50 protein-coding genes and 2 pseudogenes (1 of these 52 only partly in view) are annotated in these 57,671 nt (G+C 58.8%); 28 read left to right on the top strand and 24 right to left on the bottom strand.

Annotated elements, in window-relative coordinates; translation table 11 throughout:
* Window positions 1-609: 609 nt before the first annotated feature.
* The 3 genes from X739_RS143190 to X739_RS1000000168385 are packed head-to-tail and all read left to right on the top strand — an operon-like array spanning window position 610 to window position 3,204.
* Entirely contained in the window at window positions 610-2,049 is a 1,440-nt protein-coding gene (locus tag X739_RS143190; RefSeq protein ID WP_023795502.1) for a cytochrome ubiquinol oxidase subunit I, read from the top strand.
* 1 nt (window position 2,050) lies between these two features.
* The gene (gene cydB / locus X739_RS143195; RefSeq protein WP_023795501.1) at window positions 2,051-3,061 is read left to right on the top strand and encodes a cytochrome d ubiquinol oxidase subunit II; all 1,011 of its coding nucleotides are present in this window, start codon (window positions 2,051-2,053) and stop codon (window positions 3,059-3,061) included.
* Entirely contained in the window at window positions 3,004-3,204 is a 201-nt protein-coding gene (locus X739_RS1000000168385) for a DUF2474 domain-containing protein (RefSeq protein ID WP_348625770.1), read from the top strand. The genes cydB and X739_RS1000000168385 overlap by 58 nt, the downstream gene beginning before the upstream one ends.
* A gap of 120 nt (window positions 3,205-3,324) precedes the next feature.
* Here X739_RS1000000168385 and X739_RS143200 read toward each other — a convergent pair whose 3' ends face one another.
* The 3 genes from X739_RS143200 to X739_RS0135105 form a co-directional block, all read right to left on the bottom strand.
* A complete protein-coding gene (locus tag X739_RS143200; RefSeq protein WP_031252262.1) occupies window positions 3,325-3,552 on the bottom strand; it encodes a sulfurtransferase TusA family protein in 228 nt (75 codons plus the stop codon).
* 1 nt (window position 3,553) lies between these two features.
* Window positions 3,554-4,813 carry a gephyrin-like molybdotransferase Glp gene (glp, locus tag X739_RS143205; RefSeq protein WP_023795498.1) on the bottom strand — a complete coding sequence of 420 codons (1,260 nt, stop codon included), beginning with the start codon at window positions 4,811-4,813 and terminating at the stop codon, window positions 3,554-3,556.
* Between the two features lie 84 nt (window positions 4,814-4,897).
* Complete coding sequence (locus X739_RS0135105) at window positions 4,898-5,605, bottom strand: DUF6505 family protein (RefSeq protein ID WP_023795497.1); 708 nt, start codon at window positions 5,603-5,605, stop codon at window positions 4,898-4,900.
* A 276-nt stretch (window positions 5,606-5,881) separates the two neighbouring features.
* Here X739_RS0135105 and X739_RS143210 point away from each other — a divergent pair, with 276 nt between their 5' ends.
* The 3 genes from X739_RS143210 to X739_RS143220 all read left to right on the top strand — a co-directional run bounded on the left by X739_RS143210 (window position 5,882) and on the right by X739_RS143220 (window position 7,716).
* Complete coding sequence (locus X739_RS143210) at window positions 5,882-6,772, top strand: formate dehydrogenase accessory sulfurtransferase FdhD (protein WP_031252259.1); 891 nt, start codon at window positions 5,882-5,884, stop codon at window positions 6,770-6,772.
* The gene (gene mobA, locus X739_RS143215; RefSeq protein WP_023795495.1) at window positions 6,759-7,388 is read left to right on the top strand and encodes a molybdenum cofactor guanylyltransferase MobA; all 630 of its coding nucleotides are present in this window, start codon (window positions 6,759-6,761) and stop codon (window positions 7,386-7,388) included. Before X739_RS143210 ends, mobA begins: the two co-directional genes overlap by 14 nt.
* A gap of 118 nt (window positions 7,389-7,506) precedes the next feature.
* Window positions 7,507-7,716 carry a molybdopterin-binding protein gene (locus tag X739_RS143220; RefSeq protein WP_023795494.1) on the top strand — a complete coding sequence of 70 codons (210 nt, stop codon included), beginning with the start codon at window positions 7,507-7,509 and terminating at the stop codon, window positions 7,714-7,716.
* Between the two features lie 61 nt (window positions 7,717-7,777).
* On the opposite strand, the gene X739_RS143225 is transcribed toward X739_RS143220, so the two are convergent.
* The 12 genes and pseudogenes from X739_RS143225 to X739_RS1000000169490 form a co-directional block, all read right to left on the bottom strand.
* Window positions 7,778-9,727 carry a molybdopterin biosynthesis protein gene (locus X739_RS143225; protein WP_023795493.1) on the bottom strand — a complete coding sequence of 650 codons (1,950 nt, stop codon included), beginning with the start codon at window positions 9,725-9,727 and terminating at the stop codon, window positions 7,778-7,780.
* Window positions 9,728-9,746: 19 nt separating this feature from the next.
* Entirely contained in the window at window positions 9,747-10,889 is a 1,143-nt protein-coding gene (locus X739_RS143230) for a molybdopterin-binding protein (RefSeq protein ID WP_023795492.1), read from the bottom strand.
* A gap of 148 nt (window positions 10,890-11,037) precedes the next feature.
* Window positions 11,038-11,868 (bottom strand): substrate-binding domain-containing protein, encoded by an 831-nt coding sequence (locus X739_RS143235; RefSeq protein ID WP_023795491.1) that lies wholly within the window; start codon window positions 11,866-11,868, stop codon window positions 11,038-11,040.
* 22 nt (window positions 11,869-11,890) lie between these two features.
* Window positions 11,891-12,613 carry an ATP-binding cassette domain-containing protein gene (locus X739_RS143240; RefSeq protein ID WP_031252257.1) on the bottom strand — a complete coding sequence of 241 codons (723 nt, stop codon included), beginning with the start codon at window positions 12,611-12,613 and terminating at the stop codon, window positions 11,891-11,893.
* Window positions 12,613-13,308: an ABC transporter permease gene (locus X739_RS143245; protein WP_023795489.1), complete on the bottom strand. Its 696-nt coding sequence runs from the start codon at window positions 13,306-13,308 to the stop codon at window positions 12,613-12,615. The genes X739_RS143240 and X739_RS143245 overlap by 1 nt, the downstream gene beginning before the upstream one ends.
* A 106-nt stretch (window positions 13,309-13,414) precedes the next feature.
* On the bottom strand, window positions 13,415-14,431 hold the full coding sequence (locus X739_RS143250) for a formate dehydrogenase subunit gamma (protein ID WP_245273926.1): 1,017 nt from the start codon (window positions 14,429-14,431) through the stop codon (window positions 13,415-13,417).
* A gap of 50 nt (window positions 14,432-14,481) precedes the next feature.
* Window positions 14,482-15,084 carry a formate dehydrogenase FDH3 subunit beta gene (gene fdh3B, locus X739_RS143255; RefSeq protein ID WP_031252256.1) on the bottom strand — a complete coding sequence of 201 codons (603 nt, stop codon included), beginning with the start codon at window positions 15,082-15,084 and terminating at the stop codon, window positions 14,482-14,484.
* A gap of 9 nt (window positions 15,085-15,093) precedes the next feature.
* Window positions 15,094-18,048 (bottom strand): formate dehydrogenase subunit alpha, encoded by a 2,955-nt coding sequence (locus tag X739_RS143260; RefSeq protein WP_031252254.1) that lies wholly within the window; start codon window positions 18,046-18,048, stop codon window positions 15,094-15,096.
* Between the two features lie 11 nt (window positions 18,049-18,059).
* Window positions 18,060-18,266 carry a hypothetical protein gene (locus X739_RS143265; RefSeq protein ID WP_023795485.1) on the bottom strand — a complete coding sequence of 69 codons (207 nt, stop codon included), beginning with the start codon at window positions 18,264-18,266 and terminating at the stop codon, window positions 18,060-18,062.
* Window positions 18,267-18,883: 617 nt separating this feature from the next.
* On the bottom strand, window positions 18,884-24,508 hold the full coding sequence (locus X739_RS143275; RefSeq protein ID WP_023795483.1) for an AAA family ATPase: 5,625 nt from the start codon (window positions 24,506-24,508) through the stop codon (window positions 18,884-18,886).
* Between the two features lie 293 nt (window positions 24,509-24,801).
* Window positions 24,802-25,300: pseudogene (locus X739_RS1000000170680) on the bottom strand (IS3 family transposase); the annotation flags it as partial.
* 36 nt (window positions 25,301-25,336) lie between these two features.
* Window positions 25,337-25,678 (bottom strand): annotated as a pseudogene (locus X739_RS1000000169490) (winged helix-turn-helix domain-containing protein); the annotation flags it as partial.
* Window positions 25,679-26,268: 590 nt separating this feature from the next.
* Here X739_RS1000000169490 and X739_RS143280 point away from each other — a divergent pair.
* The 13 genes from X739_RS143280 (at window position 26,269) to X739_RS0135080 (ending at window position 40,328) form a co-directional block, all read left to right on the top strand.
* Complete coding sequence (locus X739_RS143280; RefSeq protein WP_031252249.1) at window positions 26,269-28,254, top strand: 4Fe-4S binding protein; 1,986 nt, start codon at window positions 26,269-26,271, stop codon at window positions 28,252-28,254.
* Window positions 28,241-29,281 carry a DUF6352 family protein gene (locus tag X739_RS143285; RefSeq protein ID WP_023795478.1) on the top strand — a complete coding sequence of 347 codons (1,041 nt, stop codon included), beginning with the start codon at window positions 28,241-28,243 and terminating at the stop codon, window positions 29,279-29,281. Before X739_RS143280 ends, X739_RS143285 begins: the two co-directional genes overlap by 14 nt.
* On the top strand, window positions 29,278-29,790 hold the full coding sequence (locus tag X739_RS0135090; RefSeq protein WP_031252246.1) for a DUF3305 domain-containing protein: 513 nt from the start codon (window positions 29,278-29,280) through the stop codon (window positions 29,788-29,790). Before X739_RS143285 ends, X739_RS0135090 begins: the two co-directional genes overlap by 4 nt.
* Window positions 29,783-30,448 carry a DUF3306 domain-containing protein gene (locus X739_RS1000000168380; protein ID WP_084056433.1) on the top strand — a complete coding sequence of 222 codons (666 nt, stop codon included), beginning with the start codon at window positions 29,783-29,785 and terminating at the stop codon, window positions 30,446-30,448. The genes X739_RS0135090 and X739_RS1000000168380 overlap by 8 nt, the downstream gene beginning before the upstream one ends.
* A gap of 61 nt (window positions 30,449-30,509) precedes the next feature.
* Window positions 30,510-31,124 carry a molecular chaperone TorD family protein gene (locus tag X739_RS143290; protein ID WP_023795475.1) on the top strand — a complete coding sequence of 205 codons (615 nt, stop codon included), beginning with the start codon at window positions 30,510-30,512 and terminating at the stop codon, window positions 31,122-31,124.
* A gap of 67 nt (window positions 31,125-31,191) precedes the next feature.
* Entirely contained in the window at window positions 31,192-31,329 is a 138-nt protein-coding gene (locus X739_RS1000000169485) for a hypothetical protein (RefSeq protein WP_023795474.1), read from the top strand.
* A 63-nt stretch (window positions 31,330-31,392) separates the two neighbouring features.
* Entirely contained in the window at window positions 31,393-31,605 is a 213-nt protein-coding gene (locus tag X739_RS1000000169480; protein ID WP_156939923.1) for a hypothetical protein, read from the top strand.
* A 617-nt stretch (window positions 31,606-32,222) separates the two neighbouring features.
* Window positions 32,223-33,338, top strand: a complete 1,116-nt coding sequence (locus X739_RS143295) for an HlyD family secretion protein (RefSeq protein ID WP_156939937.1) — start codon at window positions 32,223-32,225, stop codon at window positions 33,336-33,338.
* Window positions 33,339-33,374: 36 nt separating this feature from the next.
* The gene (locus X739_RS143300) at window positions 33,375-34,982 is read left to right on the top strand and encodes an MDR family MFS transporter (protein ID WP_023795472.1); all 1,608 of its coding nucleotides are present in this window, start codon (window positions 33,375-33,377) and stop codon (window positions 34,980-34,982) included.
* A 561-nt stretch (window positions 34,983-35,543) separates the two neighbouring features.
* Complete coding sequence (locus X739_RS143305) at window positions 35,544-36,986, top strand: cytochrome c (protein ID WP_245273925.1); 1,443 nt, start codon at window positions 35,544-35,546, stop codon at window positions 36,984-36,986.
* Window positions 36,987-36,990: 4 nt separating this feature from the next.
* Window positions 36,991-37,482, top strand: a complete 492-nt coding sequence (locus tag X739_RS143310; RefSeq protein ID WP_023795470.1) for a (2Fe-2S)-binding protein — start codon at window positions 36,991-36,993, stop codon at window positions 37,480-37,482.
* Window positions 37,483-37,486: 4 nt separating this feature from the next.
* On the top strand, window positions 37,487-39,727 hold the full coding sequence (locus X739_RS143315) for a molybdopterin cofactor-binding domain-containing protein (RefSeq protein WP_023795469.1): 2,241 nt from the start codon (window positions 37,487-37,489) through the stop codon (window positions 39,725-39,727).
* Window positions 39,728-39,908: 181 nt separating this feature from the next.
* Complete coding sequence (locus tag X739_RS0135080; RefSeq protein ID WP_031252242.1) at window positions 39,909-40,328, top strand: organic hydroperoxide resistance protein; 420 nt, start codon at window positions 39,909-39,911, stop codon at window positions 40,326-40,328.
* A gap of 337 nt (window positions 40,329-40,665) precedes the next feature.
* Here the strand turns inward: X739_RS0135080 and X739_RS0135070 are convergent, their stop codons facing one another.
* The 6 genes from X739_RS0135070 to X739_RS143340 all read right to left on the bottom strand — a co-directional run bounded on the left by X739_RS0135070 (window position 40,666) and on the right by X739_RS143340 (window position 47,395).
* The gene (locus X739_RS0135070) at window positions 40,666-40,941 is read right to left on the bottom strand and encodes a hypothetical protein (protein ID WP_031252241.1); all 276 of its coding nucleotides are present in this window, start codon (window positions 40,939-40,941) and stop codon (window positions 40,666-40,668) included.
* A gap of 832 nt (window positions 40,942-41,773) precedes the next feature.
* Window positions 41,774-42,289: a DNA starvation/stationary phase protection protein gene (locus X739_RS143320; protein ID WP_023795466.1), complete on the bottom strand. Its 516-nt coding sequence runs from the start codon at window positions 42,287-42,289 to the stop codon at window positions 41,774-41,776.
* A 70-nt stretch (window positions 42,290-42,359) separates the two neighbouring features.
* Window positions 42,360-43,184, bottom strand: a complete 825-nt coding sequence (locus tag X739_RS143325; RefSeq protein WP_031252240.1) for an alpha/beta hydrolase — start codon at window positions 43,182-43,184, stop codon at window positions 42,360-42,362.
* Between the two features lie 350 nt (window positions 43,185-43,534).
* On the bottom strand, window positions 43,535-45,733 hold the full coding sequence (locus tag X739_RS143330) for a xanthine dehydrogenase family protein molybdopterin-binding subunit (protein WP_023795464.1): 2,199 nt from the start codon (window positions 45,731-45,733) through the stop codon (window positions 43,535-43,537).
* Window positions 45,734-45,736: 3 nt separating this feature from the next.
* Window positions 45,737-46,732, bottom strand: coding sequence for a xanthine dehydrogenase family protein subunit M (locus tag X739_RS143335; RefSeq protein WP_023795463.1), 996 nt, complete (start codon window positions 46,730-46,732; stop codon window positions 45,737-45,739).
* A gap of 3 nt (window positions 46,733-46,735) precedes the next feature.
* Window positions 46,736-47,395 carry a (2Fe-2S)-binding protein gene (locus tag X739_RS143340; protein ID WP_023795462.1) on the bottom strand — a complete coding sequence of 220 codons (660 nt, stop codon included), beginning with the start codon at window positions 47,393-47,395 and terminating at the stop codon, window positions 46,736-46,738.
* Window positions 47,396-47,682: 287 nt separating this feature from the next.
* On the opposite strand from X739_RS143340, the gene X739_RS143345 reads away from it, so the two are divergent.
* Window positions 47,683-48,327 (top strand): DsbA family protein, encoded by a 645-nt coding sequence (locus X739_RS143345; protein ID WP_198026157.1) that lies wholly within the window; start codon window positions 47,683-47,685, stop codon window positions 48,325-48,327.
* An 8-nt stretch (window positions 48,328-48,335) separates the two neighbouring features.
* On the opposite strand, the gene X739_RS143350 is transcribed toward X739_RS143345, so the two are convergent.
* The gene (locus X739_RS143350) at window positions 48,336-49,256 is read right to left on the bottom strand and encodes an alpha/beta hydrolase (protein ID WP_198026156.1); all 921 of its coding nucleotides are present in this window, start codon (window positions 49,254-49,256) and stop codon (window positions 48,336-48,338) included.
* Window positions 49,257-49,477: 221 nt separating this feature from the next.
* On the opposite strand from X739_RS143350, the gene X739_RS1000000169475 reads away from it, so the two are divergent.
* The 7 genes from X739_RS1000000169475 to X739_RS143365 all read left to right on the top strand — a co-directional run bounded on the left by X739_RS1000000169475 (window position 49,478) and on the right by X739_RS143365 (window position 54,477).
* Window positions 49,478-49,666 carry a hypothetical protein gene (locus tag X739_RS1000000169475; protein ID WP_156939921.1) on the top strand — a complete coding sequence of 63 codons (189 nt, stop codon included), beginning with the start codon at window positions 49,478-49,480 and terminating at the stop codon, window positions 49,664-49,666.
* A 55-nt stretch (window positions 49,667-49,721) separates the two neighbouring features.
* Window positions 49,722-50,144, top strand: coding sequence for a cupin domain-containing protein (locus tag X739_RS143355; RefSeq protein WP_031252237.1), 423 nt, complete (start codon window positions 49,722-49,724; stop codon window positions 50,142-50,144).
* 97 nt (window positions 50,145-50,241) lie between these two features.
* Complete coding sequence (locus X739_RS0135060) at window positions 50,242-51,192, top strand: NADP-dependent oxidoreductase (RefSeq protein WP_031252236.1); 951 nt, start codon at window positions 50,242-50,244, stop codon at window positions 51,190-51,192.
* On the top strand, window positions 51,182-51,823 hold the full coding sequence (locus tag X739_RS143360; protein ID WP_023795457.1) for an HD domain-containing protein: 642 nt from the start codon (window positions 51,182-51,184) through the stop codon (window positions 51,821-51,823). The genes X739_RS0135060 and X739_RS143360 overlap by 11 nt, the downstream gene beginning before the upstream one ends.
* 10 nt (window positions 51,824-51,833) lie before the next feature.
* Window positions 51,834-52,331, top strand: coding sequence for an SRPBCC family protein (locus X739_RS1000000167185; RefSeq protein WP_023795456.1), 498 nt, complete (start codon window positions 51,834-51,836; stop codon window positions 52,329-52,331).
* Window positions 52,332-52,706: 375 nt separating this feature from the next.
* Window positions 52,707-53,657 carry an AraC family transcriptional regulator gene (locus X739_RS1000000167180; RefSeq protein WP_023795455.1) on the top strand — a complete coding sequence of 317 codons (951 nt, stop codon included), beginning with the start codon at window positions 52,707-52,709 and terminating at the stop codon, window positions 53,655-53,657.
* Window positions 53,658-53,703: 46 nt separating this feature from the next.
* On the top strand, window positions 53,704-54,477 hold the full coding sequence (locus X739_RS143365; RefSeq protein WP_023795454.1) for an HD domain-containing protein: 774 nt from the start codon (window positions 53,704-53,706) through the stop codon (window positions 54,475-54,477).
* Between the two features lie 164 nt (window positions 54,478-54,641).
* Here X739_RS143365 and X739_RS1000000169470 read toward each other — a convergent pair whose 3' ends face one another.
* Entirely contained in the window at window positions 54,642-55,205 is a 564-nt protein-coding gene (locus tag X739_RS1000000169470) for a hypothetical protein (RefSeq protein ID WP_156939919.1), read from the bottom strand.
* A gap of 1,620 nt (window positions 55,206-56,825) precedes the next feature.
* Here X739_RS1000000169470 and X739_RS143375 point away from each other — a divergent pair.
* Complete coding sequence (locus tag X739_RS143375) at window positions 56,826-57,398, top strand: NADPH-dependent FMN reductase (protein WP_031252232.1); 573 nt, start codon at window positions 56,826-56,828, stop codon at window positions 57,396-57,398.
* Window positions 57,399-57,467: 69 nt separating this feature from the next.
* On the opposite strand, the gene paoC is transcribed toward X739_RS143375, so the two are convergent.
* Window positions 57,468-57,671, bottom strand: partial view of an aldehyde oxidoreductase molybdenum-binding subunit PaoC gene (gene paoC / locus X739_RS143380; protein ID WP_023795450.1) — the final stretch only. 2,004 nt of this gene lie beyond the right edge of the window; the window shows 204 of its 2,208 coding nt (coding positions 2,005-2,208); its start codon lies beyond the right edge, outside the window; the stop codon is at window positions 57,468-57,470.

Raw genomic sequence — 57,671 nt, 5'->3', positions numbered from 1 at the left:
CCTCGGCCGACCCGTCTTCGCCTCAGCACGTTGCTGACCTGGCGGCCAGCATGTTCCAAGGCTGCCAGCTAGCGTGCGATGTTGGCTTCAAATCTGCTCGATACATTGGCATCCTTGTTACCGTGAATTTCGTGGTCGCGATTGTCGACAGCCTTGACTTGCTCCACGACGCCCGGTGTTGAACTGGGAGTCGTTTGGATACCGCGGCCCGAGGAGCGCGCTCCAAGGAGCAATGCCAGTGCCTCCGGCCTCGGAAGCGACAGTTCGTAAAAGCGGTAGCCGTGGATGAGGTGGCCGGTAGGGCTGGCAAAGGCTGGCCCTCGTGTATTGTCCGTTTCGATCGCCAGCTACCCGTAATTCGGCATGATCCTTAAATCAGGCCTGACAGCGCCTTAGGATGCGCGTCGATTTGCGACGTAGCAAGGCTACCGCCGCTACTGATTGGGCAATCTCGAACCAAACCTCGCAACATCTCGAAGGAATATGCGTGAGGATAGGGCTACTTCAGCTTTCTTTGCCCGGACGCGTCATGGCCTTGTGTTGCTCGAACAGACGGTTCAATGAGCCCATCGGAGGGGGTACGTTCGAGCACGGTGAAGGAGACCTCCAATGCTGGGTCTGAGCGCGCTCGACTTGGCCCGTATCCAATTCGGGTTCACAATCTGCTTCCACATCATCTTCCCGGCGATCACCATCGGGCTCTCCAGCTATCTTGTCGTGCTGGAGGCGCTGTGGCTTTGGAAACAGGAAACCGTCTACCGCAACCTCCATTACTTCTGGGCGAGGATCTTTGCCGTCAATTTCGCCATGGGTGTCGTGTCTGGGCTGGTAATGGCCTACCAGTTCGGCACCAACTGGAGTTACTACTCAGCTTTTGCGGGCAGCATCACCGGCCCGCTCCTCACATATGAGGTGATGACCGCCTTCTTCCTCGAAGCCGGCTTTCTCGGGGTCATGCTGTTCGGATGGAACAAGGTTGGACCCGGCCTCCACTTCTTTGCGACTATAATGGTAGCGCTTGGCACGCTCATTTCCGCCACTTGGATTCTGGCATCGAACAGCTGGATGCAGACCCCCCAGGGCTTCGAGATCATCGACGGCCGGGTGGTACCGGTCGATTGGTTAAAGGTCATTTTCAACCCGTCCTTCCCCTATCGCCTCGCCCACATGGTTGTCGCGGCCTATCTCGCCGTGGCACTATTCGTCGGAGCATCCGGGGCGTGGCATCTGCTCAAGCGGCGCGACACGCCGGGGGTGCGCACTATGTTGTCGATGGCCATGTGGATGCTGCTCATGGTTACGCCGGTCCAGATCGCCATTGGTGACCGACATGGGCTCATCGATCTCAAATATCAGCCTGCAAAAATCGCCGCGGTCGAGGGGCATTGGGAAAACGAGCCCGGTGGGAGCATGCCGCTTATCCTCTTCGGTTTGCCTGATATGAACGCCGAGATGACGCGCTATGCGGTGCAGATACCTTATTTGGGCAGCTTGCTTCTCACCCATACCTGGAATGGCCAAATCCGTGGTCTGAAGGATTTCCCGTCTGCCGACCGCCCGAATTCCACGGTTGTGTTCTGGACATTTCGGCTCATGGTCGGTCTCGGCTTTCTGATGCTGCTGCTCGGCCTTTTGGGCCTGTGGCTCCGCACCCGGCATCGCCTGTTCGAGTCAAGGCCCTTTCTGCGTTTCGCCCTGGCGATGGGGCCTGCCGGCCTCGTCGCGATCCTTGCTGGATGGCTGACCACCGAGATTGGCCGCCAGCCGTGGGTGATCTACGGCGTCATGCGTACTGCCGATGCCGTTTCTAACCATTCGGTTTTTGCGCTCACAACCTCATTGATCGTTTTCGTCGTCATGTATTTCGTCGTATTTGGCACCGGCATCGCATACATGCTGAAGCTCGTCGGCAAGGGGCCTGACGATGAAGGCATTGCGCCGCATGGCGGTGAACTGATCAAACCGCAGACGGCACATGCGCTGTCGGCTGTCCCTGTTATCCGGGAGAGCGGCAGCCTCGTTGCTGCCGGCAGCAGAGAGGCTGAGTGAGATGGGCATCGACCTCCCGATCATCTGGGCCGTCATCATCGCCTTCGGTCTCATGATGTACGTGGTCATGGATGGCTTCGATCTCGGCATCGGCCTTCTCTTCCCCTTTGTTCCAGCAAGAAACGATCGGGATAGCATGGTGAACACGGTGGCGCCGGTGTGGGACGGCAACGAGACCTGGCTCGCGTTCGGGGGCGCTGCACTGCTTGCCGCTTTCCCGCTCGCTTATTCGGTGCTGCTGAGCGCACTTTATATACCGATCATCCTGATGCTTGCTGGTCTGATCTGGCGCGGCGTCGCCTTTGAGTTCCGCTTCAACGCCGATGAAGCGCACAAACCGTTCTGGGACAAAGCCTTTGCCTCGGGATCCTATATCGCGGCCTTCTCGCAAGGGGTCGCGCTCGGCGCCTTCATCAACGGCTTCCAGGTGACCGGCGCCTCGTACGGTGGCGGCACATTCGATTGGCTGACGCCGTTCAGCGTGTTCACGGGGTTCGGCCTGCTCATCGCTTATGCGCTGCTCGGCTCGACCTGGCTCATCATGAAGACAGAAGGCACGCTGCAGCAGCGCATGATCGCGCTAGCGCGCCCGATCACCGTTGGCCTGCTGTTCGTCATCGCTGTCGTCAGCCTGTGGACACCGCTCACACATCCGCAGGTCGCCGCGCGGTGGTTCGCTCTTCCGAACCTCTTATTCTTTTCCCCTGTGCCGATTCTTGTGCTGGCGACGAGTTGGGCGATCCTTCGCGTCCTGCAGCAATCACCGCAAGCTGCACCATTCCTGCTTTCGCTGGCGCTCCTCTTCTTCGGCTACAGCGGTCTTGCGATCAGCCTATGGCCCAATATCATCCCACCGGCGGTTTCACTCCGCGAAGCGGCTGGGCCGGCACAAAGCATGGGCTTCACGCTCGTAGGCGCCCTTTTCACCATCCCGGTCATACTGACCTATACCGCATGGTCCTACTACGTGTTCCGCGGCAAGGTGAAGGCAGGCGAAGGCTATCATCATTGATGCGGTCGGCGACGGACAACCGAAAAAAATGGCTGCGCCGTGCCGGCTGGCTCGTATTGATCTGGAGCGCGAGTGTCGCTGCGCTGGCCGGAGTAGCTGTGCTGTTCCGGGTATTCATGAAATTCGCCGGTTTGACCGTCTAAGCACTTGGCCGGCTAGCCCGCAGTTTTTCTTCTCCGGCTCATCCGTTCGTGACGTGGCTGTCGTCGAGTAGACGGACTCCAATCCGCGAAAGGCGCGCCATGCCTCGCTCCCACGCCAGCTCAGGCCGACTTCTGGATCAGGAATACGACCTGGAACTCCGTACGTTCTATGATCTCAAGCCGATCGCCCGTCTGGCGGATAAGATTGGGAATGTCGAGGACCGCGAGCGGGTCTGTACAATGCACTTCAAGGTGATCTCCCGCCCTCAGCATCTTCAAGGCCTTGCGCGTCTTCATCGCGGGAAAAGGACATCTCAATCCGGCTAGGTCAAGTTTCGTCATGGTCATTTCAGATCAAGCTCGCATAGTCGAAAAATCTGACCATCTGCCTGCGGTGGACACGCGTCACGTCCTCGCCGAGTTCCACCAAGCCGTCAGTTTGCACGAGCGACGAAAGCAGGCCAGCGCCCTCGCGTGGAAATTTCGCGACCTCGAGCGAGCCGTCTTGGCAAGTGCGCAGACTCACCCGAACGTACTCACGGCGTCCGATCTTCTTTTTGTAGTCGAACGCAGCACGCAATGGCGTGGGAATTGGCCCTCGTCGCGCATCGGTGCCCGCCAACGCGAGGATAGTAGGTCGCACAACATAGGCAAAGGTGACGAAGCTCGCTACCGGATTTCCAGGCAGGCCTATAAAGGGAGTTCCATCGATAATGCCCATCGCTACCGGACGCCCTGGTTTGATAGCCATGCGCCAAAGTACGAGGGTTCCTACGCTCTTAACGCTTGTTTTGACGTGATCCTCTTCGCCTGTTGAAACACCGCCCGTGGTCACGATCAGATCATGCGCGCCCGCGGCCGCCTTTAAACCGGCGGCGAGCAGTACCCTGTCGTCGCATAGAATACCGAGATCACTGACTTCACAGCCCAGTCGCGTCAGCATTGCCATCATCATGTAACGGTTTGAGTCGAACAGCTGCGCGCCCCCACGCGCGTCGCCCGGAGACACAACTTCGTTGCCGGTCGAGAACACTGCGACGCGTATGCGCCTGCGTACCTCCAGGTGTGTCAATCCCAGAGCTGCGGCGAGCGCGACATCTTGCGGACGCAAGCGCCGGCCGGACGGTAAAGCGCGATGGCCGAGGGCAACGTCCTCGCCTGCCGGGCGCACATTGGCGCCGGGGCTGAGACCCGGCGGCAGGATGACGCAACCTGACTGATCGACGCGCACGTCCTCCTGCATGAAGACCGTGTCGGCTCCATCGGGCAGAGGAGCGCCAGTGAAGATGCGGATTGCTTGGCCAGGCGTTATCGCACCTCGTGCAGAAGCTCCGGCCTGAACGCGTCCTGCGACCGGGAACGACCGTTCTGCCGTAACCGGGAGATCGCGGCTGCTCAGGGCATAACCATCAACAGCGGAATTGGTAAAAGGAGGCAGCGGCAGCGGAGCCGCGATGCTGGAGGCGAGAACGCGCCCGTCGGCATGGGTGAGATGCACTGTTTCGACGCCTCGCACAGCGTTCACGCGAGCAGCGATGGTCGCTACGGCCTCAGCTACAGACATCATTGGACCACCGAAGGCGAAGCAATCGTCCGAAAGTTGTGCCATGGCCTCTCAGATCCTTACACTGTCGGGCACAGGTTAAGTCCTAATACTCGATGGGCACCACTATGACACCGCAGGCAGCGCCTCTCATCTATGCTCCTTCGCCATGCGGACCAGATCAATCTCGTCACCGGGCTCCCCTTTGGCGTCTGTTTCATGGAAGGAAAAGGCCCGGGCATATGCATGTAGGCGATCGGCCCCTGGCACAGGCTGGCGTGACTTCAGCGTGCGGAAACTCTCTCGGATACAGAGGTTCTCAAAGATCCGATGAACAGCAAACAGTGTCTGGGGTGGATGACCACACAATGAGATCGCAAAATCGATCTCTGCGTCTGCCTTTTCGCGCGCTGCCACCAGATCGGGGGCGCCAAATTGCTCAAGCAGTTGAACGGTGAGATGATCGACCGCCCGCGTCCTGTCAGCCTCCGTAGCTTCTGTAACAATGGCAAGTGTAGACCAGCCGAGACTGTCCACACCCAAGAAACCCGAGCGGAACGCCGAGTGCTGTTTTGGAGCAAGTGTGGCTGGGTCACCGCAGTCGGAAAAGACAAACGCCCCTGAAACGATGACTTCACCTGGCAATGAGGCTCGCTCGAATACGAATGTGTCGGACGGATCAAGTCTAATACTGCACGGCAGCTTTAGCATTCGCCTCACCTTTGTGCTTGCCGCCACGATCGGAAAAAAACAGGAACATAGGCGTTCAAAACTCTTCAGGAAGACTCGTAGCCAGTGCATCGCGCAAACGATGGCCTCCTGATTGATAGAGCCGTCAAACCCAGCGGCTTTTGGCAATTCATCCTCGGTCCGCACCCTTCAAAAACTACAACGCTTTGCGAGCTTTTATCATGTGACATCGCCAGGCTATCCAATTCACCGCATTATTTTCGTCGTTCCTTTTCGACAGCGTATCGAAATCGATTATCATATTATTCAGCGACGACTCTTGGGACGATGAAGTGGCTTGTAGTCTATTGTCGATCGGAGATCCCCACCGCCCCGCAGCGTGTGAACGCTTTTCCCCAACACGATCAAGAATATGTTATCGCCGTCACTTGGATATATGAATCAATGGCCAACATCCCAGGTACATGCGTTGCAAATATTTTTCCGAGTCCAAAAGATCCTGGACTTACCCAGCATGTAAACGGTATAGACCAAAGCGGCCTATCGGTTGAGATCAATGTGCCGGTCGAGCGCCCTTTGACGCTGTATCTTAACTCTCAAGAGATTGTCACGATGATGACGATCAATGACTATCCGGAATATTTGGCACTCGGTTATCTTCTCAACCAGAATATGCTGAAGAAAGATGACATCGTGAATGAGGTCGAATTCGACAGCGATCTGGACGTTGTTGTCGTGCGTACCAAACGCGGCACGAACTACGAGCAGAAGCTGAAGAAGAAGACTTTGACGTCGGGCTGCGCGCAAGGCACAGCGTTCGGCGACCTTCTTGAGGCGGTCGAGGGCGCCTCACTCCCCAAGGCGAAGCTGCGCACATCCTGGCTGTATCAGATGACTCACGCGATCAATACAATGCCTTCGCTTTACCTCGAGGCCGGCGCGATTCACGGATGCGTGCTCTGCAAGGAAGGCGTGCCGGTTTGCTATACGGAAGATGTCGGGCGGCACAACGCGGCTGACAAGATAGCGGGTTGGCTGTATCAGCACCGCGTCGACCCTTCGGACAAGATTCTATACACAACAGGGCGGCTCACATCTGAAATGGTGATCAAGACAGTTCGGATGGGTATTCCCATTCTTATATCGCGTTCAGGTTTCACGGCCTGGGGCGTGGACCTCGCGAGGCAAGTCGGATTGACGCTGATAGGACGCGCCCGTGGGAAGCGATTTGTCGCGCTGTCGGGTCAAGAGCGGATAATATTTGATCAGGACCTCGCCTTTGTCGAAGAGGAATCGGCTCGAAGCAAGCGAAAGGCCGGCCATGAAGGCTCATGATTGTCCCGCGACCCTTGGCGTACTCCTCGCTGGCGGGCTGGCCCGTCGGATGGGAGGCTGCGACAAAACATTGCGCGTGATCGGCGGGCGCACGATCCTCGGACGCATCATTAAGCGGCTTGCCCCGCAATGCGACGAGTTGGTCCTCAATGCGAACGGTGACCCGGGCCGCTTTGCATCCTTTGATGTGCCGGTACTCGCCGATACCGTGGAAGGGTCCGTGGGGCCGCTCGCAGGCATACTGGCGGCATTAGACTGGGCCGCTGCTAACAGACCAGATATCGCGTGGGTCCTGAGCGTTGCCGCGGATTGTCCCTTTTTGCCACACGACCTTGTTGCCCGATTGCACGAGGCGCGGATCGCCCTAGGTGCACAACTTGCCGTAGCCAGTTCGCACGGGAGGGCGCATCCGGTAATCGGATTGTGGGCCGTCGAATTGCGGGACGACCTCCGTCGCGCTCTTGTGGTTGATGATTGTCGCAAAATCGACAGCTGGACCATGCGCTACCGGCTCGCGACGGTGGCTTGGCCGACAGAGCCGTTCGATCCATTCTTCAACGCCAATACCATTGAAGACATCGTCGAGGCTCAACGACTAAGCAGGCTTGACGGATAGGGAGTGCAGATGCTTGGCTCCGATGCATCAACCAAGCCCACGTCTGGCTTTGAGCCAGTTGTGGCAGGGGCCAAGGGACGTACATGGAAACAGGCCACCCGGTCTAAGGAGACCCGTCATGCAAATCAGCGCGCGCAACATCCTCAAGGGTAAGGTGAAGGCGGTTACGAAAGGCGTCACAACCTCGCATGTCGTCATCGACATCGGTGGTGGTGCGGTGGTTACCGCCTCTATCACCAACGCATCGATCGACGACCTGAAGCTCTCAGCCGGCAAGGAGGCCTATGCCGTCATCAAGGCTTCCGACGTTATGGTGGCGGTTGACTGAGGCCGATCGGTTCGCAAGGCACTCGACCGGACTGCAACTTTTTCGGGATCCTGGTCTCGCGTCAAACAGGGCGAAAGCCCGCCTGCTCCAGCGCCATGCGGCTTTTCGGAGACTGGAGCGCTTCTAGGAAAGCGTAAACGCCGGGCCTGTTCCTGCGGGCCGTAACAAGCGCGAAATCGTAATGTTCTTCCTCCAGTGGAATGAAGCCAAGCCCCGCGGAACGTGCCACGGGCTCGATTGTCAAACCCCAGTCAGCGCGGTTCTGCGCCACGGCCGCCGTCACGGCACTATGCGAACGCGGCTGATTCCAGTAGCCGTCCGGACGCGCAGCTCCCAGCAGGCGATCGATCAGAATGCGCGTTCCGGCGCCCTGATTGCGGTTGACCATCACGCAAGCCGGGTCAGAGAGCGCAACGCGTACCGCCTCCTGCGCAGGCAGACCCTCAAATCGCGGATCGCCCGCGCGGAACACAACGCCCTGCATCCGCCGCCAGCCAGCTGCGAGCTCGAGGCCCGGCGCAAGGAACGGACTGTTGTAGCTCCCGGTGGTTTCATCGAAGAGATGGATCGGCGCGAGGTCGCACTCCCCGCGCCGGGCGGCCGCCAGTCCACCGAGGCTTCCGACCGCGATGGAGCGCACCAAGAGCCCGGCACGCGCCAGCGACGTCGTCACGAGATCGAGGCCCGTGCAATGACTGCCCACGATGACGAGATCCGGGACTCGCACATGCGGAGTGAACAATGTGATCGAGGCCTGGGTCGCTGCCGGCATCCCATCTGAAAGCGCATCGATCCGAAGGAACCCGTCAGCCCGGGCAAATGAAGTGATCGCGCCTGAGCCCTTGCCGGTGGGATAGGCAACCAGTCCGCTATCGCCATCAACGAGGGACACCATGACAAACTCGGTGCGCCCCAGTTCGGACGCGATTCGCACCGGAACGTTTGCCGTGCCGCGGGTGTCGGTTCGCGGAGGCAGGCCCGCCATATGACGCAGGATCGGCACGATCATGTCGTGGAAGGTAAACATGGCCGATGTAGGAAAGCCCGGCAGGATGATGACGGGTATGCCGTCGCAGACCGCGAGACAGAGCGGCTTTCCTGGCTTCAGTGCCACGCCATGGGCGATGATGCCCGGTTCACCGAGCCGCGCTATGACGCGATGGGAGACATCGCCTGCTCCCTTTGAGGTCCCTCCGGAGACGACCAACATGTCGCAAGACTTGATCGCCGCTCGCAAGATGGCCTCAAGCTTCTCCTCTTCGTCAGGGAAAGCCCCGAGAAACGTGGCTTCACCGCCATTCTCCGTGACAGCGGCGGATATGATTGCACCGTTTGTATCATAGATGGCTGCAGGCGGCAGCGGCGCGCCTGGCTGAACAAGTTCGTCACCCGTGGACAGAATCGTGACGCGAGGCCTGCGCCAGACAGGAACGACCGCAATTCCACATGCGGCAAGCACGCCGATTTCACGTGAACCTAACATCGTTCCGGCGCGCAGCAGGAGCTCGTCACGAGAAATGTCAGATCCCGCGTGGGAAACAAACTGGCCGGGCGACGCAGCCCGCCGAATTTCGACCCCGCGATCGCCCGCGGGCTGTGTATATTCAACCATGACAACACAGTCAGCACCGCGCGGCATAGGGCCACCCGTCGAGATCTGAGTCGCAGTTCCCGGCAGAACGGTCTGCTTCGGCGCGATGCCGCAGGCAATCACCTCTTCATTGAGCGCGAGCCGGATCGAAACGGCTTCTCCTGCAGACGTCATATCTTCCGAGCGTCCCGCGAACCCATCGACATTCGACCGGTCAAAAGGAGGCACATCGATAGGCGCGGCTACATCTTCGGCCAAAGCAAAACCGAGCGCATCAGCCAGCGTCCGCATTTCGCGTTCAACGGGGCGCGGGCGAAGCGCTGCTTCGAACCGGGCGAGCGCCTCCTCCCGTGACAGAACCGTCAAGAACTGATCCTGATCGACGCTGCTGCGATTGGGATCAGCAAGAAATCCAGTCATGTCGAAAGACTCCTACCTGTTATCGTATCGCGTAAGCACCGACCAATTTTCTTGCAGCGTAACCCTCGCTGTCTCCTGGCACCGCGAGCCATGCATCGGCGCGGGCGATGTGCTCCAGTGAGAGATCGCCGGTAGCAAGGGGTATCCAGGCCGCGTCGATTTGTTCGAGGAGAACGATTTCTGTGACCCCAACACTGGAGGAGATCTTGCGCAAAAGGGGAAGCACCGTTTCTCGCCGAGGCTTGCGGCTCGACAGGCGATCCAGCACTGGTTGCACCACCGTCCACCACGCTGCTAGCGCATGGGCAGGCGCGCCAGGCACAGCAACTACCGCACTGCCAGCAATCCACCCCATCGCGGTCGTTCGACCAGGGTGAAGTGCGATGCCATGTGCGAGGAGCTTGCCGCGAGCGGAAAGTGCACCTATGGTTGCGTCGGTGCGGCCAACTCCGGTGCCGCCGACGAGCACCAGCAGGTCGCTCGCTACGGTTTCCAGCGCCCTGGTGATCGACGCGACATGGCGTCCGTGGGCCTGGGTGCACGTCAGCCTTGCACCGGAGGCTTGCAAGCATTCTCCGATAAGCTGCGCGGTGGAAGCGTCGGCTCCCGTAGCGGGAACATTGATGACATGCACGTGCGGACGGCGGACCGCCAAGTGGCTCAGCCCGATTGAACGCGCAACAAGCAGATCGAGTTCACCAAGTTGCTGACCGGCGATGGTCACGGTTCGACCCTTTGCCATATCTTCCCCGACCCGGCGAGCGCCTTGGCCGGGAAGCGCTTCAGCGAGAACCTGACCCATCGGTCCCGCATTTTCGACGAGATCCGCATCGAGCACGCAGTCGCATCCCTCCGGCATACATTGGCCAGCTTCGACCCAGGTCGGCCAGCCCGCGAGCGGCAAGGGCGAATAGGATGAGGCGCCCGTGAGTTCGAGGGCGCGGAACGCCCAGCCATCGATGACGGCGGTGGGGAACGATGGCAATGCCTGGCTCAGCGGAGAAATTTCGGCTGCGATGCAGCCGAGCGCTTCGGCGAGGGGGACGCTGCTGGGCGCAACCGGGCTCAGGGTTTCCAGCAGCGATGCTAGAGTCACATCAAGGTCAGACAGCACGCCAAGGCGCTGTGTGTTGGTGATAACAGGTGACGCAGAATATCCCATCGACTCGCAACTGTCACAAACTGTGCGGGGTATGTCTAAATGTCCCAACCACTACCAACTACAGGGCCGATGCATGGCAACAAGAGCCAATCCGGTTGCAAATGCTCATGTGATGTGGCAGGCGCCCACGGAAATCGGCTACGCCACGTCAGTTACTCTTCTGGTCAGCATTGGCATAGAATAGTTTCTGCCCAGCAATGTTGTAGTCGCTGATCACAGTCTGCCCCTCCGGTGAGAGAAGCCAATCGATGAAGATCTGACCAAGGTCGGCTTTGACGGTAGGGTGTTTAGCCGGATTTACGAGAATGACACCATACTGATTGAACAGACGCCGGTCCCCTTCGACCATGATTTCAAGATCGCCACGATTCTGGAATGATATCCACGTTGCACGGTCGGATAGAACATAAGCACCGGTAGAGTTGGCCATGTTGAGAGCCGCGCCCATACCCTGCCCAATCGAGCGATACCATGAACCCTGCGTAGAAGTGATTTCGATGCCGGCATCCTTCCAGAGATTTAGTTCGGCCGTGTGTGTGCCGGATCGGTCGCCGCGAGATATGAATGGAGCCTCCTTCGCGCGGATTGTGGCGAACGCCGACGCCACGTCCTTCAATCCCTTGATGCCGGCCGGATCAGCTCTCGGACCGATCAGCACGAAATCATTATACATGACGTCGAAGCGCTTCACGCCAAAGCCATCGGCGACGAACTTCTCCTCCTGCGCCTTGGCGTGGACGAAGACGACGTCCGCATCGCCGCGTCTCGCCGTGTCGAGTGCCTGACCGGTTCCCTGCGCTATTACCTTCACGTCTATTCCGGTCTTCGCTTTAAAGATGGGGAGTAGGTAGCCAAAGAGCCCGGAATCTTGCGTGGACGTGGTCGATGCAACCACGATCGAACGATCTTGCGCAACTATAGTTCCACTGGAGCTGATCGTGAGGAGAACCAATGCGAGCGCTATGTACATGAAGCGCATGACAGTCTTCCTTGTGGTTCAATCAGATAACAAGTTCGCCCGCGATGAAATTGGCGGCTTGGGACGTGGAAGGCTCATTAAGGAACCTTTCGGCCGAGCCGCTCTCGCAGAGCGTTCCGCGGACGAGGAAAACGACATCGCCTGCCAGACGCCGCACTTGACCCAGATCATGGGAAGCCATGACGATTTTGACGCCCGACTGGGCGGCCGCGCGGACAATCTCTTCGACAGCGCGGGTCGCGGCCGGATCGAGATTGGCGGTTGGTTCGTCCAGCAATAGGAGTTCGGGATCGCGCGCCAAAGCGCGCGCCAAGGCCAGACGCTGCTGCTCGCCGCCCGAAAGGCGCCGGGCGGGACGCATCGCAAGTTCGGAGAGACCTACCAGGTCGAGCAACTCCAGTACGCGCGCCCCGCGGCCACCGCGGGGAACGCCGACGCGCGCCAAACCATAGCTGACGTTGGCTGCGACCGTGCGGCGTAGCATCACAGGACGCTGGAACAGGATCGCGCGGCGGATCGGTTTTGCGACCGGGCGGCCTCCCCAGGTAATGCGGCCTTCGGAAGGCGCGGCCAAGCCCATGCACAGCCGTAGGAGGGTGCTCTTACCCGATCCATTTGGTCCGACGACGAGGGTTGGTGCACCGGGCAGGATCGTCAGGCTCAATCGATCGACAATTTTCACCGGCCCAGCCTTCAGCGAGACGCTATCGAAAATCACCGGAAGATCGCTGGAGGGGGCCCTCATCATGAAACCACGCGTTGTTCGGACCACAGTCGGATGATCCACGCGATGGTGTTGATCACAAGAACGACGATCATCAGTATGAGGCCAAGACCCATCGCGAGTGGAAGATCCCCCTTCGATGTTTCCAGCGCAATAGACGTTGTCATTGTCCTCGTGAATCCCTCGATATTGCCGCCGACGACCATAACCGTCCCGACCTCGGCGGCAGCCCGGCCAAAGCCAGCAAGCAGGGCGGTGAGAAGACTGAGGCGCGTGTCCCACAATAGGGTCGCCATACGGCGAAACGGACCCACGTCCATTGCCGTCAGTTCGTCGCAATACTCGGTCCAGAGATCCTCAACCGTCTGGCGCGCGAGGGCTGCTATGATGGGCGCGACCAACAGCGCTTGGGCTAACACCATGGCAGGCGGAGTGTAGAGAATCCCCAACGCGCCGAGCGGTCCTGAGCGCGAAAGCAGAAGGTATACGACGAGCCCGACTACGACTGGCGGGAGCCCCATAAACGCGTTGAGCAAAACGATCAGCGCGAACCGTCCGGGGAAACGCGTCAGTGCCAGCGTGGCTCCGAGCGGCAGACCTATCGCTGCAGCGAGCGCGACAGCCGACAGGCTGACAAGGAGCGAAAGCCTGACGATTGCAATAAAACTTGCGTCGCCGCTGATTACGAGTTGCCACGCGTTCAAAGCGTCAGACATCGATCTCTCCCGTCCTATTGTCAGGCGGACAAGCTTGTCAATAATTTTTGCCGCGATGCTGCACTTGGACTGCGCCTAGGTTCGCGTGCATTCCGCAGGTGGACCGTCACTCCGCTGGTGCCGCCGAAGATTGATGCGGCAAGGGTTCTTGTTCCCGCTTTGCGAGCTGTTGTGCCAGCCAGATATCGTGATGTTCTATTGCCCAATTGAGATCGACTTCGCCAGTAGCCATGGCCTCGAAGGCCCCCTCGGTCCCGAGCGTACCGATATAGATGTGGGCAAGGATGAGAGCGACAAACAAAACGGCCACAACCGCATGCGCAACTTGGGCCAGCTGCATTCCGAAGATATCCGTCACGGAGAAGGGGAACAGCAGCATGTAGCCTGATACCGAGACTGTGACGCCTGCTGCAAGGGAAAACCAGAATACAAGCTTCTCGCCGAGATTGAAACGGCCCGCAGGTGCATGTTTGGATTTAATGAATCCTCCGCCTTGCCTCACCCAGTCCAAATCCACCCTTTGTGGAAAATTGTCCTTGATAAACATCACGACGATAAGGCCGAGGCCGACCACGAATGAAAAACTGACGAAGTTGTGCATATACTTGGCAAGCTCGGAGAAGCGAGCGAATGCTTGCTGCCCGATAATTGGCATAAGCAGCATTTTACCGAAAGTGATATTCAGACCAGTCAGGCCCAGGATGACGAACGATACGGCGTTAAGCCAGTGCGAAAATCGTTCGATGCCGTTGAAACGGGGAATCCTGTGCCCGGAGCGCCCGCCGGAAATGCGGATTGGCCCGAGAACCAGATAGGCAAGGCCCAGCACAGCGATCATGCCAAGGATGACGATCGCCCCGGCCCGGTGCAGCAGCACCTCGTGGAAATAGTGCCACTTGCGCCCTGCAGGCTGGATCAGCACGCTTGCCCTGGTGTCTGGAATGTCGATGCGGCCTTCGATACGAGGCGCCTGGTTCAACAACGTCTCTTCGTCGACCACGCTTGCCTGCGGATTAGGCGCGCCATCCGGGCCGAGCTTCTGAGCGGGCCCCGGGAGGGCCGCTGCGACGGAAAAGAATGTTGCGGCGCCGATGACCAGGCAGATTCGTACAATAGGCGTCACAGCTCTCATCCTCTCACCTCCGGGTTGGCAACGTTGATCGGGGAAGGTGGTCAGACCTTGATGCCCTCGTCGTACGCGGTCTTCCAGCCCCACGTTCCGGAACCGTAGCCGCGTTGCAGGACCCGTTCCTTGTAGATTTGCGCAATGACTTCGCTGTCGCCCGCAAGCAGCGACTTGGTAGAGCACATCTCGGCGCATAGCGGCAGCTTGCCTTCACCAAAACGGTTCGACCCGTATTTCTCGAATTCCGCAATGCTTCCGGGGGCCTCCGTACCGCCACCGCCGGCGCAATACGTGCATTTGTCCATCTTGCCCCGCGATCCGAAATTGCCGATCTGCGGATACTGTGGCGCTCCGAACGGGCAGGCGTAGAAGCAATAGCCGCAGCCGATGCAAAGGTCTTTCGAGTGCAGCACGATGCCATCTTCCGTCGGGAAGATGCAATTCACCGGACAGACTGCTGCGCAGGGCGCGTCGGTGCAATGCATGCAGGCCATCGATACCGAACGCTCTCCCGGCTTTCCGTCGTTGATGGTCACGACGCGCCGGCGATTGATACCCCACGGCACTTCGTTCTCATTCTTGCATGCCGTCACGCAGGCATTGCAGTCGATGCACCTGTCTGCGTCGCAAAGGAACTTCATTCTAGCCATAGGCACCTCTCACGCTGCAATTATCTGACAGAGAGTGGCCTTGGGCTCCTGCATGCCTGTCGCAGGATCGTAGCCATAGGTCGTGAGTGTGTTCACACTCTCCCCAAGCACGATCGGGTCGCTCCCCTTTGGATACTTTGAACGCAGGTCGACGCCCTCGAACCAGCCCGCGAAATGGTAGGGCATCCACGCGAGGCCCTTGCCGACCCTCTCCGTCACGAGCGCCTTCATCCGGGTCTTCGAGTTGCTCTCGGGCCCGGTCACCCAGACCCAACTGCCGTCCTTTATGCCGCGCTCGCTCGCGTCCGCAGGATTGATCTCGACGAACATCTCCTGCTTCAACTCGGCCAGCCACTTATTGGAACGCGTCTCTTCGCCCCCACCCTCGTATTCGACAAGCCTGCCGGAGCTCAAAATAAGTGGGAACCGTTTCACTGTGCCGTTGTCGACCGCAGTTTTCTGCACAGTGAATCCGATGTTCGGCACGCGGAACTGCATGGCGTCCGGCAAGGTTGGATATTTGGCGACGAGATCGGGGCGCGGGGTGTAGATCGGCTCCCGCTGCACGGGAACCGCATCGGGCAAGTTCCAAGCGATCATGCGCGCCTTGCCGTTGCCATAGGGCGAACAGCCATGTTCGATTGCCACGCGCTGGATTCCACCGGACAGGTCGGTGGCCCAGGATACAGCGTTGGGATTAGTAGGATTCACGCGCTGGATAACGCCAATTTCGTCTGCCGTGAGATCCTTATCCCAGCCGAGCTTCTTCAGAACGCCAAGCGTGAACTCCGGGTACCCGTCCTTGATCTCAGAACCGGCCGAATAGGAACCTTCGGCGAGAAGATTGACGTGCTCTTCCCGCTCTACCTCATGCCCGTTTTCGACTGCCTTCCGCTTGACTACGCGCTCGACGCCGAAGCGCGCACGGAACGTGCCGCCGCCTTCTTTGACTGGCACACTTGTGTTGTAGAGGATGGGCGTTCCAGGATGTTTGAATTCCGGCGTTCCCCAGCAGGGCCACGGCAGGCCGTAGTACTCTCCGCCAACTTCGGCATCATCCGTGGGCGCCCGCAGCGTCACTACGTCGAACTTGGCCTGGTTCCTCATGTGGGCCTTGAGCCGCTCGGGGGATTGTCCGCAATACCCTGTCGACCAACCGCCTCGGTTGATCTCGCGCAGAATGTCCTCGGCTGAGACGGCGCCATCGTCGACACGGATATTCTTGAACATCTTGTCGGCGAATCCGAACTTTCGGGCGAGCAAGTACATCGTGTCGTAATCGTTCTTGGATTCGAAAATCGGCTCGACGATCTTTTCGCCCCATTGCAACGACCGGTTCGAGGCGGTGCGGGAACCGTCCATCTCGAAACTCGTGCAAGCAGGCAGAAGATAAATGCCGTCCTTTCGGTCGGAAAGCACCGACCAGGCCGTCGGGTAAGGATCGCACACCACCAGCAACTCGAGCTTTTCGATGCCGCGCACTGCTTCGGGCATTCTGGTGATCGTGTTGACGCCATGACCCATGACGAACATCGCCTGAAGCGTGTCGGGCTGGGCTACTTGGTCCTTCGGCAGCAAGGTGGCATCAAACCACCGCGTACTGGGGATTCCCGGACTCTCCATCAGCGTCTTGTTGAAGAAGCGCGAAACCATCCAATCGTAGTCGACCTCCCACACCCTGCACCAATGCCGCCACGCGTCTTCGGACAGGCCGTAGTAAAGAGGCAGCGTCGTCACATCGAGTCCGAGATCGGTGGCGCCCTGTACATTGGTATGTCCCCGAAAAATATTGGCGCCGCCGCCCGCATGACCGACATTGCCGGTGGCCAACAGAAGAATGCAGCTCGCGCGGACGTTGGCCGTGCCAGTCGTATATTGCGTCTGCCCCATCGCCCAGATAAGCGTTGCCGGCTTCTCCTTGGCGAAGACCTCGGCAATGTGCCTGACTTGGGCTTCCGGCAGGCCCGTGACGCGCTCGACCTCGTCCGGTGTCCACTGCGCCACTTCCTTGCGGATCTCGTCCACGCCATAGACCCGCTGGCTGATGAATTGCGCGTCCTCCCAACCGTTCTGAAAAATGTGCCAGAGCATTCCGTAGACCGTCGCGATATGGGTTCCAGGGCGCACGCGGACATATTCGGTTGCATGCGCAGCCGTCCGCGTCATTCGCGGATCGACGACGATCATGTTGGCACGGTTGAGTTCCTTGCCTTCGAGAATGTGCTGCAACGAAACCGGATGCGCTTCGGCGGGATTGCCGCCCATGATCAGGATCGTCTTGGCATTTCGAATGTCGTTGTAGCTATTTGTCATCGCGCCGTAGCCCCAGGTATTGGCTACGCCGGTGACGGTTGTGGAGTGACAGATACGCGCCTGATGATCGGAATTGTTGGTTCCCCAGAAGGCCGCCAGCTTGCGGTTGAGAAAGGCTGCCTCGTTGGTGAACTTGGCCGAACCGAGCCAGTACACCGAGTCAGGTCCCGACTTTTCGCGAATCTCCAGCAGCTTGTCGCCGATCTCATCGATAGCCTGTTCCCAGGAGAGGCGCACCCATTGGCTGTTCACCAACTTTACGGGATAGCGCAGGCGGCGATCGCTCAGAACGTCGTCGCGAACCGCCGCGCCCTTACAGCAGTGCGACCCGCGATTGATCGGGCTGTCATAGTCCGGTTCCTGGCCGATCCACACGCCATTGGCGACATTAGCAATGACCGAGCAGCCCACCGAGCAGTGTGTGCAGACGTTCTTGCGGCTGGTGACCGTCGCCGCGGGGGGAGCCGGAGGGCCAGCTTCGGCCTTGCGCATGCTCCCGAGAGGCAGGTTTCCGAGCACTGCTAGAGTGCCGACGGCAAGGCCGGAGCGCTTCAGGAAAGTGCGGCGATCCGAACCGCCCATGGAAGTATGGGCCAGTGACGCTACGAATGACCCACGCTCGGGATGAGGTTCCGATTTTTTTATCAACATGGTGGCCATCCTTAGGTGGTCGGATAGCGGTTGACGCGGTAGAAGTTCTGAACCTCCACCGAGTCAGCCCGGTAACGCGGCCTGCGTTTGTTGTCTTTTCCATTGAGTTCCCCAGCTGCCGCCTCAATCCCCACCGTCGTGACCGCAGCAACAGCACCGGCCACCACGATGCGAAACAGGTCGCGCCGATGAACGTTTGTTGAGACACGCTCCTTCATGAAAGGACCTTTCAGACTCTGTTAGCCGGCCAGACGGCTCATCTTCGATTTATGTTCTTATCGAGAACACTTGCATCGCGGCTGATTGGGTGCACACGGCATGAGGAATATATCGTCCGCGTCGGCGGACATCCCGACCCTTTGCCATTTTAGCGATGTTCACCCAGATCGTCCGCGTTTGAGAATTGGTGTGGCTTGCGCCAAGCCGGAGCAAGTAATGCTACTTTAAAAGGCGGGTGCGGCCCGTCCAGCAAGATCATGTGAGTTCTTGTAAGAGAGTGTTTGGGAAAATGGGCGTGATCGTCAATGGCGCCGGTCACCGACCTGCTGCGCTCGCTGGTGGCCCGATCGCCACTGGAAGGCCAGATGCTTGTCGCGGTCGAAGAGGGCTCGACTCGGAGAACGCCTACCAGCTCTTCAACTGCCCTTTCACGACCAAGCCCATCGGAATGGGCATGGAGTTATCGATCTCCCCGTTCAGTCTAGAGAACCACGAGGTTGTGTAGCGATCCTCGTGGCTGGCCTGCGGCGCTGGTCAGCAGGCGGGAAATAGGCGCGAAAGCATAGTCGCATCTATAGCGGAGATTTAGGCACATTTCCTCGAACGATAGGCTGCTTTACACTCGCGAACGGAGTTGCTTCGCCCGGGGGCTTTTCGGTGACACCTCTTGTGATTTTTCGCTGACTTGAACCAGCCCCCTATCGCTTGTCGGCACCGTGAATTGAAAAATAGCGCCGTTCGGTTCATTTGCGCTCGCCCACAGGCGACCTTTGTGAGCCTCAATGATCGACCGACAGATGGAGAGACCGAGCCCGAGGCCATCGGTCTTCGTCGTGAAGAACGGGTCGAAGATGCGCTGCGCGGCATCCGGATCAAGACCTATACCGGTGTCGGCGACTCCGATAAGCGCGACGCCGGACGGGCCTCGCATTGAGAAAACGCGGAGTTCTCGTGCGCGCTCCGGCATCATTTTCATCGCGTCGAGTGCGTTCAGGATGAGGTTAAGCAATATCTGCTGCAGCTGGACGCCATCGCCAACCACCACGAGCTGTTCAACATCGAGCTCGGTACGAAGGGACACCCGGTGTCGCTGCAACTCGCTCGCGGTGATCGCGAGAACATCGCGTACGACTTTGTTGATGTCGACCGCGGTAGGCTGAGGCCCGGACTTGCGTGCGAGCCCGCGGAGACCTTGAATCACCTCCGCAGCGCGGATTGCATCTCGCACCATGCTAGAGAGCGCATCCCGTACCTCTTCCAGCACTGGCGATTCCAGATCGAGCCAGCGTAAACCAACTTGACCGTTGGTGACGATCGCGGCGAGCGGTTGGTTCATCTCGTGTGCGAACGAGGCGGCGAGCTCGCCCATGGTCGTCAGTCTTCCCATGTGCAATAGCTCCGCCTGCGCCGCACGCAGGGCCTCCTCGTTGCGACGACGTTCGGTCACATCCATGACGACACCGATGAACTCGAACTGCCCGGCGCTCGAGATTTCTGGCCGCGCAATACTGTAGCCGTACTTGATCGACCCGTCGTGGAGCACCATGCGATACTCGTAGCTGAACCGGCATCGCTCGCGCACGGCTCGCTCGAGGAGCTCCTCGAACGCTGGGCGATCTTCTTCGTGTACAAGGGCGAGAAAGCCGGGAGCGCTCGCTGGCGCGTCCACGCTCACTCCGATGATTTGCCTAAGCTCCGCTGACCAAGTAACGACGCCCGTTTCGGGAGTCCAGCGCCAGCTGCCGGTATGGCTAATCTGCTGCGCGTCGAGGAGTTCCGCCTCGCTCCGCCTCAACTCATCCTCGGCGCGCTTGCGCTCACGGTTCTCTGCAATGAGTTCCGCGTAGAGCCGCGCGTTCTCCAGCGAGTTCGCCGCTTGCGATGCGACCAGTTCCAGTACCGCCACGCGGTCTGCCGTGAACGCGTGGGGTGTCAAGTGATTTTCGAGATAAAGTAGTGCAACCAGTTTGCCGTGCTTCACGAGGGGAAGGCCAAGAATAGATCGGGCGCGATGTCGGCGGACGTAATCGTCGGACGATAGGACGTCATGCCTTGATGCGTCGTCGAGGATCACCGGTGCCATAGTGCGGGTCACATACTGGATCACCGCCTTGGGAAAATCCGCATCCAAAAACTCGCCCTGCTCCACGCTGACCGCCCCCTCGCTGATCCGCGCTTCGGCTCGGACCTTAAAGTCGCCATCCGTAGTAAGAATTAAAAGCCCTCGTTCGGCGCCCGCATGCTCGATTGCGATTCGGAGCAGCACATGCATAAGCTTCTCCAACATGATCTCGCCCGACACCGCCTGTGAGATTCTCAAGACAGTTGTGAGGTCTAGGTGCTCGACAGACGCGTCGATCGTGCTCTTGGGACCGGCAGCGATCGGCCCATCGCGGAGCTCGGGATGGATCTGGTCGAGCTCCCGTACCTTGCCGTCGGCTCCCCACTGCTGATAGCAAGAGCGAGCCTTTCTCCAGTAGAGTTGCGCGATGTCTTCGCAACCGCGCGACGCGTAGAAGCGGGAGGCGAGCTCGTGGACGAGCGCTTCGATGTGAATGAACGCGTTCTCGCGCGCGGACCTCTTGGCGAGTTCGTATCCGCGCATTGCGTCAGCGTCGTTGCCCAATAGCCGGGCAAGTTCTGCGCGCACCAGCGTGGCGCGGTGCTCAAAATTCTCCGGGCCGATCTCTGCCCATCTCTGAAGCTGTTCCTGATGCGACCTGACGACATCGATCCGCGCTTCGCGCTCACTTGCCGGCAAAGAGTCGCAATGAGCGGCGTGCGCCAGCGCGCTGTAGAAATGATAATCGCCTACCACAATGATTCCTGGCGATGTAGACAGCAGCTTTTGCGCGTTGGCTGCGGCTTGGATGGCCGAGGTGTAGTGGCCGGCAAGGTACCGCGCTTGCAACTTCTTGATCCAATAATCGCACGCAGGCACTGCTAGCGCCGAGGTCTTCGCGAACATGTTCTCGGCGCTGAGTTCTTGGTAGTTGGCACCGTCGAAACAGCCGAACTTCGGAGTTAGTCCCCGGAGCATTCGCACCAGTGCAAGGTGGGTAGTGATGAATGCGATGACAAGCGGGAAGCGGGCCTTCCGCGCGTACTCAAGGCCCTGCTCGGCCTCACGCTGCACCACAGGCAGCGCCTCGCCGGCAAAGAGAAGGTCCGTGTGGAGCGTGGTGCGAGCGAACGCGCCGTAGGTGAGGTCGCCAGCCGAGTCGGCGACCTCGAACGCACGGCGCACCAGATCGCAGGCAGCCCGAATGTGCCTCATCCAAGCGACGACAAATACCGCAAAGCAGACGATCGTGCTGGCACCGAACCGGCTGAAACCCCGCTGCTCCACGAGGTCATAGCCAAGTTGGGCAAAGCGCCACCCGGCATGATAGTCATTGAACCGCGGCCCCGCGATCCTTCCGAAGAAGACAAACGACAGGCACGATGCGTGGCAAAGACCCCGCTCGAGAGTGAAATTGATCGCTTTACAAATCGCCAGGGCGGCCAGGTTCGGAGCGGTGAAAGCTGCGGTTGAAGGGAGCTTGCCGAGGACCTCGGCAACCGCCAGGGATGCTGGATCGTTCATAAGTGGCAGGTCGATGAGTTCCTCGATCGTGCGGTCGCCCAGCGTGTTCCATATCCGCTCATATTCCGCTCGCACTTCATCGTCGGTGGGTTCGGCAGTGCATTCGATGCCGACCCCTCGCAGGTAGTCAACGCAAACCTCCACCGCGCGGTGGTTCTGATCAAGAAATGTGTAGACGTCCAGCTGAAAACACGCCACTTCGGCCTGCTCCACTGCAGTTTGCGCCCGCTCCGCGAGCACAAGCAAGTGCTGCTCGGCTGTGGCCAGCTGGCCGGTAAGAAACTCGCACTCCGCCTGATTCAGCTTGAGCGCGAACCACAGCTCGTGACGCCGTTGCCAGTCATCATCAGCTAGCAGGTTCCCACCCGTCGTGAAATAACTCAGCGCGGACGCGTAGGCGACGGAGGACTTTGCGCGGAGTCCGGCTCGCAAATTGTATTGTGCCAACTCTTCTCGCTCGTCCCTCGCCGTCATTAGCTCAACGCCCCGGTTGAGCTGATTTACGATTTCGAAGATGGCTTGCCCACGTTGCTCTTCGGGGATCTGCGCCAGGAGGAGCCTTCCGATCCGCAGATGTACGTCCGCGCGCTGAGCAGCGGGGATTAATGAATACGCCGCCTCCTGCACGCGATCGTGAATGAACCGGTAGCGCCCTTCCAGGCGTCCGATGAATTGCTGACGTAGAGCGGGCCATAAGGCCGAATGGACCTGGTCTTCCGACATGTGCAGCACGATACCTAGGATCGCCCCCTCGGCGGCGTTACCGAGGCAAGCGAGTTGGGGCAACGCTCGCTGCGTCTTCAATGGCAGACGCGCCAGTTTGCTGACCATCAGGTCCACCACATTGTCGGTGTACCCTTTGGCGTGGATGAGCTTGAGGTTCCATGACCAGCGTGCAGCGGCATGGTCGAAGAGCAGCAGGCCTTCTTCGAAGAGGGATGAGAGAAATTGTATCGTGAAGAACGGGTTGCCTCCCGTTTTCTCGAACACTAACTCCGCGAGCGGGCTGGCGTGGTCCGGTTCGCAATCCAGAGTGTCAGCGACCAATTGGTGGATGTGGTTACGCCCGAGTGGAGCCAGCGCCAACTCGTTGATCCTGCCGCCGCCATCCCTGATCGCCTCGAGCTTACTTCGGAGCGGGTGACATGTGTCAACTTCGTTGTCGCGATAGGCGCCGATCAGCATCAGATGATTCAGGTCGCCCCGAGTCAGCACATCTTCTAAAAGATCTAGCGTAGCGGTATCGAGCCACTGGAGGTCATCGAGGAAGAGAGCCAGTGGGTGTTCCGGCGTGGCAAAGACGGAAATGAAGCGGCGAAACACCAACTGGAATCGATGCTGCGCTTGCTGTGGCCCAAGCGCTGGTACCGCAGGTTGTTCTCCGATGACTGCCCGCAACTCGGGGATGAGGTCGGTCATCAGCCGAGCATTCGGCGCGAGGGCCGCAAGCAGCGCGTCGCGCCAAACGGCAAGCTCAGCGTCGCTCATTACGAGGAGTGGCCTGACAAGGCCTTGGAAAGCCTGGACCAAAGTCGCGTAAGGAATGTCCCGTTTGTACTGATCGAATTTCCCGGCGGCAAACATACCGCGAGGAGCAATGAGGACCTTTTGTAGTTCGTTTACGACCGAGGATTTTCCAGCCCCCGAGTACCCGGAGACGAGCACGAATTCCACGGCCCCGTTGGCGACGACACGATCGAAGGCTGAAACAATTATGTCGATCTCCGCCTTGCGCCCATAGAGTGTCTCGGGGATCGGCAGCCCGTTCGAAATATCGCGCGAACCGAGCGGAAACAGGTCGATGTGCCCGCGCGAAATCCAGTCTCGAAGACACCGTTGAAGATCTGCCTCAAGACCGGCCGCGGTCTGATATCGCGCTTCGGCCGTCTTTGCCAAAAGCTTGAGTACGATCGCGGACAGCTGTGCCGGAACCTCTGCCACGTGTTCGTTGGGTGGCGGTGGCTGGAGCGCGATATGGCAATGCATCCACTCTAGCGAATCCCGCGCCGTGAATGGTAGAGCGCCGGTGAGCATCTCATAAAATGTAACCCCCAGAGAATACAGATCGCTGCGGGCGTCGACCGAACGGTTCATTCGCCCGCTCTGCTCTGGCGCCATATATGCGAGAGTACCCGTGATGGTCTCGAAGGGTTCCGGAGCTTGGCGCTCTCGTGGAAGGCGCGACGCGATACCGAAGCCGGTGAGCCGCACCTTTCCATCCGAGCAGTCCACCATGATGTGGGCTGGCTTGATGTCTTTGTGAATCAACCCGCGCTGGTGAACCTTGCCGAGGGCGACGGCGGCGCCGATCGCAAGACGCAAGAAACGTCCTAATTCCAGAGGTGAGCAGAGTTGCCGGGCAAGCGGTTCGCCGCCAGGATCCTCCAGCAACAACATGGTACGGCCCCTCTCGCGATGCAGGTCGAGCGGCCGCAGCGCCCAGGCTCCGTCCAGTTCATCCCGCAAAGCTAATTCGTGGGCGAGGCGATCCAGGATGACACGAGAGGGGTGCTCGGCAACGGGAACCGCCATCAGCACCGCGCTCATCTTGTCGTGAACACTAATTGCTCTTCTGAAAATTATGCGTTCGTCGTCCTCCCATAAAACCTGGAGGCCATCAACTTCGGCTATGTCGGGCTTAAGAAATTGATGCATCTAATCCTGCGCGAGGTTAGCCGATAATTCTGAATTCAATCTTTTAATCGGGACCAAGTGGGCCAAGTTGTCCATTGCCGATAACCCGCGAACAAGCGGATTTCAGCATCTTCCAAGCATGTGCCAGGCGGAGAACTCGCGAAAGTATACAAACGTTTGCTTGCGTCATACTGGTCGGTCAGGCTGAGCGGTTCATCCTTCAGCGCCATCGAGACGCTGGCCGACGCAACGCTCGAGCGCCTCGTTCCGGTTCCTGAACTCGTCGACCTTCATTAGATGAGGGCTGGACTTGCCGCCTTGAGCGGGCGATAGACGGACGGTTCCGAGACAAGATAGCTTTCCGCGTCGGTGAAGACTTTTGCCAGTTCGCCCGACAGATCGGGATTGTTCAAGGCAGGCTCGACGTTCCGAACCCGCAGGTCCTCGGGAATGTAGTCCTACATCCGGCCGGGCCTTGTGGCCGCGGTCCCCGCGCGCTTCAACAACGCCGGTCAGAAAACGATCCTATCACTGGTGGAAGGTAGGGCGCGAAATGCCGAGCTGTTCCGCGTACGATGCACCGACAAGTGAAATTGCTCGACGAGCCAGATGACCTCAAACTCCTCGAATGCAGGAATCTCATTCTTCGTCGCGTCCATCGGCGATCATGCTTTTTTTGAGCAGCCGCAGTTCCAGCGCCTGTTCGGCGACGACCTCCTTCAGTTCACGCGTCTCGCGACGCAACAGCTGAACCTCGTCGGTGGTGGCGGCACGCGCGGTCTCACCGGCCAGCCGCTTCTTGCCGGCTTCAAGAACCGCGATCAATTCCGTGGCGATCAGGTATCCGCGTCCGGGAACTGTTTTAATGACGTCCCGATCCTCACCGAGCGCCCTTCGAAGGGCAGCCATCTGAAACCTGAGATTAGCCTCGTCGACCGACAACGAAGGCCAGACACTGCAAAAGATCTCGTCCTTCGTGACGATACTTCCTCGAGCCCGTAGCAGCACGAGCAGAAGATCGAAGGCCCGCCCACCGAGCCTCACCGGTCGACCATCGGAAAGGAGCTGGCGCGCCTCGGGCACGACGCAAAATCGCCCGAACCGAAGGAGCTTGGCGCCGTCCCCAAATGGTCCGTTGCGGTGCTCGGGGACCAGTGCAATTTGCTCCGCGCCCCCATTGTGCGAGTTCATGATCAGCCCTTTCTCCCCGCGCCACATGGCGGTTTAGCGCATCGAAAACCAGGAAAAACACATCCCGTCTGGGGTCGTCTACTCTGAAACTACGAGTCCGTGCCCAGGTGCCGCTCTGGGTTTGTTGCCTCGTAGTAGCTTGCATGCCATTGGCTATCGCGAGTCAGAAACTTGATGGCGGCGACACGCCAATCATTTTTTTCACTACCCGGCAATGGCTATCGAGAGGCCTGTCGAATGATGCCATGCAACTTCTATCAACCGACACCCGTCGGATGCCGCCCTTCACACTGGTACTGTATTCGCCGTATGAGGCGCCGCTTGCTGAGGATTGTCGCTGTTGCACCATTCTTGCCGTCTTATGCTGCCAAAAACTAACAAGTATTTTCATTTGCTCACGGGTGTCTCCGCAGGAAGTCGTGCATAAATTTCGAGAAGTGGTAAGACCCATCGGCGTTCACTCCTCAGTCGGCGTCGATCAAGCCTTATGACGATCAGGAGCGCTCGTATCACAAGGTCCGATCGCAGAAATTGTGAGAACGATGGCTATTTCGCCTGGACACATCTTCGTCTGCTCGTGCGAGGACACGATGCCGCTTGATGCCGATGCGGTGCGCCGCGGTTGCCGCACCGAAGCGGTCACGGTCGTGGGCCAGCTTTGTGGCGCAGACCTCCATCGTTTTCGTGCGATTGCGGGAGAAGACATTCCGCTGACGGTTGGCTGCACGCAATTTGCTGCTTTGTTCTCTAAGACGGCGGCAGAAAGTGGACGGGCAAATCCCGTCGACTATGCCAATCTGCGCGAGACCGCAGGCTGGTCCAGCGAAGCCTCTGCAGCCGGGCCGAAAATGGCCGGGCTCCTCGCAGCAGCATTGGTGCCGGTTCCGGCCGCGCCGTCCGTCAATCTGAGGAGCGACGGCGTGGTCCTCATCTATGGCCGCGACGAAACAGCAATCGAAGCGGGTAATTTGCTCAAGGACTATCTCGACGTCACCGTCTTGGTGGAGCCACCGGCCAGCGTCGCGCCACCGCGAACAACGGATTTTCCGGTGGCGAAGGGAAAGATCAGAACGGCTACTGGTCATATCGGCGCTTTCGAGATTACGGTCGACGATTTCGCACAGCCTTTTCCATCATCGCGGCGCGCATTGTCTTTCGGAAGTCCACGAGACGGTGCGCGGTCGCGCTGCGATATCATTCTTGATCTTTCGGGCGGCACGGCGCTCTTCCCAGCTCCCGAATTGCGTGACGGCTATTTGCGCGCCGACCCCCAGACTCCCGTCGCCCTTCTGCATTCAGTTCTCAAAGCACGCGATCTTCTCGGAACCTTCGAGAAGGTCCGCTATGTAAAGTTTGACGAAAGTCTGTGCGCGCATTCACGCTCTCAAATCGTCGGCTGCACGCGGTGTCTCGATCTCTGCCCGACAGGTGCGATCGCGTCTGCTGGCAACCATGTGACCATCGATCCGAACGTCTGCGCCGGTTGTGGCCAATGCGCGGCCGCTTGTCCAACTGGTGCGGCGTCTTATGCGATTCCTCCCGAGGATGTGCTCGTCCGCAAGCTGCGCGCTATGCTTTTAGCCTACCGTGAGGCAGGCGGCACACAGCCGAGCGTGTTGGTGCATGACGGTATGCACGGCGCCCCCCTGATCGACGCACTAGCCAGGTACGGCGATGGATTGCCGGCACATGTGCTGCCGTTCGAGGTAAACGAGATCACCCAAGTTGGGTTAGAGCTTATCGCTGCAGCCTTTGCCTACGGCGGGTCTGCGATGCAATTCTTAGTCCCGTCGCGTCCGCGGCAAGACGCTTCGGGCTTAATCCAGACGATATCGCTCGGGGGAGCCATCTTGGCCGGGCTTGGGTTCGGCGCCGGCCGGGTTGCGACGATCGAGACGGACGATCCGACCTCTTTGCTTGATGCGCTGCGTGCGTCCCCGTTGATGCCGTCAGCAGCGCATCCGGCAAGCTTCAGTCCCTTGGGTAGGAAACGAGACGTATTAAGGTTGGCACTGAGCGAGCTTCATCGCGTTTCGCCCGATCCAGTGAATCTGGTCCCGCTCCCGGCGGGCGCGCCGTTCGGCTCGGTAGAAATCGATATGGGCGCGTGTACACTGTGTCTGTCATGCGTTTCGGCGTGTCCGACTGGCGCGTTGCGCGACGACCCTGAACGACCAATGCTGCGCTTTGTCGAAGATGCCTGCGTGCAATGTGGCTTGTGCCAGGCCACTTGCCCTGAAAACGTGATTACACTCAAACCTCAAATTGACTTCGGCGCTGCGAGGGCCCCCTCACGCGTCCTCAAGGAGGAGGAGCCGTTCTGCTGCATGCGCTGTGGGAAGCCTTTCGGCATCAGGAGTACGATCGAACGGGTAACGTCGGCGCTCCAGGGCTCGCACTGGATGTACGCAAAATCCCCGCAGCGCCTGGACGTCATTAAGATGTGCGACGATTGCCGCGTTGCCTTCGTCTCGGAGGACGGTCTAGATCCCCATCGTACTGATAACCCAGCGGTCCGTACGACCGAAGACTATTTGCGCGAGCGCGTGGAGAAAACTCTTCATGGCGCCGGTTGAATTGGACAGCCCATTGCATCCAACGCGCGACTTTTGGCTCTCCTGCGGCCATCACCTGGTCGACCGCGATGCTGCACGAAGGCTACATGTCACAGATGAATTCCTGAAAGTCCATCTCGCGCGGCCTGAGCTTATGCCTTCGGCCCAATCCTGCTCTGCGGAACGTCGACTGCATGACGGCTTGCTGAGCAATCCGCGGCAATCAGTTCCGTGTTCACGAGTTTTAGCGATTTTAGACTCGGATGCTCGCGAGAACTGGGAAATACTAATTGCCTGGCGGGATCACTTGCTTAGGCACGACACACTGGAGGCCGCTTATCTCGAAATCGCTAGAGGCGCCTTCAAACCTCCGAGTGTCTTCATTGACCAAATAGTGCATCTAATTCTTCGAAATATTCTTGATGGTTGCGATGATGCCTTCATCTTGCGGGCCGCGGAAATGTTTTTTCGCCCTCAGGAATTGGCGTGGCATGACCGCTCATTGGTGGCGAAGGATCTGGAAAAAGGAGCGGTTGGCGGTTCGCAGCATCTGTCTCCACTAATTTCGCTCTTGGATTTGCAGGGTGGAAGAGAGGTCGACGTGTTGAACGAAGCCAATGCCGGTGGCTACTGGGCGCGAAGCGACTCGTTTGACACGGCTCTCGATTTGACCCTGGGCCAGCGTGGATTGGCAGCGGTTGGCGAGGTTGTTGCCCGCTGGATATCGCATTTTTTTGCCCTGGACGTTGCGGTTCAGCTCCTGACAAAGCCGAGTGATGTCAAATGGTCATGGTATATTGGATTGGATTCCGAGGCCACGCGCATCGGCGACGCGATATGGAATGGCGACGAGATGGACGCTGAAACGCGTACGCGTCTGGTTGGCGTGTACCAGTTGATCTTCGCAAATCCGGCAGAGATGATCGCGAAAGTCAGGGGCGAACCAGTTTATCTTCTAATGGCTATGATGCCCGACGGAACCTTGCGGCTGAAGCCTCAAAATCTCATGACGGGCCTGCCCATACCGCACCTGGGAATAGCGAATTGAGATCGACAGCCCTTGCCCGCATTCCGGTTGGCGTTGTGGTCGAACGGCGGACTGCTAAGAGCATTTGGGCCGATTATCTGTGGCACCCCGTATTGGTTCTTGCGGGAAAACCATCGACCATAGTTTGGACGCCGATCGCGGCAGAATCGGAAAAGACCTTTTTTTACGCCGGTGATGCAATGATCGAATTGTACCGCACGGAGACAACTAATTATCGCGATAACCTCCGCTCGGCCGCACCGGTGCTCTGGGTGGTTCTGCGTCCGACCGCATCGGAACACCCTTATGAGATTGTAACCGTGACGGCGGATCCCGCAGAGGGCGAGGCCTTCACCGACGCGGGCAACGACTTGGTCGGTATCGTACCGATGCCATCAACCATCGTCGATGTGATTGGCCATTTCATCGCAGAGCATCACGTAGAGCGGCCCTTCGTAAAACGACGTCGCGAGCCGGGTGGCCGGTCTCTACCAACAGCAGTCACGGACATGAGAGTGCAAGATGAGTGATGGCGAGAATTTTCTCTTGCGCTGGGCGAGGTTGAAACGTAAGTCCGGCGCCCCTTGTAACAATGAGAACATGAACGGTCCCACGTTGAAGGGCACGGAAGCAGCTGCAATTCGCGCGGGAGAGGTAGGACAACAACCTCGAAGTGGAGAGGCACCTTGCGCGCTATTTGATCCGGAAAGCTTGCCACCGATCGAAGCGATTGGCGCGGGCACTGATATCAGCGCATTTCTTCGTTCTTCAGTGCCAGCCGATTTGACTCGGGCTGCGCTGCGCCGTGCATGGGTGAGTGATCCAAATATTCGGGATTTCATAGGAATCGCGGAAAACCAGTGGGACTTCACCGATCCGGCCGGGATTCCTGGTTTCGGCCCTATGCGCGAGACAGACGACCTACCAGCTCTGCTTGCGCAGGCAGGTGGGAGGCTGAACAACAGCTTAGGCAGGGTTTCAGAGAAATTTACCCCGCCGTCGGGAGATACGGTTCTCCTCCGTGATGACGGCGAAGCGGATGCGCACAAAGTTGACCTTTTCCTGGAACATTTGCCCGGCACCGTTACCTCCAATATGGCGAACTTGAAAGAGGGTGCTGCTCCATCGAAACGGGATCCAGCTGCCGACCTGCCAAAACGCCTTCACGGCAGTGCTTTGCCCGAGTGAGCACCCTTGTTCAGCTCATTTACAGTCGCGGCCGTTGCTTGTTGGAACGGGAGTGAAGACGATGCAAGATTCGCCCTCTCGGTACGCCTTAGGGCGGACCGTTGATGAAACTGACCAAGCCCGTGCGGAAGAGTACGCGCTGCTAGCAAGACTACTCTCAAGCACGCCTGATGCTGAAATGATGCGACGCCTTGCCCTTCTGCGAGGCGATTTAACGCCGCTCGGCTTGGCGCATGCGGCACTCGGGGAGGCCGCGAGTCGTGTGAATGAAGCTATTGTTGGCCAAGAGTATTCTGACTTGTTCGGTGGTCTCGGACCGAGCGGGCTATTGCCCTATTCCTCACACTATCTTTCCGGCTCGCTCTACGGACGCCCGCTCGCTCCACTGCGCGAAACCCTCAGGCATCTTGGCATCGAAAGAGCCGACCGAATTTCAGAGCCTGAGGATCATGCCGCGATCCTTTGCGAAGTCATGGCGGGCCTTGCCGGGGGCGAAATTGTGGCTCCCATTGGTGCTGAGCGTCAGTTCTTCGAAGAATTCCTGGCTCCGTGGATCGGACGCTTTTTTGTTGACCTGGAACAGGCCGCGTCGGCCAATTTTTACGCACGCGTTGGCGCTGTTGGCCGTACATTCGTGGAAATTGAAAGAGAGGCTCTTTTGCTTTGCAGCGTGTAGTGCAGGGGTTGGTTCACGACTGTCACGGCATCAGCTTCCGCCCAAGGGCAGCAAATGGAGGAAAGAAATGCGTGCATTCATCATCGCATGTTTTGCAGCGGGCATTATCGCCGTGACCACGGCTGTCCTTCTCGACGGCTTAATGCAGCAGTCATCGACGGCAGCATTCACCAAACCCGGCGCGAGGACCTCGGTGCCCTCCTAGGCTGAAGCTCTTGAGCCTTTAAGACCGGCTAGAGCCAGTCCCCACGAAATTCGCGGCAATTAAGTGGCTAACGAAGCCAGCGGCGTCACCATTGCGAAGACGCGAGTGCGCTTCGTCATTGCCGCGCTGCCCGGTCAGGATTGCGTGAGCAGTCGAGTTATTGCCGACTTAGCCGCCGAATTGCAGGCAGGCTTCACAACCGGAACATCAATGGCGATCGCAACATTGGCCAATGCGACTGACGGATCGTCGAATCCCGAAATTCTAGCGACTTGAGCCACGCTCATCTGCGCGATGGCGAGCTTGGGCGGTGACTCGAGCGAGACTTCCCGTCGACACGATCGCCGCCGATGACAACCGGGGGTCTGAGCTTGGGGGGCATCCCTGATATACCGACCGTCCCGTCTACTAGTTCACCGTTCAGCACCGTTCCTGACGTGCGAGCCAAGCTGCGTATGCTGTGTAGACAGTCCCAAACCAAGGTATGTTTGACCCCAAACATATGTGCCGTGGGGACCAATCTCCGTAGAGTAGATCGGCAGCCCCTCTATGATTATTTTCCGGAAGCAATAGGACAAGAACCAAAGCGGCAGCGCTAACGTACGCTTCGATGGCGACCTTTTGGAGGTCGGCCGTAGGGCAACTACAAGACGACTTTGTCGTCACGCGAACTGCTTGCGCTGCTATCTGCTCTGAAGCTCGTATGGAAGGATCCCCGGAGCATGACGAAGCATAGGAGGATGCTTGAAGACGACGACCTTGTGCTGGCGGAGCCCATGACGGGGTTCAGGAGCGTAGGTTCCGACAATAGCGAGCATCATGGCGTGATCGCTGTTTCGCAGGCACTTCCCGAGACCGCAAAGCTCGAGGTTTCTTCGGGCGCAGAGTCCTGGATGCCCGAGGTAACCGGCGGCGTAGCGCTTGGACAGAGTTCCCAACAAGCTGCGATTGCGAAGCATCGCTTGCGTGCCCCTTTGCTCATCAGCTCATGCTTCGCCATCCTTGCAGCAGCGGCTTTCTTCGGACGGCATTACTGGACGGTCGGCCGCTTCCAAGTCTCTACGGACGATGCCTATGTCCAAGCGGACAACATCAGCGTTGCGCCGAGGGTCTCAGGTTATATTGGCGCCGTGCTGGTCGGTGACAATGAGGTGGTCACGGAGGGGCAGGCTCTTGCACGCATCGATGATCGCGACTTCAAAGTCGCTCTCGATCAGGCCAAGGCCGATGTCGCTGCGGCCGGGGCCGCCATTGCCAGCAAGCAGGCCTCACTCGATGCGCAGCAGTCCGTCATCGGCGTGGCGCGGGCGACCGTCGATGTCGACCAAGCGAACCAGGTCTTCGCGGAGCAGGATGACAAGCGCTTCTCTTCCCTTGCACACACGGGCTACGGCACTGTGCAAAACGCTCAGCAGGCCGCCTCCCGCATTGCTGCGGCGCGTGCCACCGTGGCGCGCGACACGGCATCTCTCGCTACAGCAATCAAGCAGGTCGATCTCTTCAGGGCAGACCTGGCCCAAGCCCAGGCGACCCTTGCACATGGCCAAGCAGTTCAGAAGCAGGCGGAGCTTAACCTTTCCTATTCGACCATCGTGGCACCAGCTTCGGGCATTGTTGGCAACCGAACCTTGCGTGTTGGGCAGTATGTGCAGGCAGGAACTCAGCTATTGGCCGTCGTCCCGACCTCCGCAGTGTACTTCGTCGCGAACTTCAAGGAAACGCAGCTCACCAGCGTCCGTCCAGGCCAGCCTGTAGAGATCGAAGTCGACATGTTCCCGGGCGTCGTCGTCCACGGCCATGTCGATAGCCTTGCACCGGCGAGCGGCCAGGAATTTGCATTGCTGCCACCTGACAACGCGACCGGCAACTTCACCAAGGTCGTGCAGCGCATTCCGGTCAAGATTGCTCTCGATCAAGGCAGCGCGCTCGGTGGCGAATTGCGACCGGGCATGTCGGTCTATCCGACGATCGACACCAGGACCGCCGGGACGCCGGCTCAGCTTGACTGAGTCGAACGGATGATATGCCCCTCAAGGAGTATAGGAATGTTCGAGGGCACTTCCGCAGCTGAAAGCAGTGTTGCGGCCGCGATAGTGAGGTCTAAAGAAAAGGCGAACCTTGCGGCCTGGGTTTCGATCATTGCCGGCATGATCGGCGCCTTCATGGCGGTCCTCAACATCCAGATCACCAACGCCTCGCTGCTCGATATTGAGGGGGGAATAGGCACAGGCCTCGACAATGGCGCTTGGATCTCGACCTCCTATCTCATTGGCGAGATCGTCGTGATCCCACTCTCTGGTTATTTAAGTCGGGTATTCTCCTTCCGCGTCTACATGATCGCCAGCACGATCGCCTTTGCCCTGTTTTCGATGGCCTGTGCTTTTGCACATGATCTCGGCACCATGATTGCCATGCGTGGAATGCAGGGCTTTGCGGGCGGCGCGCTGATCCCTATGGCCTTCACGATGGTGGTGACGATGCTGCCTAAGCGTCAGCAGCCGACAGGCTTGGCAATGTTTGCTCTGGCGGTGACCTTCGCACCGGCGATCGGTCCTACCATCGGCGGCTACCTCACCGAGAATCACGGCTGGCGGTCTATATTCTTCATCAACACAGGACCGAGCATGATGATGGTCGCCGCGCTGTGGTCGACACTCGAACGCCAGCCGATTCAGCTAAGGCTTCTGAAGGAGGGGGATTGGGCCGGTATCGCTGCTATGGCGATCGGGCTCTCGTGCCTTCAGACCTTGCTTGAGGAGGGTAACAAGGAGGACTGGTTTGGCTCGCCTTTCATCGTGCGGCTCGCGCTCATCGCAACCGTTTTCCTTACGCTCTTCATCTGGATCGAGCTGACCGTTCAGAGGCCCCTCATTAATCTCAGGCTGCTTATGAACCGCAATTTCGGGATCGGTACGCTCACCAATGCCCTCGTCGGCATCGCGCTATTCGGCACGGTCTATGTGCTCCCGCAATATCTGGGTCAGGTGCAAGGCTACAATGCTGAGCAGATCGGACTTGTTCTCGCTTGGACCGGCTTACCGCAGCTACTCCTCATTCCACTGGTTCCGCGGCTGATGGAATTGATCGACTTGCGCTGGATCGGTGCGATCGGCATCGCTCTTTTCGCGATCAGTTGCTTGATGAACGTTCACATGTCACCAGATTATTCGGGAGACCAGTTGTTCTTGCCCGATATCGTTCGGGCTGTCGGCCAAGCACTTATCCTCACGCCGCTTGCCGCTATAGCGACACTAGACATTGCGGCCAAGGATGCCGCCAATGCGTCTAGCCTGTTCAACATGCTGCGCAATCTTGGGGGTGCCATCGGGACGGCGACGCTGGCGACAATCATCACCAAACGTGAGCAGTTTCATTCCAACGTCATCGGCCAGTCGGTAACGCTCTCCCAAGACGCGGCGCGCCAGCGAATTGACCAAATGACCGGCTATTTCATGTCGCATGGCGTCTCTGATCGCGATGTCGCGCAACATGACGCAATCGTAGCCCTGGGCAAGATCGTCAAACGTCAGGCGCTCGTCTTGAGCTTTAGCGACACCTTCGCCGTTCTGGGCGTCGTATTGGCGCTCGCGGCGGTGACGCTGCTCTTCGCGCGCGGTGGACGTTCTGTCGCGGGAGCAGCCGGCCAGCACTGACCGGCGCTGGGCATTCGCATTTCCTCCGGCTGCGACATTGGCCCTCGCGTGCTGTAGCCTTGTGGTCTCTTCCGCGATGAAAAGAGGACAGTGCGCTCCGAAACGCTGGCGTTGTCACTCGACTTCGACGACATAACCTCGAGCTTCGGGGCGATGCTTGGTACAATTCGTCGAACCGGCCCGCATGAACCACTGCCCCCATGCGGCTGCCCGGTAGCAATACCATTGAGGGCAACGATGCCTAGAGACGCCCTGGGCTGCCGATGCGTCGGAAGTCGCCCGCGCCGCGGCAACTCTTCTCTCGTCAACGAAGTTGGCCTTTGGCTTTCGCCTGCATTGCCAATTCAAGCGATCATTGATGTTCGGATCGCGGTAGCCCAAACCAGACGAGATCCTCTACAAAATCATAGTTCTGGAAAGCTCAGCAATTCTGGAACAAACACCGCAGCAACAACAAAGCAGTTTCCCTCCGGGAGAATTATGTTTCAGGGGCAGCGTTTTGATTGGCATGGCAGTCGATCATACGATTGTTCCGAGAGGTCTCTGATATTTGGGAAGCCCTTGACCACCTCCGATCACGGACCGGACGCCCAGGCCCAATCGTGGACGCATAGTTCTTTGGTGGTTCTCACCGCAGCTGTCGTCGCACTTGCCATCGCCACGGTCGGTTTCATCGTTTACGCATGGCGGCCCGCCATTGCTCCGACAGAACCGCCGGCACCATCGTCGTTTGATCCCGACCTTGTCGCGCGCGGCGGTGAACTGGCGGCCATCGGTGATTGCGTCACCTGCCACACCGCGCCGGGCGGAAAGCCATTCAGCGGCGGACTTCCGCTGGGGACGCCATTCGGCACGATCTACACTCCTAACATAACGCGTGATGTTGAGACGGGCATCGGAAGCTGGTCGGAGGCCGCATTCTTGCGTGGGATGCGCGAAGGTGTCAGCCGAAAAGGCAACCACCTTTATCCGGCTTTTCCCTACGACCATTTTACCCTCGTAACGAACGACGACGTGCGAGCAATATACGCCTTCTTGATGACACGCGTTCCGGTGCATCAGAGGGCACCGGAAACCAAACTGCCGTTCCCGCTCAATCTGCGCATGATACTCGCGGGCTGGAAGATGCTTTTCTTTCGGGAGGGCCCATTCCAACCGGACTCGACAAAAGACGCGACTTGGAATCGAGGATTTTATCTGGTTGAAGGCCTTGGGCACTGCGGCTCTTGTCACACGCCACGCAACATTCTCGGCGCCGAAAAGAACGGTGAGCAATACGCAGGCGGCGAAGCGGAGGGCTGGGTCGCATATCCAATTAACGCCGCCTCGCCAGCGCGCGTGCCATGGGACGTCGAAAGCATCACGCGGTTCCTGGAAGACGGCTCCTTCGAAACGCACGGTGTGGCATATGGAGCCATGACACCCGTCATCGCGAACCTCGCCAGAGTGCCCCATGACGATGTCCGCGCGATCGCAACCTATGTGACCTCATTAATGAGGACGAGGTCACGACCGACGGCCGGAGAAGCCGCAGATCTCACCAGTGCAACCGCCACCAAAGGCAACGGCTCGGTGCCTGCGTCAGCGGGTTCTCAAATCGCTCCGGTCGAGCTCGACGGCAATAATGGCCTAGGCGGGGCGGTCTACGCCGCGGCCTGCGCCACCTGCCACCAAAGCCGTAGACCCCCTCCCTATGGTGGCGTCGACCTTCATCTCAGCTCTGCAATCAATGCGACAACGCCGCAGAACGCGATTAATCTTGTCCTATTTGGCATACCGGCGGCCAAGGCCGTGCCGAGTGGCATGATGCCGGGCTTGGCTGGGTCGCTCACAGACGGCCAAGTTGCCGCTCTGCTGACCTATTTGCGCAAGCGCTTCAGCGGCAAGCCGGCGTGGAGCGGCATCCCGGATTTTATCGAAGCTGCCAGACAAGGGTCGGCACAGGTGAGGATTCGTTCAGCGGACGGTGCCGATCAAACGCCGGTACCAGCCGGAGGGAGGTAGATGCATGATCAAATTCATCGTGAACGGCACCCGTCACGCCTTCGAGGGTGATCCGCAGACGCCTCTCCTCTATGTGCTGCGAAACGAGTTGGCTCTCAATGGCGCTAAGTTCGGCTGCGGTCTAGGCCAATGCGGCGCTTGCACGGTTATGATTGATGGAGAAGCGGCCTTCTCCTGCCTGACGCCGATTTTGGTTCTCGAAGGACGCAAAGTGACAACTGTCGAAGGACTAGGCACGCCGGAGAAACTTAGTCCGATGCAACAGGCGTTCATCGACGAACAGGCGGCTCAATGCGGTTACTGCATCGCGGGGATGATAATGCGGGCAGAATGCCTCCTGAGGAAGAATGTCGATGCTTCGGATGAGGAGATACGCGACCATATGGAACCTAACCTCTGCCGGTGCGGCACTCATCTTCGAATCCTTCGAGCGATCAGGCGCGGGGCCGAATTGCTGAAGCAGACTTCCACCACGCTTCCGCCACGAAAGGTTTGAGGCGATGAAACGGGAACTTCAGACGGATATCTCCCGCCGAGTATTGCTTAAAGGAGGTGCTCTGCTGGTCTCGTTCTCGCTCCTGCCTCGCGCGCTCGCTCAGGAGAGTCTCGGCGAGACTGTCGAGCCGATCGGCAAGCTCCGGCTTCCTGGGAGCCTCGAAAATGCCCGCTATCTGGACGCCTGGATCCGAGTCGACCGCGACAGCCGCGTAACAGTATTTACAGGGAAAGCCGAACTGGGTCAGGGGATCAAGACCGCGCTCCGGCAGATTGCATCTGAAGAGCTCGAGGTTGATCTCGCCGCTCTCACATTGATTACGGCAGATACCGGTCGGACACCAAACGAGGGCTTCACCGCTGGCAGTCACTCCATCCAAGACTCCGGGACGGCCATCCGCAACGCTGCCGCTCAGGTCCGTGACCTGTTGATCGCAGAGGCAGCCCGGCAGCTAAACGTGCCGGCTGACCAGCTACATGCCGAACTAAGCTCAGTCGTTTCGGCCAGCGGAAGAAGACTGGAATACGGCAAACTGGTTGCCACAGCTTCTCTCCACATCGAAGCACAACCGACCTCTCGCCTCAAGGACCCAAAAGATTTCAAGATAATGGGCCGGTCAATCGCACGCGTCGACATCCCAGCGAAGGTTACAGGCGGTCAAGCATACCTGCAGGACTTGCGGCCGGAGGGAATGCTGCACGCGCGTGTCATCCGACCGCCCAGTCCCTGCGCGAATCTGATCGGCCTGGACACTTCAGCTGTTGAGGCGATGCCAGGGATCGTCAAGATCGTCCGCGATGGTTGCTTTATTGCTGTGGTGGCAGAGAAAGAGTTTACAGCGATTAAAGCGATGCGTCACCTCGCTCTGGCTGCAAAGTGGCAGGAGACGGCAACGCAACCGGACCCCACTAGGTTGTTCGAGGCCATCCAATCGTTACCAGCAACAGATCTAGTTGTTAAGAACGCAACATCACCCGCGCCGGCGGGCGCTAAAGTGATTTCCGCGTCGTTTACACGCCCCTACCAGATGCACGCATCGATCGGCCCCTCCTGCGCTATCGGCCTGTTAGACGGCGATGTCACGACAGTCTGGACCCACACTCAAGGCGTCTTTCCGGATCGTGCCGCGATTGCGGAAATGCTCGGTGTGTCGATCGATCGCGTGCGCTGTATTCATGTCGAAGGGTCCGGGTGCTACGGCCACAACGCCGCAGACGACGTGGCGGCTGACGCTGCTATCATCGCCAGGGCGGTCCCCACACGGCCGGTACGCGTGCAATTGATGCGCGAGCAGGAGCATGCCTGGGAACCGTATGGTCCGGCGATGGTGACCAAAGCCAAGGCCTCGCTCGATGGAGATAGAATAGTCGATTGGAACTACGAGGTGTGGAGCAACCCGCATTCCACCCGACCGGGCGAGGCCGGCACACTACTACCGGCGCGCCACCTCGCCTCGCCCTTCGTTCTCGCTCGGCCGCCCGCGGTGACAAATCTTGAGGGCAGTGGGGACCGCAATTCAATTCCGCTATATGACCTGCCAAGCTCGCATATCGTCTGGCACTTTCTGAGCGACATGCCGGTGAGAGTTTCAGCGCTCCGGTCCCTGGGCGCTTACATGAACGTTTTCTCGATCGAAAGCTTCATGGATGAGCTTGCGGATGTGGCTGCAATCGACCCCGTTGAATTTCGTCTGAGGCACTTAAGTGATCACCGCGCCCGTGATGTGATTACGATGGCCGCCGAGCAGTTCGGCTGGTCGTCCTCAGCACTGCCCAGCGGTCGCGGGCGTGGCTTCGCATTTGCGCGGTACAAGAATCTTGCCTCCTATTTCGCAATAGCCTGCGAGGTCGACGTGGAGCATGAGACTGGCCGGGTTCAGGTCAGGCGGGCGGTAGCCGCTATTGACAGTGGCGAGATTGTCAACCCGGACGGTATCATCAACCAGAGCGAGGGCGGCATCCTCCAATCCATCAGCTGGACGCTCTATGAAAGCGTCGATTTTGATCGCACCCGGATCAAGAGCCTTGATTGGTCAAGTTATCCGATATTGCGCTTCAGCGCCGTTCCCGACTTTGTCTCTGTGCATCTTGTCCCGCGTCCGGGCGAGCCATTCTTGGGTGCGGGTGAGGCAACCCAGGGACCGACAGCGGCTGCAGTCGCAAACGCGGTTTCGAACGCAACCGGGAAGCGTTTCCGCAATCTGCCACTTACGCAGAAGCGAGTTAAGGCGGCAATCGGCATGTAACAGTGCAGCTGCTCATTAGGTGATCGCCGGCGTCCGAGATCTTTGGGCATGTTAAGTCCCGAAGCAGCCAGCCGGCCATGGCAGCCAACGCGCAGCCGATCGAAGAGAGCAGCGCCTGAGCCAACTACAGTTCCCGATCCTGCAAGCAAGTTATTCGTGTAGCTTCAAAAAGGAATCCGAGATGACCCCAATTGGGAAGGTACTATACACCGCCAGAACGCATACGTCGGGTGGCCGTGACCATGGGGCGTCGCGCAGCTCTGACGGGCACCTGGACGTCAAGCTTTCTACTCCAGAAAGCGGAGGGACTGGCACCAATCCTGAGCAATTATTCGCCGCTGGCTGGTCTGCCTGCTTCGAAAGCGCAATGGGAATTGCTGCGCGCAAGATGAAGATTGCCGTGCCGGCGGGCGCTGCAATCGACGCCGAGGTGGACCTCAATTTGGCTGACGGCGCCTACTACCTCAGTGCTCGACTCAATGTCAGCCTGCCGGGTTTGGAGCGCGATATCGCTCAGCGGTTGGCGGAAGCCGCGCACGAGGCGTGCCCATACTCCAAGGCAATCCGGAACAACGTCGACGTGGTGATCAAAGTGGTTTGAGCCGCAACGCAGGCAGCCCTCAGGGCGCTGGTTTCAAGCTCGGCTAGGCGGCAACCTCGGCACGCGCTCGGCATTGTTCGCCGATCCGAAGCCCATCGCCGGATATAAGAAACGAAAACATCTGGCGGTATTCCAGCTGCGTAGGTTTCATCGCCCTGGAGCATCTCGACGAAGGCGGCGCCCCGTGCCCGGTCGGCAGCGACGGCGCGGACCTAAGCGAGGGCCAACAGACCGATGTCGTGACCAGATACGGGGGCGCCGTCCAGAACTAGAACCCATGGATGATTGCGGGCCGCAGCCCGCAATCATCATATAAGGTGCGCTAGCAGGCGTGAGTCTAGCTGTGATGGCCCAGGGCGTTCAGCTCCGCGCAGAACGGAGCGTGAGGCTTGCTCATAGCAGCGTCATTGCATTCCTTAATCATTTGTTCCTGGGTATGCTTTTGCATCGTGAACCAGGCGTCCCTGAAATCAGCCTTCGTCTTCATTTTGGTCATAGCGTGATCGTGAAAAAACGGCTGCATATTGGAGGGTTCATCGAGCGCGCCAGCAAACGCTGCCCCGCCGAGAACAGAAAGCGCGAGAGCACCGACGCAGATCGTTTTGATTTCCATAGTATGGTCCTTTGTTCGAGATTGGGCGATCATCCCATCGACGACCGCGGGAAAGATCGACAGCAACGTTTTTAATGAGGATGCGACCTCCCGGTCTTTTCGGTTCGCCGAACCCATTGCTAGAAAGCATAAGCGGGCGTGCGGCCGCGACATCGCCTGTCGAGGACGCCAGTGCGCGGGCCGCAACGCCGTTAGCGCGAACCTTTCTGGCGCTGCAAAAAATGCATTCAGGAGATTGTGAAAGAAAGACTTGCGGTCTCGTGTCAGTTAACCGCATCGAGCAATGAAATTGTGCCGTTCGGCCGAAATCTGTACCCCTCACGGTTCAGCTCGTTGCATTGCAGCACGTTGGCGACGCCGAATGCGCTCAAGCAAAAGGAGGCAGACTGGCAACTTTGCGGCTTGGCGGATTGGGCGCCCCAACAAATTCGACTGAGGCACGTCACGTTTGGTGCCACAACCGAGCAAGGTGATCCGACTTGCGTCAACTTCCGTGCTTCGCGCCCCGGGACCGGTGTTGATAAGCCAAAGCGCGTTTCGAGTGGGCCGCGCTTCGATCAACGCCGTGCTGACGTTTAGGTACTGCGATTTGTGGCTAAAAATGAGCCGCGCCTGTCAAACAGTACCGGAATCGGAAATTCTGAGTTTCTGCCGAACGGCGGCGAGTTCGGTAAGTGCGGTTAACCTAGCCTAGGCGTTTTTTGCGCCTTCGTGATTTGGCCATAGGAAGCCGGGAGACCGCCTTGCATCTCGCAATATCAACCATACGCGTCTCGAATAGCACATGCCCGCAAGCACCGGATGTCTCTCACTCGTGTGCGAGGTATCGATATTATACCCGTCGGCTTGCCTCGAATAGGAACCAGATGCGGTTTTCCGCTTCGTCGATCCACGGCTCGAGCAGGCTCGCCGTGGCGACATCGCCATACACGTCGCATAGCGAATGCACCTCCCGCATGCGGGTAACGATCTCCGCATTGTCTTGCCGCAGCTCCGCCAACATGTCGAACGGCGTCACGAAGTCGGCGTCATTGTCCGAAACGCGTTGCAGCCGGGCGATATGACCGATCGACCGCAACGTAGTACCGCCGAGCTTACGCACCCGCTCCGCAATCGCGTCCGTGGTGGTGAGGATTTGAGCGGCCTGCTCGTCCAGCATGAGATGATAGTCACGGAAATGCGGGCCCGAAATATGCCAATGGAAATTCTTGCTTTTCAGGTATAGCGCGAGCATGTCGGCCAGGAGCGCATTAAGCGCGCCGGAGAGGTCTTGCGTGGCACTGGCCCCGATTGTGTTCGGCGTCCGTAACGGCGCGATGCGCCGCTTCTTCACATCCTGGTCGTTCACCGTCGTTTTCCCTTTCGCCTTGATCCTGACGAGCGCCCCTCAGAGCCGCTCGTCAGCGTCGCACCAGTGCTCATGCTTGAATAAAGGCAAGGAGATCCGGATTGATAATCTCGGCATGGCTCGCAAACATGCCGTGCGGCAGACCCTTGTAGACCTTGAGCGTACCGTTCTTCGCGAGCTTGATCGCGAGTTCCGCGGCATCGCCGATCGGCACCACCTGGTCATCGTCGCCGTGCATGATGAGGAGCGGTACATCGATCTTCTTGAGATCCTCCGTGAAGTCCGTCTCCGAGAACGCCTTAATGCATTCATACTGTGCGAGTGCGCCGCCCATCGTTCCCTGACGCCACCAATTCCGGATTAGCCCTTCCGATACCTTTGCTCCAGGTCGGTTGAAACCGTAAAACGGACCGCTCGCTACATCGAGATAGAATTGCCCGCGGTTTGCCGCGAGCGCCGCGCGAAAACCGTCGAACACCTCGATCGGCGTGCCACCCGGATTCGCCTCGCTCTTCAACATCACCGGCGGTACGGCGCTGATGGTCACGGCCTTCGCGACCCGGCCCTTGCCGTGGCGGGCGACGTAGCGCACCACCTCGCCGCCACCGGTGGAATGACCGACATGGATTGCGTTTTTGAGGTCCAGCGCTGCTGCAAGCTCCGCGACGTCGGACGCATAGGTGTCCATATCGTTGCCTTTGGCGGTCTGGGTGGATCGTCCGTGTCCGCGCCGATCGTGCGCGATGACGCGATAGCCCTTTTGAAAGAAAAACAGCATCTGATTGTCCCAGTCATCAGCACTGAGCGGCCAGCCGTGATGAAATACAATGGGCTGCCCCGAGCCCCAGTCTTTGTAGAAGATCTGCGTGCCGTCTTTCGTCGTGATCGTGCTCATTTTCATACTCTGGTCTCCTGTTTCGCTGGTGGTGTTGGTGAACCGGGCGGACTTGTCCAATGCGGCGAACGTCGCGGTGGGGAGACTGGCTGCGGAGATAGCGGCTGCGGCGCTCAGCAGAACGTCGCGACGCGTTGCGCGCGCGACAGCTGACCCTGTCTTTCTCATCGTCATCCCACTTTCGGTGGTAAATCTGCCAAAAGGCATCACATAATCCTTAGTTTGGGGTGGAGGATCTCTCTGCGCGGATTGAGTGCAGATGGCGAGCGCTCGCATTATTTCGCTCCAACTGCGTATAGGGTGCAGGAGTAGAGCGGCTTGTAGATATCGTCGGACCTACAAAGCTGTACCTAGAGCAGGTGTTCGATGCGGATGGGTAGATCCCGAAGACGCCGCCCCGTGGCATGGAATACCGCATTAGCGATAGCCGGCGCGACGCCCGTCATGGTCACCTCGCCAAGCCCCTTTACCCCGGCGCTGTTGAAGGTCGTATCGGGGTTGTCGATGAACACCGCTTCGATGCTGCCGATGTCGGCATTCACCGGTACGACATATTCGGCTAAATCGGCATTCAGGAAGCCGCCATATCGTGGATCGACCTCGCTTGCTTCCCGCAACGCCGCACCGATTCCCCACACCACGCCACCGCGAACCTGGCTGGCTGCTGTGCGCGGGCTCATCACACGGCCACAATCGGCGACGCTGACCACGCGCGGCACCCGGATGCGCCTTGTGCCCGGCTCGATATGGACCTCCACGAAATGAGCGATGTAACTGAAGGTGACAAAGCTGCCATAAACCGGACCGCCAATGGAGGGCAGTCCCGCGCGAAGGCGTCCGTAGATGGCATCGGGTTGGCCGGGCGCCTTTCTCTGCACTTCCACTTCGAGCGAAGGCCGGCCCGCTGCCTTGAGTATCTCAGCCGGAGTGCGGCCGGCTAGGCCATCAGACGATAGCTCGGCGAGTGCCTTCAGCATGGCCTCGGCGGCGTCCTCGACTGTGGGAATGGCGGAGGCTGTGCCCCAAGAGCCGGCGGTGAGGTGCTGCGGAGCAGCGCGGGTGTCGCCTATGATGGCTGTTATCCTTGCTGCGGGAACGCCAAGCTTGCGGCTGACTGCGTTGGCAAGCGCGGTGCGAATTCCCTGTCCCATCTCATGGCCGCCGATGCTGATAAGCACTTCGCCATCGTCCGTCACCTTCAGATACGCGATGGCTGGCACGATGATGCCGGGATAGGCGCCGATCGCCACCCCCCAGCCGATCTCGGTGCCGTTCTGGCCGCGCATCGATCGCGGTGCCACTGAGCGCTCCGCCCAGCCGAAAAGCTCTGCGCCGCGGCGCAAGCATTCGCCAACGTGGCGGGAGGAGAAGGGCAAGCCGGTTGCTGCGTCGGTAGTGGTGTCGTTCGCCAACCGCAGCGCCACCGGATCCTGGCCTAGCGCGTAGGCCAGCTCATCGACGCCTGACTCCATTGCAAAGCAGGCCGGATGCTCGAATGGTGCTCGCATATAGCCAGGCGTTTGCACGTCGGTGCGGGTGAGCCGCTCCGCTCCGCGGAAACTCGCGAAACCATAGAGGCGCGAGCTCGTCGCGGTATATTCTCCGGGAAACAAGTCGTGCCGGGAGGTCTGCGCATTGACCTCGTGGATAGCCGCCAACATCTTGCCGGACTTGTCGGCACCCAGACGGATAAGGTGCCGACTCGCCGGGCGAAAGCTCGCGTCATGGAATACACCCGCTCGCGGGACGACGAGCTTAACCGCCCTCCCTGTCGCACGTGCGGCGACAGCCGCCAGCACCGTCTGCATCTGCAGCGAGTTCTTCTGACCGAAGCCGCCGCCAACAAAAGGCGAGATCACGTCGACCCGCTCGGCATCGATCCCCAAAGCCCTCGCCACGCCATGACGGATGGCTTCTGCATTTTGAGTTCCCTCATGGATGATGAGTTTGTCGCCACGCCATTCGGCGACCGTCGCGATCAGTTCGATCGGGTTCTGGTGTTGCGGCGGGCAGTTGAACAATGCCTCAATCTTAACCGGTGCATTCGCAAAGGCCTTGTCGGCGTCTCCCGCGGCAATTTCGGGGATGAAGTTCTTCAATGGGGTGTCGGCCTGATTGACGATCTCGACGCCCTCGGCGTCCAATGTGACGCTAAAGGGTTCCTCAGCATAGCTGGCCTCGACGAGATGCGCCGCCGCGACGGCCGCCTCGAGCGTGTCAGCGGCAATCAACACGATCGGCTGGCCACGATAGGCGATGGCCGGCGACAGCATGGGCTGGAAGCTCTGGAAGCCATATCCGCCTCCCATGACAAAGCCGGCAGATCGCGCCCCCCCGACCGTCTCATGCGTGAGTACCAGACGCACCCCACGCACGGCACTGGCCGCCTTGGTATCAAGGTTGGTGATCTGGCCCTTGCCGATGGTCGAGACGGCGAAGGCGGCGTGAAGCATCCCGGGCCTAGAATCATCCGCACCATAGATCGGCAGGCCGCGGACCTTGTCATGGGCATCGACGCGAGGGATGTCTGGAAATGGCGTCTCGTTCATGGCTTAAGCTCTTCCTTTCGCGATCATCAAGGCGTCGGCGACCGTGCGCGCGCCAAGCTCGATGCGGAAGCCGTTGTCACGGCCAGGCTTTGCCCCCTGCAGCGCCGCGTCGCCGGCCTCGCGGGCGATCTGCGGAGTGAGTGGCTTGCCGATAAGCACCTGCTCGGCAGCACGGGCACGCCAAGGCCGCGTAGCGAGCCCGCCTATGGCGATGCGCGCCGCCCGGACGGTGTCGCCATCCATGTCCAGCGCCACTGCCGCCGAGGCAAGCGCGAAGGCATAGGATTCCCGATCACGGATTTTGTGATAGGTCGAGGCCCGAGCTGCCGCCGTCTTGGGTACACGGATACGCATGATCAGTTCGCCGGGTTGGAGCGTAGTCTCGATCTCGGGGGTAGTGCCCGGCTCACGATGAAGCTCCTCAACAGCGATACTACGCTGGCCTGTTGGGCCGAGCACATCAATCCTGGCGTCGAAGGCGACGAGCGCAATCGCGAGGTCGCCCGGATAGACGGCAACGCAGGCATCGCTCCCGCCCAGCACCGCATGGCCGCGGTCGATGCCTTGCTGAGCGGCACAGCCGCTACCTGGCTTGCGCTTGTTGCAGGGGAAAGGCTCGCCGCCGCGGAAATAGGCACAGCGTGTACGCTGCAGAAGGTTCCCGCCCAGCCTTGCCATGTTGCGGAGCTGCTGCGAGGCAGCCCGCCAGAGCGATTCCGAGAGTGCCGGATATTCCGCCACGATCTGTGGATGGGCCGCCACATCGCTCATTCGAGCCAAGGCGCCGAAGACCAGTTCAGGTCCGACGGTATCGATGCCTTCCAGATCCGTCAGGCCGGTGATATCCACGACGCTGGTCGGCGTCTCGATGTTGAGCTTCATCAGATCGTAAAGCGTCGTGCCCCCGGCCAGGAAACGCGTGCCGCGCCCGCCATCAACCGTACCGGCCCGGACTGCATCCGCTGAAGTCGTCGCTCGCGTGTAGGTAAAAGGTAGCATGGCTCACGCCCCTCGCATCTTCATGGCGGCATCCTCGATAGCGGCGACGATGCCGACATAAGCACCACAACGGCAGATGTTGCCGCTCATGTATTCCCGGATTTGTTCGGGCGAGTTGGCGTGGTCCTCGTGGACACAGGCCACGGCCGCCATGATCTGACCCGGCGTGCAATAGCCGCACTGCAATGCATCATGATCGATGAAGGCCTGCTGCATTGGATGGAGGCCGTTGTCGCCATCGGTCAATCCTTCGATTGTCATGACCTCCCGCCCATCAACCTGAACAGCCGGCGTCAGGCACGAGACAACGCGACGTCCGTCGAGGTGGACCGTGCACGCGCCGCACTGTCCATGGTCACAGCCCTTCTTAGCGCCGTTGAGCGCCAGGCACTCGCGCAGGAGATCGAGCAGTGATGTACGCGGATCTAGAGCGATGGTCTGGGACCGACCGTTCACGCGCACCGCTATGGACACGACATCATCCCCTACAGCCCCGACAGCGACGGTATTGCTTTGGGCTTCGACGCCGCTCGGCGCGTTCAAAAACCCCGCCAGCCTGCTCGCGCTGGCGATGCTTGCGCCGGCGATGAGAATCGTGCGGCGATCCGGTCCGAAAGACCGGACGCCACTCGATAGTGCCTCTGAGCTGTGATCTTCGATCATCTTCGTCTCCGTTCAATCCGGGGAGATCGACTACTGAGCAACCTTTTGCGTGTTCGTTCCGTCATAGCGTAGCGAGTACTAAGCCTGCCGGGCAGCATCTGCTTTTTTCAAATTGCGAAAAACAGTCGGCTATTGCTGAAACGGTTTCCGAGTTCTCATTTGCGCATTGCGGATTTGCGGCTTTCAGCGGAGACCTGGGAGTAGTCAGTTCCTTAGTACTGGCTGAGTTTCGTCGCGTTAAAGGCGCGGCGGCCATTGGCCGCTGCGGCCGTCGAAGGATGCCGCACATGGAAGAAATGCCAGATGCAGTTCCGCCGGCCGAACTCCAGACGGTCGATGGATCGAGCGGAGCGCGCCGGGTGCTCCACTGGTATGACTTTCTGTGCCCGTTCTGCTATGTCGGACAGCAGCGCAACACGATCTTCGAAAGCTACGGCTTCGAAGTGGCGGACATTCCGTTCCGGGCTCATCCGGACATTCCACATGATGGGCGTGCCGTCGGTGCGCGCAGCGGCGCCATTTACGCATATATCGAGGAGGAAGCGCGAATAGCGGGCCTGCCGTTGGTCTGGCCGAACCGCCTGCCCAACACCCTTATGGCGTTGGCCGCGGCCGAATGGACTCGGCGCCACGCGCAGAAGTCTTTCCCGGCACTTCAACGGACACTTTACGCAGCCCACTTCGCCCTGGGTGAAGACCTCGGAGATCAGGGGGTCATCGACCGCTACGCGGCCGAAGCGGGCGTGGACATTACGGCGATGCATGCCGCGCTCGACAATGGCAGCGCTTTTGCCCTCGTCGATCAGTCTGAAGCACTCGGGACGAGACTGGGCGTTCGTGGGACCCCGGCATGGTTCGTCTCAGATCGCCTTATCGCTGGCCTTTATCCGCGTGAGCAATTCGAGCGATTGGCGCAAATTCTAATCGCCTGAATGCGGGGTTAACCAAGATTTTGCACGATGTGCGCGACTATCTCTCGCTCTGCGGCTTGCGCGACGCGAGATCTGTCAACGGCAAGGAAGTTGTGTGGCGTTCCCGCGTAAATGCGAAGGTCGGTCGCGACGCCAGCCCGGTTCAACCGCTCGGCATAACGGATGCTTTCATCGAGATAGAGATCAAGCGCGCCAACCAGGACAAGCGCTGGTGGTAGTCGTGAAAGATCCTCCTCCCGGGCAGGCGCCGCCATCACGGGGGTGTCTGGTCCGCCGGGCACGCAAGTGAGCACGGATTCCCAGCCGAAGCGGTTGCTCTGGCGCGTCCACACATAGGCGCCTGTGACGGGATTGGCCTCGGCTTCATCGACAGTGCGATCGTCCAGCATCGGATGCAGTAACACCTGAAACGCGAGGCGGAGTCCCCTTTGGTTGCGTACCGCGATGGCGAGTGCAGCTGCGAGACCACCGCCGGCGCTGTCGCCCACCACGCCAATCTTTCCCGGGGCGAGACGCTTGCGCAGCCAGTCCAGCGCCAACAGGCAGTCGACAAACGCGGCGGGGAAAGGATACTCGGGCGCCAAGCGATAGTCGGGCGACGCGACCAGACAGCCTGTCTGGACGGCAAGCCGCTGCAGGAACGATAAAGCCAGTTCCGGGCGGCCAAGGACATAGCCGCCGCCATGCACGTGGAGCACGCCGCCACGAGGCTCGTGGCCCACTGGTCGCACTGTCAGGATGCGAACATCGCCGCCTTCGGGCCGCATGACGTGCGCGTTGAAAACCTCGGTTCGCACGCCGTCAATCGAATCAAGCGGCGGTGGCTCATGGTTGCGGGCATCGCGGCGTGCCTGTTCCACTGTCACATCGTTGAGACTGAACGACGCAAACGACGCGGCGAGGTCACACATCTCAGGGTCCAGCATCATATCGGAATCCATGTGATCATCAAATGTCGGGTGTTCGCCTGGTGGGTGTCGTCAGAGTCCCCGTCTCAAGCAATAGGTGCACTGATCGGGCGTCGGCAGATCGGAAATCACTGCCGGACCTCAACGGCAGAATGGAGAAGTAGCGTTCGAAATCTTAGGTGTGCTGCGCTCCACACTGAAGAACTGCGTGCAAGCTGCATCCGTTATGCAGCAACAAGCGAATGTTCCCGGCAATTTCAGAAAAGCAGCAGCCGGAACAAAAGGCTAACGAAGGCTTGGAGCCGCAATTACGGCACACGCATTTCCTTGTGGCGGGGCTCTTCAAAGCAGACCGATCAGAATGGGCCATACAATCAGCGCTGCCGATCGGTCGAACGCTCGATGCTTCTCAGGAGAAATCAGATGAGTGAATCTATGTATTGCAATGTTGCGAGACCGCCGTGCTTCAAGCACGATGACAAAGCAATGAAAAAAGTAACTCGAACGGGGTTCTCGGGGCTGGTGTTGGCGGCGCTGGCATTAGCGATTTCACCGGGGTTTGCGCAGAATGTGGAGAAGGTGAGCGTCGTCTTCGAGCATGTAATCCCGAACGCGAAAGGAAAGCGCATGGTTGCCGTCGTCGTGACCTATCCTCCAGGCGCTAAATCGCCGGCCCATCACCATGCCCAGTCGGCCTTCGTTTATGCTCACGTGTTGTCAGGTGCTATTCGCAGCCAGGTCAACGACGAGCCCATTAGAGTCTACCAGGTCGGCGAAGGGTTCTACGAGGCGCCCGGCTCGCGTCACAGGATCAGCGAGAACGCAAGTGACAAGGACCCTGCCAGCCTGTTGGCAGTCTTCGTCGTCGATTCCGAGGATAATCCCCTCACTACGCCGGACCAGAAGTAGGAAGAGGATAAAAGGCCTGACGCGATAGCGCAAGGAACATAGTGTGACCCATAACAGCATCGCTCCCCAAGGCAGCGAGAACCAGACTCGCTCATCAATGATGGCTTGGCGCGTTCATGAGTTCGGGCCTCCAAGCGTTATGAAATTCGAGCGAGTCCCTCGGCCCAATCCCGGTCCTGGTGAGGCCCTCGTCAAAGTTGGAGCCGCCGGCGTTGGTCCATGGGATGGTTGGATTAGGGCCGGCAATAGCGCTTTGCCGCAGCCACTCCCCCTTACTCCAGGCTCTGATCTGTCTGGTGAAATCGTCGCCATGGGCCCAGGGGTATCGGACCTGAGAGTTGGGGATCAGATCTATGGGGTTACGAATCCCCGGTTTATCGGCGCCTATGCCGAGTATGCTCTGGCCTCCGTATCGATGATCTCGAGGAAACCCAAGTCGCTAACCTACATTGAGGCTGCCTCTGTCCCTGTCGTTGCCGTCACGGCATGGCAAGCATTGTTTGATCAAGCCCAACTCAAAGCAGGCCAATCGGTGGTCATTCACGGGGCAGCAGGAAACGTTGGAGCTTATGCGATTCAGCTGGCCCGTCGTGCCGGCCTGCGAACAATCGGGACCGCAGCAACGGATGACATCCCCTTGTTGCGCAAGCTCGGCGCGGACACTGTGATTGACTTCCAGGTCCAACGCTTTGAGGAAGAGGTTGCAGATGCCGACGCTGTGATCGATCTGGTCGGCGGCCTAACACAAAATCGTTCGTTTCAGGTCCTTCGTCGAGGCGGCAAGCTGATTTCGGCAGTGTCCCCTCCTGATCAACATATTGCGCAAGGCCTTGGCATCGAAGCCGCGTTCTTTCTGGTCAATGTCACTAGCGACCACCTGGCAGAGATCGGTCGCCTCATCGACGATGGAATGCTGAAAACGCGTGTGGGTGCTGTGCTGCCACTCTCCAATGCGCGCGAGGCTCACTTCATGTTGGAGAATTTACTGACAAAGCCAAAAGGAAAGATCGTCCTTACGCTTGACGGAGAAGGAAATCATGACAGGTAAAGACATCTCAGGGATCAACATCCCGGACAGCAAAATGGCGAGAGAGGTGACGCAGTTCATTCGGGACACAGAAAGCGATTTCCTGTTTCGCCATTCCACTCGGGTTTATTTTTGGGCCGCTCTGGCAGGGCGGCAAAAAGATCTGATCTTTGATTCGGAATTGCTTTATACGGCAGCGATGTTCCACGACGTCGGACTCACACACGGCTACCACGAGAGCCAGCTACGCTTCGAAGTTGATAGTGCAAATGCCGCGCGTGAATTTCTGCGGAGCCACAGCATCTCTGAAAGGAATATCGAGAAAGTGTGGGCTGCCATCGCCCTTCACACAACCCCCGGCATTCCGGAACACATGCACCCAGAAATCGCCTTGGTGCAGGCAGGTGCGGGAATGGATGTCGCTGGCGTCGGTTACGATAGCTTCACGGATGAGCAGCGTTACGGGGTCACCTCTGCTTATCCGCGTGGCGACTTCAAGCATGAGATCATAGAAACATTCTACCAAGGGATGAAGCACCGGCCTGACAGCACGTTTGGCACCTTCAATGATGATTTTCTCGCATTCAAGGAACCAAACTTCCAACGCGCGAATCTCTGCAGTATTATCCTAAGTTCCCATTGGAATAACTGAATTCATCGGGATGACTTACTTGCCTTTCGGACGAACATTTGGGACCATTGACGAGTGCATCGTCATAAAGCGACCCGTCGAGCATGTCTTCTCCTTCTACGACGATTTTCGAAATCTTCCGAATTTTCTGGGTGACGTCGTTCGGATCCAGGTCGTGGGCGACTTTACCTCTCGCTGGACCGTCCAAGCGCCGCTAGGCCTCGCACTGAACTGGACCGTTATCGTCACGGACAACCAGCCAAACAGCCGTGTTGCGTATCGGACAGTTTCGATGGCCGCGTCCGTATGTTGGGATGTCACCTTCTCGCCTGGCCCGCAAGCCGATACAACATTGGTGCGCGAGGTGATGTCGATGCCCGGCGGGCTGATTGGCAGAGCCGTGCTTGGCGCGATCGGCAAGCCGCCGGCGAAAGAATTGCGCGCCAATCTCAAGCGTCTCAAAGAGTTTCTCGAGACCGGCCATGTGTCAACAATGGACTACGCGATCACGGGTAAATTCTCCCCCTGACAGATCTCCTGAATGTCAGCCATGACGATGCTTTGTCCCGACGCGACCTCCTGAAAACGGCTCCCGAGAGCGCTTTGGCTGGGCGAGCGAACTGACTGATGGTTCTTCCCCACTGTTTGAATGGTGCCGAAGTCTCCTGACTGTGGTAGCAATGGTCGTTTCCATTTCGCAGCCCCTAGGGGCCTAGTGTCGTTTCGATAGCCCAGCGCGGCTACGCTACTGCCGCACCTAAAGATCAACGGTGGCTGGAGAACCAAGAAGGCGTTTAGCAAGTAGCGCCTGTTCCGGACGCTTGCACCCAGGGCTGCCATCGATCTGGGTGGATAATACCTTTTCCACTCAGCAATCACTCTGGAACTAGTAGTATACTGAGGTATGAGCCTGCAACCCTACAAGCTTATAAGAAATACAGCGGTATACTTGCGTATCTTCAGCGTCAAACTATTCTTTCATGATATTTCGACAGATCGATCGGCACAGGCGCAACTAGGCCGGGCGATGGGTGGCAACGTGCAAGGCGCGAATCAAATCAAACACAACCTCTGCAATATCATTTTGGATGAAGCAGGATACCGAGCAATGTCTGTCCGTTCCCTTACTGGATCTCTTACGACAAGTGCCCCCATTGCTGCGGTCGTTCTTGCGACGAGCGTGTCGCGCAAGGCGGACCGTACGGTAATGCCGACCAGGCCGGTTCATCTTTTGCGAAACGTCAACCCGGGCTCTTCCATCAGGATTGACCTGCCGCACATTGAGGTCGTGCTGTCGCTGTCGGCAGAGGCAGCCGACCGACATGCGAACGGTCCCGACTTCCCAATCACACTCACGTCGGATGCCGAGTTCGCTGATCCCGTCATGAAACATTTGCTTGACCACCTTGACAAGTCGCAGGGCGACGAGAACGGCGACAGCGTTTACGCTGATGCCATCCGCCTCGCCCTTGTTGCACGCTGGCTTAAATTGCGTTCGCACGAGCAGCAACTTGATGTTGGGATGCAGAAGTGGAGGCTAAAGCGCGCGCTGGCCTACATTGAAGAGCATATCGACGAATGCATCTCGCTGGCCGACCTGGCCGGGGCGGCCGGGTTCAGTCGCATGTACTTTGCCTCGCGTTTCCGCGCTGCGACCGGTGTACGTCCCCACGACTACATTCTTCGCAGACGCATCGAACGAGCGAAAGTTCTGCTTGCACAGGGTAACGGCTCCTTAGTTGATGTCGCCCTCAGTGTCGGCTTCCAGACCCAGGCGCACTTCACGACCGTTTTCAGGAGGTTTATTGGCACGACGCCTGGCCGCTGGCGGGCGGCTAATCAACAGTCTGTATGACGGATCTTGGTCAGCTTGATCCACACGCAAGTAGAAAGTAAAACCCATGAAAGTCCCTAAAATTTTCACTCTTGTCTATACTACCCTCGGCTTTTTGATTGCCGGGATCGTCTTCGCAATGGGCGGTCACGGCGAAACTTTCCGGGCTAATATCGGCCAAACAGGGTCAAACTCCGTCCATGAGGTTCCTGGCGCACAAATTCCCAAAAGCAAATTGGCCCGCGACGCAGCTCAATTCGTTCGCGATACCGAGGGCGATCTCCTCTTTCAGCACTCCACACGCGTCTATCTTTGGGCTGCCTTGACTGGCAAACGCGAGGGTTTGGCTTTTGACCCGCAACTTCTTTACGTGGCGGCAATGTTTCATGATTTCGGCCTGACGGCTGCGTACAAAGACAGCCACTTGCGATATGAGGTTGATGGCGCGAATGCTGCACGCGATTTTTTGCGGAGTCATGGCATTTCAGAGGCTGATAGCGAGAGAGTCTGGTTGGCGATCGCGTTGCACACGACAAATGGCATTTCCGCGCATCTGTTTCCCGTCGCTGCACTTGTTGCTGAAGGTGCCAACATGGACCTTGTAGGCGCCGGTTATGACGACTTCACCGCCGAGCAGCGGGACGCCGTCGAGGCGGCCTATCCGCACACGGCACAATTCGCAGAGGATTTCCTGCAAGCGCTTTACAACAGTCTTAAGCATCGTCCTGAAACCACCCAGGGCACCGGCTTGGCAGATGTATTGGCCTACAAGGATCCTCATTTCAGCCGTAGAGACTTCAGTAGTCTAATGCGCAACTCCCATTGGGTTGCCGGTAGATGATTGGGAGCCCTACGGTTGACATTTAGTTGAATCGGCTTGGATCCGGCACATGGACCCGATACATTCTACGGGCTGGACTCAGGGCTCGCTGCACTTTAACTGATGGATCGCAAAGATGGCAAAGGTCGGGCCGGACAGAGTGGGGTGCTTCGTCTGCACGACGCCTACATAGCTGGCCTCGGCGGGCGTGTGTTCTGGTTGCACATAGCGACCCGGCAGGGACCATCACTTGTCTTGATCGTGGTCCTCACCTTGAACTGCCGCGCGCTGCAACTCCGATCCGAATCTATGTAAGTCCCATAGCGCAGCAATCCTTTGATATTGGTGGAGCGCCAACGCAGGATGGCGCCCCCCGATGACTGCAGCGCTGCCCGTGTTTGGTCGCAGGTCATTTTGGTGATGTCATACCGCTTTAAGTCTGCGGCATGACTCGCAATGGCGCCGCTTGCCACTTGAGTGAGAATGAGGAGCGGGAGCACAAACCGCATTGGTTGTTTCATGAAGGATTCTCCTTTGGTGATTTGTCCCAACTCAATAATGCGATGGGCCAAAAGAATATTTCCATGAAAACCGCTGTTTTCGAGAAGGAACGTTGCTGGCCGTTGGGCACGTAACGTGGCAATGACTGTCGGATTTCCGCCACTTCGCTTTCCAACCACGCGCGTCGCTGCACAGCGTGCGATCCAGATCAAGCAACGTTCCACCAGCCCGGCAAATTTGACGAACACAGCAGTGATCGTGCGTCATTCGGCTGAATGGTTAGCTGGCTGCTCATATGGCGAGGATGATAGAGGCAATGGCCGGGGACGTTGAATCGACGGGGATTTATGGCTGGGCTCAAAGAACAAGAGCCAGGTGGTTCGGGTCGCCGAGATCAAGGAGAGGTTGCCGATCGACGGGACCGATCCGCGCCGACTTCACCTTGCCTTTGCAAGCGCGTTGCCAGAGGGTTCCATGTAACTCGCGAAAGCTCTCTACGATCGCGGCCTTTGTTCTGTAGGTCAGCGAGCGACGGCGGCTCCGGGTAGACAGCCAGCACCTCTCGGCCTAGCGGCGATAGATTTCCCCGGTTGGAGTGGGCCTGATGCGCCAGGCCGATGTATGCGCCAAGTTACTCGCGATGTCTTCCCCGCCGCAGCAGTTCGAAGCCAACAGGCGCCCAGGCATCTACAGGTCTGATCGTCGGATAGAGCTCGCATGGGAGGGAACTGCGATGCTCAGGATCATTCACACCGGGGGGGACGACGGCTGGATCCAGATCTCCACTTACAGGAACCATGCAGACGCCTGGGCTTCTCGGATAATCGCGGAAGACGAGCGCAAGGTCTTTTCGGAATGCCGGCGAAATTGCGATATTGCCACAACCGGACGACTTCCCGGCGGAGCCGGCTCGATGCATGCAATAGTGATCACCCTGCAACCCAGAGGCACTAATTTCGGCATGCCAGCGGGACTGTCACACCACTCCTGATGTGGAAAGCGGATAATATTTCCACCTTTGCCGAAGCAGCAGAGTTCCTTCTCGAAAACAGGGGGTTGAATGGAAATACATGGAGCTCCGGGGAAAGCTAATCAATTGTAGTTCAAGATCCCGGAGAGAGCCTATGACGAGACCCGATCGGATTCACCACCCCGTGGTGGGTATGGCAAAAGGGGATCTGAGGACTGCTACCCGTAGCTTAGTGGCCAAGTGGTTCGCCGAACGCAGTCGCACCATTGGTTACCCGGATGAGGCTCTCAAACCTGCAAACTTCGGCACATTGGAGCCTTACCTTGCTGAGGCAGCTATTGTGGAGCGAGGGACCGATTTCCTGTTTCTGGAATGGGGTGCTGCAATGGATGTGCTCTGTGGTGGCAATCGCCTAGGCCACATGCTGTCAGCGCTGCCCCAGCCCAGTCGTGGCTATCTACGTCGTGTGTGCGTCCGGGCAGCTGCATCAAGATCGCCGGCTGTCAGCCGCGCAACTTGGGTCCTGGGTGGCGATATATGGCGTTGTGTCATCATAGCGCTGCCCACAGATGTTGACGTCGATTTCGGCGTGCGACGGTTGGTGGTGGCGCTGCTATTCACCCCCTACCCACCACTCGCTTGGGATAAGTCGCCCGATGGATTTGGCTGGCCAGCGGCCGTGCTCCGGGGCGGAGTACACCGGATTGGAGCCGCTCAACCTACCATTGTCCGCCGACCAAGCAATTGGCGAAAAATGACATCCATCGTTCAGCGGTTTTTTTCAGAGGTAAGGCCCAGGTGACTGGTGAACCGCCCACGTCCGAGCCGGAATCGGCCAGGCGAAGTGGCGATGGCGTTACTCGCCGCATCGCAATTCTACCATCCGCAGGAGTCTAAAATGACAAAATACCAAGTCGGCTATCTCATTGGCAGCGTCGCCAAATCTTCAATCAATCGTAAGCTTGCGGAGGCAGTTGTCCATCTCTCTCCTCAGGAACTGACGATGTCGGAGATTTCATTCAGAGATTTGCCACTCTACAGCTACGACTACGACGACGATTTCCCCGCTGTAGCGAGGGACTTCAAAGCTGCTATTGATGGTGTTGACGCCGTCTTGTTCGTGACTCCCGAATATAATCGATCAATACCTGGTGGCCTAAAAAACGCCATCGATTGGGCAAGCCGGCCGTACGGCAGCAATTCGTTCAGTCAGAAACCGTCCGCGATTATCGGCACCTCGCCCGGAGCCGTTGGAACCGCGGTCGCGCAACAAGCCCTTCGTACCGTGCTTAGTTTCTGTAACTCGCCCCAAATGAACACTCCCGAGGCCTACATCCAGTTCAAGCCGGGTTTAATCAACGATAATGGTGTAGTGACCGACGAAAGCACTGCGGAATTTTTGCGCAAGTTCATGGAGGAGTTCCATATGTTTATTGCCCGGGTGACATCGGTGCTGCCCCCGGGCGCCTGAAAATATCCTTATGTAGGACCCGGCGTCCCTGATGAAGGTGCCCAGCGATGGCTGAAGCGCGCTGAAGCCTCAAACCAGTTCGGGTAACTGCTCGAGGAGCTTATCGAGTGTGATCGGATAGTCGCGTACCCGTATGCCGGTGGCGTTGTAAATCGCGTTGGCTATCGCGGCAGCCACACCGCAGATCCCGAGCTCGCCAACGCCCTTGGCCTTCATCGGCGATGAAATCGGGTCCGTCTCATTGAGAAAAATTACATCCTGGTGTGGGGTGTC

Source organism: Mesorhizobium sp. LNHC209A00 (genome assembly GCF_000502915.1).
Classification (GTDB): Bacteria; Pseudomonadota; Alphaproteobacteria; order Rhizobiales; family Rhizobiaceae; genus Mesorhizobium.
This window is presented reverse-complemented; position numbering and strand designations above follow the sequence as displayed.

Bases quoted from the DNA above. Each gene is read 5' to 3' on its own strand.
- X739_RS143190 (WP_023795502.1), top strand. From the start codon at position 610: ATGCTGGGTCTGAGCGCGCTCGACTTGGCCCGTATCCAATTCGGGTTC.
- cydB (WP_023795501.1), top strand. From the start codon at position 2,051: ATGGGCATCGACCTCCCGATCATCTGGGCCGTCATCATCGCCTTCGGT.
- X739_RS1000000168385 (WP_348625770.1), top strand. From the start codon at position 3,004: ATGGTCCTACTACGTGTTCCGCGGCAAGGTGAAGGCAGGCGAAGGCTA.
- X739_RS143200 (WP_031252262.1), bottom strand. From the start codon at position 3,552: ATGACCATGACGAAACTTGACCTAGCCGGATTGAGATGTCCTTTTCCC.
- glp (WP_023795498.1), bottom strand. From the start codon at position 4,813: ATGGCACAACTTTCGGACGATTGCTTCGCCTTCGGTGGTCCAATGATG.
- X739_RS143210 (WP_031252259.1), top strand. From the start codon at position 5,882: ATGGCCAACATCCCAGGTACATGCGTTGCAAATATTTTTCCGAGTCCA.
- mobA (WP_023795495.1), top strand. From the start codon at position 6,759: ATGAAGGCTCATGATTGTCCCGCGACCCTTGGCGTACTCCTCGCTGGC.
- X739_RS143220 (WP_023795494.1), top strand. From the start codon at position 7,507: ATGCAAATCAGCGCGCGCAACATCCTCAAGGGTAAGGTGAAGGCGGTT.
- X739_RS143225 (WP_023795493.1), bottom strand. From the start codon at position 9,727: ATGACTGGATTTCTTGCTGATCCCAATCGCAGCAGCGTCGATCAGGAT.
- X739_RS143230 (WP_023795492.1), bottom strand. From the start codon at position 10,889: ATGGGATATTCTGCGTCACCTGTTATCACCAACACACAGCGCCTTGGC.
- X739_RS143235 (WP_023795491.1), bottom strand. From the start codon at position 11,868: ATGCGCTTCATGTACATAGCGCTCGCATTGGTTCTCCTCACGATCAGC.
- X739_RS143240 (WP_031252257.1), bottom strand. From the start codon at position 12,613: ATGAGGGCCCCCTCCAGCGATCTTCCGGTGATTTTCGATAGCGTCTCG.
- X739_RS143245 (WP_023795489.1), bottom strand. From the start codon at position 13,308: ATGTCTGACGCTTTGAACGCGTGGCAACTCGTAATCAGCGGCGACGCA.
- fdh3B (WP_031252256.1), bottom strand. From the start codon at position 15,084: ATGGCTAGAATGAAGTTCCTTTGCGACGCAGACAGGTGCATCGACTGC.
- X739_RS143260 (WP_031252254.1), bottom strand. From the start codon at position 18,048: ATGTTGATAAAAAAATCGGAACCTCATCCCGAGCGTGGGTCATTCGTA.
- X739_RS143265 (WP_023795485.1), bottom strand. From the start codon at position 18,266: ATGAAGGAGCGTGTCTCAACAAACGTTCATCGGCGCGACCTGTTTCGC.
- X739_RS143275 (WP_023795483.1), bottom strand. From the start codon at position 24,508: ATGCATCAATTTCTTAAGCCCGACATAGCCGAAGTTGATGGCCTCCAG.
- X739_RS143280 (WP_031252249.1), top strand. From the start codon at position 26,269: ATGCCGCTTGATGCCGATGCGGTGCGCCGCGGTTGCCGCACCGAAGCG.
- X739_RS143285 (WP_023795478.1), top strand. From the start codon at position 28,241: ATGGCGCCGGTTGAATTGGACAGCCCATTGCATCCAACGCGCGACTTT.
- X739_RS1000000168380 (WP_084056433.1), top strand. From the start codon at position 29,783: ATGAGTGATGGCGAGAATTTTCTCTTGCGCTGGGCGAGGTTGAAACGT.
- X739_RS143290 (WP_023795475.1), top strand. From the start codon at position 30,510: ATGCAAGATTCGCCCTCTCGGTACGCCTTAGGGCGGACCGTTGATGAA.
- X739_RS1000000169485 (WP_023795474.1), top strand. From the start codon at position 31,192: ATGCGTGCATTCATCATCGCATGTTTTGCAGCGGGCATTATCGCCGTG.
- X739_RS143295 (WP_156939937.1), top strand. From the start codon at position 32,223: ATGCCCGAGGTAACCGGCGGCGTAGCGCTTGGACAGAGTTCCCAACAA.
- X739_RS143300 (WP_023795472.1), top strand. From the start codon at position 33,375: ATGTTCGAGGGCACTTCCGCAGCTGAAAGCAGTGTTGCGGCCGCGATA.
- X739_RS143310 (WP_023795470.1), top strand. From the start codon at position 36,991: ATGATCAAATTCATCGTGAACGGCACCCGTCACGCCTTCGAGGGTGAT.
- X739_RS143315 (WP_023795469.1), top strand. From the start codon at position 37,487: ATGAAACGGGAACTTCAGACGGATATCTCCCGCCGAGTATTGCTTAAA.
- X739_RS0135080 (WP_031252242.1), top strand. From the start codon at position 39,909: ATGACCCCAATTGGGAAGGTACTATACACCGCCAGAACGCATACGTCG.
- X739_RS0135070 (WP_031252241.1), bottom strand. From the start codon at position 40,941: ATGGAAATCAAAACGATCTGCGTCGGTGCTCTCGCGCTTTCTGTTCTC.
- X739_RS143325 (WP_031252240.1), bottom strand. From the start codon at position 43,184: ATGAGCACGATCACGACGAAAGACGGCACGCAGATCTTCTACAAAGAC.
- X739_RS143330 (WP_023795464.1), bottom strand. From the start codon at position 45,733: ATGAACGAGACGCCATTTCCAGACATCCCTCGCGTCGATGCCCATGAC.
- X739_RS143335 (WP_023795463.1), bottom strand. From the start codon at position 46,732: ATGCTACCTTTTACCTACACGCGAGCGACGACTTCAGCGGATGCAGTC.
- X739_RS143340 (WP_023795462.1), bottom strand. From the start codon at position 47,395: ATGATCGAAGATCACAGCTCAGAGGCACTATCGAGTGGCGTCCGGTCT.
- X739_RS143345 (WP_198026157.1), top strand. From the start codon at position 47,683: ATGGAAGAAATGCCAGATGCAGTTCCGCCGGCCGAACTCCAGACGGTC.
- X739_RS143350 (WP_198026156.1), bottom strand. From the start codon at position 49,256: ATGATGCTGGACCCTGAGATGTGTGACCTCGCCGCGTCGTTTGCGTCG.
- X739_RS1000000169475 (WP_156939921.1), top strand. From the start codon at position 49,478: ATGTTCCCGGCAATTTCAGAAAAGCAGCAGCCGGAACAAAAGGCTAAC.
- X739_RS143355 (WP_031252237.1), top strand. From the start codon at position 49,722: ATGAAAAAAGTAACTCGAACGGGGTTCTCGGGGCTGGTGTTGGCGGCG.
- X739_RS0135060 (WP_031252236.1), top strand. From the start codon at position 50,242: ATGATGGCTTGGCGCGTTCATGAGTTCGGGCCTCCAAGCGTTATGAAA.
- X739_RS143360 (WP_023795457.1), top strand. From the start codon at position 51,182: ATGACAGGTAAAGACATCTCAGGGATCAACATCCCGGACAGCAAAATG.
- X739_RS1000000167185 (WP_023795456.1), top strand. From the start codon at position 51,834: ATGACTTACTTGCCTTTCGGACGAACATTTGGGACCATTGACGAGTGC.
- X739_RS1000000167180 (WP_023795455.1), top strand. From the start codon at position 52,707: ATGAGCCTGCAACCCTACAAGCTTATAAGAAATACAGCGGTATACTTG.
- X739_RS143365 (WP_023795454.1), top strand. From the start codon at position 53,704: ATGAAAGTCCCTAAAATTTTCACTCTTGTCTATACTACCCTCGGCTTT.
- X739_RS143375 (WP_031252232.1), top strand. From the start codon at position 56,826: ATGACAAAATACCAAGTCGGCTATCTCATTGGCAGCGTCGCCAAATCT.